At 65.8% G+C, this 55,686-nt stretch carries 53 protein-coding genes and 1 pseudogene (1 of these 54 only partly in view); 25 read left to right on the top strand and 29 right to left on the bottom strand.

Annotated features, from left to right (window positions below; translation table 11 throughout):
- Positions 1-633 carry the beginning of an EAL domain-containing protein gene (locus tag DPV74_RS05210; protein ID WP_119336688.1) on the bottom strand. The gene continues 1,881 nt to the left of window position 1, outside the view, so the window shows 633 of its 2,514 coding nt (coding positions 1-633); its start codon is at positions 631-633; its stop codon lies off the left edge, out of view.
- A 662-nt stretch (positions 634-1,295) separates the two neighbouring features.
- Entirely contained in the window at positions 1,296-2,462 is a 1,167-nt protein-coding gene (locus DPV74_RS05205) for a porin (RefSeq protein WP_060085935.1), read from the bottom strand.
- Between the two features lie 1,371 nt (positions 2,463-3,833).
- Here DPV74_RS05205 and DPV74_RS42085 point away from each other — a divergent pair.
- The 3 genes from DPV74_RS42085 (at position 3,834) to DPV74_RS05190 (ending at position 5,823) form a co-directional block, all read left to right on the top strand.
- On the top strand, positions 3,834-4,112 hold the full coding sequence (locus DPV74_RS42085) for a GNAT family N-acetyltransferase (protein ID WP_119336687.1): 279 nt from the start codon (positions 3,834-3,836) through the stop codon (positions 4,110-4,112).
- 268 nt (positions 4,113-4,380) lie between these two features.
- Positions 4,381-4,596 (top strand): hypothetical protein, encoded by a 216-nt coding sequence (locus DPV74_RS05195; protein ID WP_119336686.1) that lies wholly within the window; start codon positions 4,381-4,383, stop codon positions 4,594-4,596.
- 159 nt (positions 4,597-4,755) lie between these two features.
- On the top strand, positions 4,756-5,823 hold the full coding sequence (locus DPV74_RS05190) for a hypothetical protein (RefSeq protein ID WP_374708952.1): 1,068 nt from the start codon (positions 4,756-4,758) through the stop codon (positions 5,821-5,823).
- 249 nt (positions 5,824-6,072) lie between these two features.
- On the opposite strand, the gene DPV74_RS05185 is transcribed toward DPV74_RS05190, so the two are convergent.
- Together DPV74_RS05185 and DPV74_RS05180 are read right to left on the bottom strand one after the other, a co-directional pair.
- Entirely contained in the window at positions 6,073-6,495 is a 423-nt protein-coding gene (locus tag DPV74_RS05185) for a hypothetical protein (RefSeq protein ID WP_119336684.1), read from the bottom strand.
- A 119-nt stretch (positions 6,496-6,614) separates the two neighbouring features.
- On the bottom strand, positions 6,615-6,968 hold the full coding sequence (locus tag DPV74_RS05180; RefSeq protein ID WP_060085932.1) for a helix-turn-helix domain-containing protein: 354 nt from the start codon (positions 6,966-6,968) through the stop codon (positions 6,615-6,617).
- 143 nt (positions 6,969-7,111) lie between these two features.
- Between DPV74_RS05180 and DPV74_RS05175 the strand changes: the two genes are divergently transcribed.
- Positions 7,112-8,140, top strand: a complete 1,029-nt coding sequence (locus tag DPV74_RS05175; protein ID WP_119336683.1) for an NADPH:quinone reductase — start codon at positions 7,112-7,114, stop codon at positions 8,138-8,140.
- A gap of 143 nt (positions 8,141-8,283) precedes the next feature.
- Here DPV74_RS05175 and DPV74_RS05170 read toward each other — a convergent pair whose 3' ends face one another.
- The 3 genes from DPV74_RS05170 to DPV74_RS05160 all read right to left on the bottom strand — a co-directional run bounded on the left by DPV74_RS05170 (position 8,284) and on the right by DPV74_RS05160 (position 10,398).
- Entirely contained in the window at positions 8,284-8,574 is a 291-nt protein-coding gene (locus DPV74_RS05170) for a DUF1330 domain-containing protein (RefSeq protein ID WP_119336682.1), read from the bottom strand.
- A gap of 95 nt (positions 8,575-8,669) precedes the next feature.
- A complete protein-coding gene (locus tag DPV74_RS05165) occupies positions 8,670-9,725 on the bottom strand; it encodes an aldo/keto reductase (RefSeq protein ID WP_119336681.1) in 1,056 nt (351 codons plus the stop codon).
- Between the two features lie 82 nt (positions 9,726-9,807).
- Positions 9,808-10,398, bottom strand: coding sequence for a flavodoxin family protein (locus DPV74_RS05160; protein WP_119336680.1), 591 nt, complete (start codon positions 10,396-10,398; stop codon positions 9,808-9,810).
- Between the two features lie 118 nt (positions 10,399-10,516).
- Here DPV74_RS05160 and DPV74_RS05155 point away from each other — a divergent pair, with 118 nt between their 5' ends.
- Entirely contained in the window at positions 10,517-11,422 is a 906-nt protein-coding gene (locus DPV74_RS05155; protein WP_119336679.1) for a LysR family transcriptional regulator, read from the top strand.
- 180 nt (positions 11,423-11,602) lie between these two features.
- Here the strand turns inward: DPV74_RS05155 and DPV74_RS05150 are convergent, their stop codons facing one another.
- Positions 11,603-12,640: an NADP-dependent oxidoreductase gene (locus DPV74_RS05150; RefSeq protein ID WP_060311537.1), complete on the bottom strand. Its 1,038-nt coding sequence runs from the start codon at positions 12,638-12,640 to the stop codon at positions 11,603-11,605.
- A 268-nt stretch (positions 12,641-12,908) separates the two neighbouring features.
- Here DPV74_RS05150 and DPV74_RS05145 point away from each other — a divergent pair, with 268 nt between their 5' ends.
- On the top strand, positions 12,909-14,597 hold the full coding sequence (locus DPV74_RS05145; RefSeq protein ID WP_162922951.1) for an SgrR family transcriptional regulator: 1,689 nt from the start codon (positions 12,909-12,911) through the stop codon (positions 14,595-14,597).
- 111 nt (positions 14,598-14,708) lie between these two features.
- Here the strand turns inward: DPV74_RS05145 and DPV74_RS05140 are convergent, their stop codons facing one another.
- Positions 14,709-15,089 (bottom strand): helix-turn-helix domain-containing protein, encoded by a 381-nt coding sequence (locus DPV74_RS05140; RefSeq protein ID WP_034196196.1) that lies wholly within the window; start codon positions 15,087-15,089, stop codon positions 14,709-14,711.
- 81 nt (positions 15,090-15,170) lie between these two features.
- Here DPV74_RS05140 and DPV74_RS05135 point away from each other — a divergent pair, with 81 nt between their 5' ends.
- The gene (locus DPV74_RS05135) at positions 15,171-15,797 is read left to right on the top strand and encodes an NADPH-dependent F420 reductase (protein ID WP_119336677.1); all 627 of its coding nucleotides are present in this window, start codon (positions 15,171-15,173) and stop codon (positions 15,795-15,797) included.
- A gap of 223 nt (positions 15,798-16,020) precedes the next feature.
- Here DPV74_RS05135 and DPV74_RS05130 read toward each other — a convergent pair whose 3' ends face one another.
- Positions 16,021-16,905, bottom strand: a complete 885-nt coding sequence (locus DPV74_RS05130; RefSeq protein ID WP_119336676.1) for a LysR family transcriptional regulator — start codon at positions 16,903-16,905, stop codon at positions 16,021-16,023.
- Positions 16,906-17,011: 106 nt separating this feature from the next.
- On the opposite strand from DPV74_RS05130, the gene DPV74_RS05125 reads away from it, so the two are divergent.
- Positions 17,012-17,620 carry a short chain dehydrogenase gene (locus tag DPV74_RS05125; protein WP_119336675.1) on the top strand — a complete coding sequence of 203 codons (609 nt, stop codon included), beginning with the start codon at positions 17,012-17,014 and terminating at the stop codon, positions 17,618-17,620.
- Here the strand turns inward: DPV74_RS05125 and DPV74_RS05120 are convergent.
- Complete coding sequence (locus tag DPV74_RS05120; RefSeq protein WP_240439925.1) at positions 17,614-18,096, bottom strand: MFS transporter; 483 nt, start codon at positions 18,094-18,096, stop codon at positions 17,614-17,616. The two genes, DPV74_RS05125 and DPV74_RS05120, sit on opposite strands and share 7 nt — an antisense overlap.
- Before the next feature lie 8 nt (positions 18,097-18,104).
- On the opposite strand from DPV74_RS05120, the gene DPV74_RS05115 reads away from it, so the two are divergent.
- Complete coding sequence (locus tag DPV74_RS05115; protein WP_175864759.1) at positions 18,105-18,278, top strand: hypothetical protein; 174 nt, start codon at positions 18,105-18,107, stop codon at positions 18,276-18,278.
- A 121-nt stretch (positions 18,279-18,399) separates the two neighbouring features.
- Here the strand turns inward: DPV74_RS05115 and DPV74_RS05110 are convergent, their stop codons facing one another.
- Positions 18,400-19,323, bottom strand: a complete 924-nt coding sequence (locus DPV74_RS05110) for a LysR family transcriptional regulator (RefSeq protein ID WP_119336674.1) — start codon at positions 19,321-19,323, stop codon at positions 18,400-18,402.
- Positions 19,324-19,390: 67 nt separating this feature from the next.
- Between DPV74_RS05110 and DPV74_RS05105 the strand changes: the two genes are divergently transcribed.
- Positions 19,391-20,008 (top strand): LysE family translocator, encoded by a 618-nt coding sequence (locus DPV74_RS05105; protein ID WP_060085921.1) that lies wholly within the window; start codon positions 19,391-19,393, stop codon positions 20,006-20,008.
- Between the two features lie 85 nt (positions 20,009-20,093).
- Here the strand turns inward: DPV74_RS05105 and DPV74_RS05100 are convergent, their stop codons facing one another.
- Entirely contained in the window at positions 20,094-20,726 is a 633-nt protein-coding gene (locus DPV74_RS05100) for an FMN-dependent NADH-azoreductase (protein WP_059682988.1), read from the bottom strand.
- A gap of 132 nt (positions 20,727-20,858) precedes the next feature.
- Here DPV74_RS05100 and DPV74_RS05095 point away from each other — a divergent pair, with 132 nt between their 5' ends.
- A complete protein-coding gene (locus DPV74_RS05095; protein ID WP_119336673.1) occupies positions 20,859-21,737 on the top strand; it encodes a LysR substrate-binding domain-containing protein in 879 nt (292 codons plus the stop codon).
- 20 nt (positions 21,738-21,757) lie between these two features.
- Here the strand turns inward: DPV74_RS05095 and DPV74_RS05090 are convergent, their stop codons facing one another.
- On the bottom strand, positions 21,758-23,233 hold the full coding sequence (locus tag DPV74_RS05090; RefSeq protein ID WP_119336672.1) for a coniferyl aldehyde dehydrogenase: 1,476 nt from the start codon (positions 23,231-23,233) through the stop codon (positions 21,758-21,760).
- Between the two features lie 45 nt (positions 23,234-23,278).
- Between DPV74_RS05090 and DPV74_RS05085 the strand changes: the two genes are divergently transcribed.
- Entirely contained in the window at positions 23,279-24,004 is a 726-nt protein-coding gene (locus DPV74_RS05085; RefSeq protein WP_226160044.1) for a TetR/AcrR family transcriptional regulator, read from the top strand.
- A 3-nt stretch (positions 24,005-24,007) separates the two neighbouring features.
- On the opposite strand, the gene DPV74_RS05080 is transcribed toward DPV74_RS05085, so the two are convergent.
- The 3 genes from DPV74_RS05080 to DPV74_RS05070 all read right to left on the bottom strand — a co-directional run bounded on the left by DPV74_RS05080 (position 24,008) and on the right by DPV74_RS05070 (position 26,864).
- Complete coding sequence (locus DPV74_RS05080) at positions 24,008-24,517, bottom strand: MerR family transcriptional regulator (RefSeq protein ID WP_119336698.1); 510 nt, start codon at positions 24,515-24,517, stop codon at positions 24,008-24,010.
- Between the two features lie 127 nt (positions 24,518-24,644).
- Entirely contained in the window at positions 24,645-25,889 is a 1,245-nt protein-coding gene (locus DPV74_RS05075) for a trans-acting enoyl reductase family protein (RefSeq protein ID WP_119336671.1), read from the bottom strand.
- A 57-nt stretch (positions 25,890-25,946) separates the two neighbouring features.
- Positions 25,947-26,864, bottom strand: a complete 918-nt coding sequence (locus tag DPV74_RS05070) for an acetoacetate decarboxylase family protein (RefSeq protein WP_119336670.1) — start codon at positions 26,862-26,864, stop codon at positions 25,947-25,949.
- Between the two features lie 145 nt (positions 26,865-27,009).
- Here DPV74_RS05070 and DPV74_RS05065 point away from each other — a divergent pair.
- Positions 27,010-27,354, top strand: a pseudogene (locus tag DPV74_RS05065) (alpha/beta fold hydrolase); the annotation flags it as partial.
- A 24-nt stretch (positions 27,355-27,378) separates the two neighbouring features.
- Here the strand turns inward: DPV74_RS05065 and DPV74_RS05060 are convergent.
- From DPV74_RS05060 to DPV74_RS05050, 3 genes are all read right to left on the bottom strand, one after another.
- Positions 27,379-27,741, bottom strand: a complete 363-nt coding sequence (locus tag DPV74_RS05060; protein WP_374708951.1) for a glutathione S-transferase family protein — start codon at positions 27,739-27,741, stop codon at positions 27,379-27,381.
- Positions 27,725-28,369 carry an HD domain-containing protein gene (locus tag DPV74_RS05055; protein WP_119336669.1) on the bottom strand — a complete coding sequence of 215 codons (645 nt, stop codon included), beginning with the start codon at positions 28,367-28,369 and terminating at the stop codon, positions 27,725-27,727. Before DPV74_RS05055 ends, DPV74_RS05060 begins: the two co-directional genes overlap by 17 nt.
- A gap of 200 nt (positions 28,370-28,569) precedes the next feature.
- A complete protein-coding gene (locus DPV74_RS05050) occupies positions 28,570-29,808 on the bottom strand; it encodes an SfnB family sulfur acquisition oxidoreductase (RefSeq protein WP_034196241.1) in 1,239 nt (412 codons plus the stop codon).
- 293 nt (positions 29,809-30,101) lie between these two features.
- Between DPV74_RS05050 and DPV74_RS05045 the strand changes: the two genes are divergently transcribed.
- Both DPV74_RS05045 and DPV74_RS05040 read left to right on the top strand, forming a co-directional pair.
- Positions 30,102-31,361 (top strand): acyl-CoA dehydrogenase family protein, encoded by a 1,260-nt coding sequence (locus DPV74_RS05045; protein WP_119336668.1) that lies wholly within the window; start codon positions 30,102-30,104, stop codon positions 31,359-31,361.
- Complete coding sequence (locus tag DPV74_RS05040; RefSeq protein ID WP_059693568.1) at positions 31,358-32,761, top strand: LLM class flavin-dependent oxidoreductase; 1,404 nt, start codon at positions 31,358-31,360, stop codon at positions 32,759-32,761. The genes DPV74_RS05045 and DPV74_RS05040 overlap by 4 nt, the downstream gene beginning before the upstream one ends.
- Before the next feature lie 263 nt (positions 32,762-33,024).
- Here the strand turns inward: DPV74_RS05040 and DPV74_RS05035 are convergent, their stop codons facing one another.
- Positions 33,025-34,452 carry an MFS transporter gene (locus tag DPV74_RS05035; RefSeq protein ID WP_119336667.1) on the bottom strand — a complete coding sequence of 476 codons (1,428 nt, stop codon included), beginning with the start codon at positions 34,450-34,452 and terminating at the stop codon, positions 33,025-33,027.
- 347 nt (positions 34,453-34,799) lie between these two features.
- On the opposite strand from DPV74_RS05035, the gene DPV74_RS05030 reads away from it, so the two are divergent.
- From DPV74_RS05030 to DPV74_RS05020, 3 genes are read left to right on the top strand one after another with little or no spacing between them, the layout of a single operon-like run.
- Entirely contained in the window at positions 34,800-35,792 is a 993-nt protein-coding gene (locus tag DPV74_RS05030; protein ID WP_060085912.1) for an aliphatic sulfonate ABC transporter substrate-binding protein, read from the top strand.
- A gap of 11 nt (positions 35,793-35,803) precedes the next feature.
- Positions 35,804-36,658, top strand: a complete 855-nt coding sequence (locus DPV74_RS05025) for an ABC transporter permease (RefSeq protein WP_205571887.1) — start codon at positions 35,804-35,806, stop codon at positions 36,656-36,658.
- Complete coding sequence (locus DPV74_RS05020) at positions 36,655-37,491, top strand: ABC transporter ATP-binding protein (RefSeq protein ID WP_240439924.1); 837 nt, start codon at positions 36,655-36,657, stop codon at positions 37,489-37,491. The genes DPV74_RS05025 and DPV74_RS05020 overlap by 4 nt, the downstream gene beginning before the upstream one ends.
- A gap of 223 nt (positions 37,492-37,714) precedes the next feature.
- Here the strand turns inward: DPV74_RS05020 and DPV74_RS05015 are convergent, their stop codons facing one another.
- The 4 genes from DPV74_RS05015 to DPV74_RS05000 all read right to left on the bottom strand — a co-directional run bounded on the left by DPV74_RS05015 (position 37,715) and on the right by DPV74_RS05000 (position 41,692).
- Positions 37,715-38,245 (bottom strand): OsmC family protein, encoded by a 531-nt coding sequence (locus DPV74_RS05015; RefSeq protein ID WP_021160217.1) that lies wholly within the window; start codon positions 38,243-38,245, stop codon positions 37,715-37,717.
- 476 nt (positions 38,246-38,721) lie between these two features.
- On the bottom strand, positions 38,722-40,287 hold the full coding sequence (locus DPV74_RS05010; protein WP_060085908.1) for a methyl-accepting chemotaxis protein: 1,566 nt from the start codon (positions 40,285-40,287) through the stop codon (positions 38,722-38,724).
- 301 nt (positions 40,288-40,588) lie between these two features.
- Positions 40,589-40,999 (bottom strand): VOC family protein, encoded by a 411-nt coding sequence (locus DPV74_RS05005; RefSeq protein WP_119336666.1) that lies wholly within the window; start codon positions 40,997-40,999, stop codon positions 40,589-40,591.
- 150 nt (positions 41,000-41,149) lie between these two features.
- Positions 41,150-41,692, bottom strand: a complete 543-nt coding sequence (locus DPV74_RS05000; RefSeq protein ID WP_119336665.1) for an ATP-binding protein — start codon at positions 41,690-41,692, stop codon at positions 41,150-41,152.
- 238 nt (positions 41,693-41,930) lie between these two features.
- On the opposite strand from DPV74_RS05000, the gene DPV74_RS04995 reads away from it, so the two are divergent.
- Positions 41,931-42,908: a PDZ domain-containing protein gene (locus tag DPV74_RS04995; RefSeq protein ID WP_119336664.1), complete on the top strand. Its 978-nt coding sequence runs from the start codon at positions 41,931-41,933 to the stop codon at positions 42,906-42,908.
- Between the two features lie 58 nt (positions 42,909-42,966).
- Here the strand turns inward: DPV74_RS04995 and DPV74_RS04990 are convergent, their stop codons facing one another.
- Entirely contained in the window at positions 42,967-43,668 is a 702-nt protein-coding gene (locus tag DPV74_RS04990) for a TetR/AcrR family transcriptional regulator (RefSeq protein WP_027792093.1), read from the bottom strand.
- A gap of 52 nt (positions 43,669-43,720) precedes the next feature.
- On the opposite strand from DPV74_RS04990, the gene shc reads away from it, so the two are divergent.
- Positions 43,721-45,757, top strand: coding sequence for a squalene--hopene cyclase (gene shc, locus DPV74_RS04985; RefSeq protein WP_119336663.1), 2,037 nt, complete (start codon positions 43,721-43,723; stop codon positions 45,755-45,757).
- Between the two features lie 22 nt (positions 45,758-45,779).
- Here the strand turns inward: shc and DPV74_RS04980 are convergent, their stop codons facing one another.
- Positions 45,780-46,799, bottom strand: a complete 1,020-nt coding sequence (locus tag DPV74_RS04980; protein WP_119336662.1) for an aldo/keto reductase — start codon at positions 46,797-46,799, stop codon at positions 45,780-45,782.
- A 101-nt stretch (positions 46,800-46,900) separates the two neighbouring features.
- Between DPV74_RS04980 and DPV74_RS04975 the strand changes: the two genes are divergently transcribed.
- On the top strand, positions 46,901-47,812 hold the full coding sequence (locus DPV74_RS04975; protein ID WP_021160208.1) for a LysR family transcriptional regulator: 912 nt from the start codon (positions 46,901-46,903) through the stop codon (positions 47,810-47,812).
- A 178-nt stretch (positions 47,813-47,990) separates the two neighbouring features.
- Here DPV74_RS04975 and DPV74_RS04970 read toward each other — a convergent pair whose 3' ends face one another.
- Together DPV74_RS04970 and DPV74_RS04965 are read right to left on the bottom strand one after the other, a co-directional pair.
- Entirely contained in the window at positions 47,991-48,407 is a 417-nt protein-coding gene (locus DPV74_RS04970; RefSeq protein ID WP_119336661.1) for an SRPBCC family protein, read from the bottom strand.
- Positions 48,408-48,436: 29 nt separating this feature from the next.
- Complete coding sequence (locus DPV74_RS04965; protein WP_119336660.1) at positions 48,437-49,456, bottom strand: aldo/keto reductase; 1,020 nt, start codon at positions 49,454-49,456, stop codon at positions 48,437-48,439.
- A gap of 321 nt (positions 49,457-49,777) precedes the next feature.
- Here DPV74_RS04965 and DPV74_RS04960 point away from each other — a divergent pair, with 321 nt between their 5' ends.
- From DPV74_RS04960 to DPV74_RS04945, 4 genes are all read left to right on the top strand, one after another.
- On the top strand, positions 49,778-50,122 hold the full coding sequence (locus DPV74_RS04960) for a DUF4148 domain-containing protein (protein ID WP_175810758.1): 345 nt from the start codon (positions 49,778-49,780) through the stop codon (positions 50,120-50,122).
- Positions 50,123-50,416: 294 nt separating this feature from the next.
- Entirely contained in the window at positions 50,417-51,616 is a 1,200-nt protein-coding gene (locus tag DPV74_RS04955; protein WP_119336659.1) for an efflux RND transporter periplasmic adaptor subunit, read from the top strand.
- A complete protein-coding gene (locus DPV74_RS04950) occupies positions 51,613-54,804 on the top strand; it encodes an efflux RND transporter permease subunit (RefSeq protein WP_119336658.1) in 3,192 nt (1,063 codons plus the stop codon). Before DPV74_RS04955 ends, DPV74_RS04950 begins: the two co-directional genes overlap by 4 nt.
- The coding region (locus DPV74_RS04945; protein WP_162922950.1) for a TolC family protein at positions 54,801-55,686 on the top strand (886 nt) is incomplete at its 3' end. The genes DPV74_RS04950 and DPV74_RS04945, both read left to right, overlap by 4 nt.

Here is a 55,686-nt window from a genome sequence, read left to right as displayed (position 1 = left end):
GCTCAGCATCTGCAGCGGCTTGCTCGCGTAGACCCCGACCGCGCCCTGGGACGCGCCTTCCGCCAGGAGCCGGACGATGTCCCGCTCGGTCAGGATGCCGTGCTCGCCGTCGTCGTAGCCGACCAGGATCGCATCGAGTCGTTGCGTGCGCATCAGGGTGATGACGTCGTGCAGCGCGACCTGCTCGGACACCACGACGGGCGGATGGATGCGGATCGATTCGATCGGCTTCAGGTGCAGGAAGAACTCCGGCCCCTGGTTCACGACGACGTCGGTCTGCGTCAGCACGCCGATCGCGGCGTTATCGCGGACCACCACGAAGTGCCGGACGCCCGACTGCTTGAACTTCATCGCGGCCTCACCCAGCGGCGTGTTGGCCTCGAGCGTCAGTACCGGATGGCTCATTACCTCGCTGACCGGCCGATCGAGCCCGTGCGGATCGTCGCCGGCCGACAGTGCATCGCGCTCGGTCCAGATCCCGACGACCTGTTCATCCTCCATCACGACGATCGAGCTGCAACGCTCGATGAACATGCGTCGCGCGACCTCCCGCACCGGCGTGGCGGGCGTGCAGGACAGAATCTGACGCGCGACGAGGCGCGCAATCGGAACATCGTAGCTGCTCGGATACATTCTCTAACCAAGACGAAAAGCCCTCGCCGGCGCGCTTCGATCCGGCAACCTTCAGGCTCGCCCGCAGCAACAGGCGCGGTGCGATCCCGCTTGCCTCGAATGGTTGCGTACTCATCGAACTCGCAGACGGGGCATTGACCCATCGCGTGAGGCGTCGCGGCGGCGAGCGTGGCACATGAGCCGCGACGTCGCATTTGACGATCCCTTGTCCAGCGGGTTCAGACGCCGGAGCGCCGCCCACTCGGAGGCAGCCGCCCTGAGTTAACGACAGATTCTTGGAAGAGTTGAGTGCCGTGACGACATTCGTGCTGCGCGCCGGCAAGTCGAGCGACTGCGGGACGGGTGAACCGTCAATGCGGCCGAGACACCCCCGGCTTCAGCAGGGCTTTTTGTTACACGCGGGTGACAAGGCGTCGCATGGACCGGCGGCGGCGCTCATGGCGGGATGGAAGCCGTCCACGGTTGCCGTGAAGTCCGGGCGATTCGCGGACGAGACTCGAGATCGGGCGGCCAGCTGCGCCCCGGCCGCTTGCGGCCGTCTGACACGAGCGCTCGAATCGTTGACGATCCGAGCGCTCATGGTCCATGTGGAACCACCAGAATGCTGCCAGCCCGGCGTATTGCACCCACTACTCCGGGCTTCCGGGCCTGCAATTTGAAGATCAGAAGCTATGGTGCATGCCGATGTTGACCTGAACCTGGTTGCCGCCCGATGAGGTGTTGCCAAAGTCGGCAGCCGAAGCCTGAGCGCCCTGGGCATGGACGTAGGCGCCCACGGCGTAAACCGACGTGCGCTTCGACAGCGCGTACATGGCACCGAGCGACGCCTGGTTGATCGAAGCCATCGTGCGGCCTTCGGCAGCCTGGCTGGGCGTGGCTGCGGAACCGTAGACATACGTGTACCCGGTGGCCAGCGACAACGCCGGGGTGACCTGGTACTGCAGGAGCGCACCCAGCACGTTGAAGTGGATCGACGGCTGGCCATTGTTGCCTTGGTACTGCGCGTTCGAGTACCGCAAGCCCGCCGTGTACGGACCGATCTGGTATTGAGTTGCGATCTGGGCGATGCCCGCGCTCTTGAACGCATTGCCACCGTTATAACCCGAGCTCGGATAGCCCAGCGCGGTACCGAAACCCGGTTGTGCCGTTGCGTTCTGCCACCCGTTCTCACCCTGGTTTGCCGCGCGGAAGTAACCGCCGGCGACGGTCAGGCCGCCTTGAGCGTAGTTCGCCGCCACCGACCACGATTGCCCCGAACCCATCGCACCGGCAACACCGCCGAACGAGTACGCGCCTTCAGCCTGGAAGCCGTTGATGACCGGCGAAATGTACTTCACGGCGCTGTTCTGGTTCGTCGTGTTGTCGTTGTTGTCGACGTCGCCCGGGGTCGAGAATGTCGACGCTGAAATGGCGTCGCCCGTCAGGCCCTGCACCATTTCCGTTACAGCGTCGAGCTGGCGTCCCATGCGCAGGGTGCCGTATCGATCGGAAGCAATGCCGACGTAGGCCTGGCGGTTGAACAGCGAACGCGTGGAACCGATGGGCCCCTGGCCGTTTATGCCGCCCGTACCGATGTTGAAACCGTTTTCGATCTTGAATACCGCCTTGAGGCCGCCGCCGAGGTCTTCGTCCCCCTTGAGGCCCCACTTGTTCGAACCTACGGCGCCGCCGTCGAGGCCGAACCGCTTGTGGCCATTGATGTTCGAGGTGTAGCCGATACCCGAATCGAGCATGCCGTACAGGGTGACCGACGACTGCGCCATTGCTGCCGAAGATGCGGCGAATGCGGCAACAGCGATAACGCTGACGTTGATGTTTTTGTTTTTCATCTGTATTTCACTGTCAGGAGTGGTTTTGGGATTGTTTGAAACGGGTTGTGTCGTATTCGAATGCAGATGACGGGCACGGCCTGCGCGTCGTCTTGGCCGCAACGGCCAGCGTCATATTCGCCAAATCGGCATAATCAAATCAATCATTTCGTCATCCTCAAAATTGCATGCGGAGAAGCATCGCGCATCTCGACCTGTCCGGCACTCTTTCGATCAGAACAATCGCGGCGTCCCCACCTGGATCAAAGCCGCTTCCTTGCTTCCGTTGTCGCTCCAGCCCTACGGCACCGTGGATCGAGAATGTGCCGAGTCGCCTGTTTGCTGCATCAATACCTTGCCTTCCAGCTCCGGCGAAACTTCACCGTCGATCACGCGAAGAAACTTGCCCCCTGCTCGGTGATTTCCGGGCGCGCCTTGGCCACGAGCGCGCACTAGAGGATTCATTCGAACTGACGTCCCCCCGCCATATTCATGATCCGGCGAACCGATGTGCCGAATCCGCGAAGCCGGACAACTCGAGCGGATCACCGCGCTCAGCCGAACCTTCCCCGATGGCATTTCGGAGCAGCCCGGCGTCGTCACGTTCAGCGCCCGTGCAATGCCCGCGAGCAAGGTCGGCGATGACGAAACCGGACCACGCTCCACCTGCTGCAAAAGACCGTCTGGACGTACCGGCCGCCATTGCAGGTTGCTTGAGCGTCCGGTTCAACCGCTGGCGAAGTACGCGAACCTAATCGCCGGGCACCAACGTGGCCGGATCGCGCTTAGCAAGTGCGAAAGACCATATCAGGAACATAATTTTGCGTCAAAAATTGTTTGATATAAGTTAATCTGGTTTGATAACGTTGCGCCATGCCGGACTTACCCTTATAGGAACTGGCCCGAGGACACCGCGTCAGCAAGATCCGCGCCGTGACGCTGATCCACGATCAGACGAAAACCTGGTGTCGAACGGGAGCGCTTACGCGTTGACGGCAGGCGCTCCCTATCCGATGTCGGGCCGGGGCCCGAATGGCAGCGGGAAGCGAGGTATCCTGGCTCGCATCGCAGGGCACCAGCCCGTTGAGACAGAAGCAGCGCGCCGTTCTCTCGAAGTGCTCGTTGCCGTCGAGGTTTCCGTCGCTTCCGCATCCGCTGCCCTGGCCTTGATGATTCAGTGACCGCGTACGACTCCTTTCCAGAAATGCGCCCGGCTGCTTCCGGTACCTGAATGAATTCATGCCCCGTTCGACTCCGTGAGCACGTGCCGTCCGACATCGAGCGATTTTGCGAATTGCAGATGAGCTCGCAAGTGGCCCGCCATGTGTCGTGGCTCCCGCGCACGAGAGCGCAATGTGAACATGCGTTGGCAGACGCGATCGCACAGCAACGATCGGCGACTCGGTTTCGGCTGATTGTGGCTGGTTTTTGTTGCCTGACTTTTGGGAAAAGGGCTACGCGGCTCATGCGATTCGTGCGCTGCTCGTTCTCGCGTTCGGCTCGGGCAGGATGACGAGCTTGACGGCGTCATGCGCTATCGAGAATCGAGCCTCTCTTCGCGTCGCCGAAAAATGCGGGTTTCGCCTGATAGCCGCGACAGGTGACCGATGCACCTTCGACATCCACAAGGAACAAGTTAATCGCCACAGCGTGAAGATGCGAACCTCGTGACGGTTCCAATAGTTGAACGTTGGCGATGAATGGGCACCCGCGGCGGCCGTCGACACGGCAGAATCTTCTTCGTCGGACCACGTTCGGCCACTGTCGGACGTTCGATATCTCCGTCTGAGGATCGTCAATAAGCGGAAAGCAAGGAAGACGCGAACTTCGTGACACAGACAGAATCGACGGCTCGCGACTGCGGACATGGGAAATTTGTCAAAGCAGCGACCTTTTCTGTACACATGGTTCACATCGCATTTGGTTTTTTGAGGGCGACATGGATGGAATAGCCAAGGCACTTGTACTGGCCGTGAGGTACATCGATCAACAGAGTAACTTGCATGCCGAGGACGACGACGTCAACGCACTTGAGGAGATCGCAACGGCACTTGCAGTTGCATCGACGACAGAGCAGGATGCCTTTGCCAGGATGGCAACGTCGCTTGGCTTCCCTGAGCTGGTGGAGCAACTCGGCCTGGATTCGCCGCGATGACCGCCTTGCAAGCCCGACGTTTCGTCTGAGCCAACGTTAAAGGCTGCGTGGTTTGGAGCATTCCTACTGACCGCATCGGGCGCCAGCCGGCCAAAAAGAGTCGACCATTGTGTCAAGATTGATAACACTGCGAACCATTCCAACCAAGGCAAAACAATGATGACTTCCGGCGACGGCCTGACCAGTCCCGCGCGGCTCCTGCGACTCGCCTCATGGGTAATCGCGATCATCTTCGCCGTCTTTCTGAACATGCTCGGCAGTCTCGTGATCCGCGACATGGCGTTTGCCCCGACGGGCGGCCCGCCCGTCATCGAGCAATTCGCCGATGCGCCGACGAAAGCGCGGCTGGACGCAGCGCGGCGCAATCTGCAGGCGCAGCACAACGCGCTTGCCGACAAGGCCGACACCATGGAGGTCGCGCGCGGCCGCGCCGCAAAGGAGTATGCGGCCGAGAAGGAAAGCTTCCGCAACTGGCTGGCAACGCGCTCGGTGACCGGCGACAGTGCGCGGGACCCCGACATTCTCGCGAGAACTCGCAAGCTGGATTCGCTCCAGGCCGTGGTGGTCAACTGGCAGCATCAGATCGATGCGATCAACGACCAGCAACGGGCGCTGGCATCGCAGCAGACTCAAGTGGACACGCAAATCGCCGAAGCGGACGCGGCAGCCGAACGGCGCTTCGACGAAGCGACACGGCACTATGAGCTGCAAGTGTTCGGACTGCGGCTTGCGCTGACGCTGCCGATACTGCTGGTTGCGATCTGGTTGTTCATACGCTACCGCAAGATACGCTACTGGCCTTTCGTGTACAGTTTTGGCCTATTTGCACTGAGCGCGTTCTTCATCGAACTGGTCCCGTACTTGCCGAATTTCGGCGGTTATGTCCGGGTCCTGGTGGGCATTGCGCTCACGGTGTTCGCCGGCCTTTACATGATGAAGGCCTTTCAGCGCTATACCGAACGCAAACGCCTCGAATTGCAGCAGGATCAGGGAGAACGCGCGCGAACGATCGGCTACGAAAAAGCCGTTCGCTCACTCGAAAAAAAGCGCTGCCCGTCATGCGACAAACAATGGAATCTCGGCGGCGACGACTCCACGTTCTGCGTGCATTGCGGATTACGACTCTTCAATGTCTGCGAATGCGGCGGCCGGAATTTTTTCTTCTTCCCGCATTGCCATCAATGCGGTGCGGCTCAGGGAAATGAGGTGCCGGCGTCGTCCGATTGACAACTAGTGTCGGCGTACGGCGGCAGTGGAGCGTTGTCGATAGCCTTCAGCGGATCGGGTCGAGTCAGTCGCGGATTGTCGAACCAGGCAGCGACCGGGTTCGGCGGCGGATTCAAAAGGTCGTCCGGCACGAGCCGCTGGATCGTTCACAATCCTCGGCCCGTCGCCCCCGGCGCGTCGAATCCGCGACCATCCGCGAACGCCGCCGATGCCGTCACGCGAGCGTTTCAGCGACAGCTTCGCCCGGCTTCACTGCCATTCACCGGGATGACAGACCACCCAACCAGGATGATAGCTGTCCATGTCCGTGTGCCCCCAGCACCAGCCGTGCTGGCGAATGGTTTTCATCATCAGCTCGCGTTGTGCGCACGCACTGCCCGGAGCATATTGCCCGTCAGGCATTAGTTTCGGTGCCGCGCCGTTCCTGCATTGGCCATCGACCGCTTCTTCCTGACGCATCAACGCCTGGACAGCGGGTGGAACGGTGCGGGCCAGCGTGGCCTTGTATTCGATGCAGGCGGCCGCCTTGGGGTCGTTGGATTTGCCGGCACATCGGGACTGGAGCTTGTCGATGTTTCTCGACACTTCCGGCGGATACGTCTCGGCGTGCGCCGCTGCAACACATCCCGCCAGCAACAGGCTGGCGGCGGCAAGAGATCTGATCAAAATCATTTCGTGAAGGACACGATGCGTCGGGTAGTCCAGGAACCGGCAAATTATGGCACGTGCGCGTTTTCAACGACTCGCCGCGCAACGGTGTCCGGACATCCACCGGCGACGCAACGGGACACTCACGAACACGGCCGGCGCCCCGCGGATTGCTCCAGTCGCGCGAGGTAAGCATCGCCCCATTGCTTCATCGCCTCGAGCACCGGGGCGAGCGTTCTGCCGAATTCGGTCAACGTGTATTCGACGCGGGGCGGGACCTCGGCAAAAACCGTACGGGTCACGATGCCGTCCGATTCGAGCTCGCGAAGCTGCAACGTCAACGAGCGCTGGGTCACCGCTCCGATCAAGCCGCGCAACTCGCCGAACCTTTTGGTACCGCCCAGCAGATAGTGCACGATCAGCGGCTTCCATTTCCCTCCCGCGACATCGACCGTCGCGGCGACCGAGCACGGATACGTGCTAACCGAAGATGTCATGCCGGCTCCCAATAGGATAATTTCTTTCCCTATATATCAAAGACGTGCCTTCTTGTGCAAAAGCGGCCGACCGCCGATAGTCCCGGCATCGTTACATCGGCCGCCGATAACCGGCGACCGGACTCATTCAAGGGATCAGATCGATGAAGGCCGCTTATTACGAACGTCAGGGCAACGCTTCGGAAGTGTTGAGGCTCGGAGATTTTCCGGTTCCGCAACCGGGTCCGGGCGAAGTCCGGGTGCGCATCCACGCATCGGGTCTGAATCCCAGCGATATCAAGGCGCGTACCGGCTTCTCCGGCCCTTCCGCATTTCCGATGGTCATTCCGCATCAAGACGGTGCAGGCGTGATCGACGCGGTCGGTGCCGGCGTTGCGCCGACACGGACAGGCGAACGGGTATGGCTGTTCGAAGCGCAATCTCGCCGCCCGTTCGGCACGGCCGCGGAATATGCGGTCGTTCCGGAAGCACAGGCCGTTCCTTTGCCCGACAACGTTTCGTTCGAGGTCGGCGCCTGCCTGGGCATTCCGGCACTCACGGCCCATCGCTGCCTCTTCTCGGACGGCGACATCAAGGGTCGCGCGATACTCGTCCAGGGCGGCGCGGGAGCAGTCGGAACCGCAGCAATCCTGCTTGCAAAATGGGCCGGCGCGTGGGTCGCGACCACCGTTTCAACGCCCGCGCAGGCAGACGCCGCACGGCGTGCGGGTGCAGACCTCGTGATCAATCGACGGCTGCAGGATGTGGTCGCGATCGTGAAGTCGGCAACACAGCAGCGGGGAGTCGATCGTATCGTGGAAGTCAGTCTGCAAGACAACCTCGGCATCGATATGCGTTGCCTCGCCAACGGCGGCATCATCAGTTCGTATGCCGTAGGATCCGCTGCCGATCAGGTGCCGCTTCCCCTGCTCGACGCCATGATCGCAGGCTGTACATTCCGGTTCGTCTACATTTACACCGTCCCGGCGGCCGCCAAGTCCGCAGCCGTTTCGGCGATCTGCCGATGCCTCGAGGACGGCGCCTATGTGCCGACCATAGGCATGCAATTCGCGCTCGACGCCATCGTTGAAGCCCACCAGGCTCAGGAATCTGGCCAGGTTATTGGCAAGATCATCGTCAGGCCATTGCTCGTCCGGTCGCATGAGCCGGCGGACGTTCAGCCGAATGATTGATCACCGCAAAGACGTGTCGGCAAGCCAGCGTCCCCGCATTCGCAATGCCGGGCACTTCCGGCGAAGGACAGCCGGGATTCGTGAGGCCCCCTGCCGCGAGATCGAACCGACGGCGCTCATGTTCGAACGTGTCGTGGTCAGCGTCATGAAGCCCCCTCGAGAATGACGAAGGTCCCGGTTGCCGCGCCGGCGCGGAGTGCCTTGGCCGCCTGGTATTCGGGGCTCTCATAAAAACGCCTGGCCTCGGTGAACGAATCGAACTCGAGGACCACATGCCGCTCATGGGCCTCGCCTTCGAGGTTTTCATACTGCCCCCAGGCCGCAATGACCTTGGGGCCGAAAGCCTTGATTGCATCACCCGCGGCTTCTGCATAAGCAGCATAGGCGGCCGGGTCCGAAACGCTGACGTGTGCGACTAGATAACCCTTCGGCATATCGATCTCTCTTTGGTAACGGGAACACGCGATTCAACGCGGGGCGGCGATCTTCAACGACTTGCTTCGACTGGATTGAGCGGCGATAGCCGGTTCTATTCCGACGCGACGCGCCGGAAAGGTTGAGGGCGCCTGCCCGCCTCCTGACGCTCGATCATCCAGCCGGGATAGCTGGCCGGCAAAGCGCTCACGGCATCGAGACGCGCAAGCTCGGTCTCGGTCAGGACGACATCGACCGCGCCGAGATTGTCTTCGAGCTGTTCGATCCGTTTGGCGCCGACAATCACGCTCGTGACGTGCGGCCTCGCAAGTAGCCACGCGAGCGCGATCCGGGCGACCGAGACATCGTGCGCATCGGCGATGGTGCGCATCTCTGCAACGCACGGCCAGGCTCGATCAAGATCGACCGGCGGAAAATCGAAATGATTGCGCCGCGAACCGCTGTCGTTCGACGTACCGGGGCCGAACTTCCCCGACAGCAACCCGCCGGCGAGAGGCGACCAGACGAGCAGCCCCATCTGCTCCTCGACGACGAGTGGCACCAGTTCGCGCTCGACGTCACGCCCGGCGATCGAATAGTAGGCCTGGAGCGTCTCGAAGCGCGTGGCGCGAAGCGCCGCACTCAGCCCGAGCGCCTTGCCGATCCTGCCCGCGCGCCAATTCGACACGCCGACATATCGGACCAGCCCCTGCCGCGTGAGATCGTCGAGGGCGCGCAGCGTCTCTTCGATCGGCGTGACAGGATCGTTGGCGTGAATCTGGTACAGATCGATATGGTCGACCTGAAGCCGTTCCAGGCTTCTCTGCACGGAATCCATGATGTGGCCGCGCGACGCCCCCTGTTCGTTGGGCTTCCGGCCCATCACGCCGGCCGTCTTGGTCGCGAGCACGATCTCGCTGCGCGGCACGCCGATGTCCCGGAGGGCCTGCCCGACGATGCGTTCGGACTGGCCAAAGGAGTAAATGTCGGCGGTATCGATGAAATTGATTCCGTCGGCAAGCGCGCGGGCGATCAGCTGGTTCGCCTCGTCCTGTTCGACGGCGCCGATCGCCTTCCACATGCCGGCATCGGCGTTGCCGCCCAGTGTCATCGTGCCGAGGCACAACTCGGAAACGTACAGGCCGGTGCGGCCAAGTTGCTTGTATTTCATCACCCTTCCCTTCAAACGTGGCTGGATGGCATGCGGCGGCGTCCGTTGCGTTGCGTCACGTCCGGTCGCGCATGCCGGGATTTCAGTTGCCTCGATGTGTTCCGGACCGAAACTGTCCGGCGATCGTCGCGACGCGCATGCCATGGCGGCGTGCCGTCTCGAGGTCGCCCGGCGACATTTCCTCGGGCGACGCATCGGCAGGCGTTTGCGCCATCGGCCCGATATAGGCGCCCATGCGATTCAGGTCGTCACGCATCGAGGCTTTCACGTTCGCCGGCTTGATGTCCATGCTGACCCAGATGCCGCCGTGCTGCCCGGCGAGCAGGAAGAAGTATTCGAGCGTGTTGAGCTTGTCGCCGTTGATGCTTGCGCTGTTGGTGAAGCCGCCAAAGATCTTGTTCCGCCATCCGCCTTCGAACCAGACCTTCGAGGATGCGTCGGCAAACTTCTTGAACTGCCAGCTCGGGCCGCCCATGTAGGTCGGCGAGCCGAACAGGATCGCGTCCGCGCCGGCGAGCGTTTCCCAGGCATCCGCTGGAATGTTTCCCTCGCTGTCGATCGCGACGAGCACGGCGCGGGCGCCTTCGGCGACAGCGCTTGCCATGCGCTCGGTATGCCCGTAGCCGGAGTGGAATACGACGACTGTGTTGACCGGAGAGGCGTGTAGTGTCATGGGTGCTTCCTTTCGTTCGCGTTGTCCGCTGTGGACAACATGGGAAGCCACTCTACCGAGCCACAACTGAGTTATAAACGATGACAAATTGAACGTTCTGTTACTCCCTGGGTGAACAATGCAAAACCTCGACGCGCTTTTGATCTTTGCCCGTGTCGCCGAAATGACGAGCTTCACGCGCGCGGCCGAAAGCCTCGGTATCCAGAAGGGACGTGTGTCGATGGTGATCCGTGAGCTGGAGCGGGATGTGGGCGTTGCACTCCTGCACCGGACCACGAGGCGCGTTCAGCTGACTGAAGACGGGCGCGCCTTTTATTCACGCGCGCGCGACCTGCTGGCCGAAGTACAGGAGTTGCAATCGATGTTCTCCGGCAACGGCACACCGTTGCGGGGAAGGCTGCGCGTCGACATGCCCACCGAGCTGGCACGCAGCGTCGTGATTCCCGCACTCCCGCAACTGATGGCGGCGCATCCGGAACTGGAACTGGAACTTTCGAGCACCGATCGGCGTGTCGATCTCGTCCAGGAAGGATTCGATTGCGTGATCCGGCTCGGGCCGATCGTCGACGAGACGCTGATTGCCCGGCCGCTGGGAAAACTGCGGATGACCAATGCGGCGAGCCCGAGCTATCTGGCGCGGTACGGCACACCGCACACGCTCGATGATCTGCGCACGCAGGGACACCGGATGATCCACTACACGCTGACACTCGGTGCCAGGCACGCCGGATGGGAATACCCGGACGGCGGCGGCTATGCGTCGCTTCCGCTGCCGAGCGCGATGCAGGTCAACAGTGTGCAGACCTATCATGCAGCCGGGCTGGCAGGCCTTGGGTTGATCCAGGCGGGATATCCGACGCTTGCGCATTACATTGAAAGCGGCGCGCTGGTGGAGGTGTTGCCCGACTTGCGTCCCGAGCCGCTCGCCGCGTCGCTTGTCGTGGCTCATCGGCGCAATCTGTCGCCTCGCGTCCGGGCCTTCATGGACTGGATCGAGGGGGTGTTGGAGCCTTATCTTGATTGAGCGGCGGGGGTGGTGGTTTATGCCCGGCGCGGGTCGTTCGGTCGTTCGGCGACACCTTCGTCGATCAGGTCTTGGATCGCGCTGGCGCTTGTGTGTTCGTCGAAGGTCGCTTACTGGAACGCAAGTCGAATGGTCGTGACAGATCGCAATGGCTTACCGTCCGCATCCCGCGGGCGAGAATCAGGACGCACCTTCGTCGTCGCTATCGACGCTGACAATGGCCTTGCCGAGATTGCCGCCCGAGAGCATCGCGAGAAACGCGTCGACGATGTTGTCGAAGCCCGTCGTGACGGTTTCGGGCGCAACGAGGTCGCGGCGCTGGAGGTGCGGGATCGCGAATGCCTCTAGTTCCTGCTGCAGGCTGGCGTAGTTCTTCACGAGAAAGCCCTGCAGCGTCAGGCTCTTGCCCACCGCGTCGAACAGATTGCGCGGCGCGGCGGGGGGCTGCAGCGCGCTGTACTGCGCGACCGCGCCGATCAGCGCCGCGCGCCCGTGGTCTTTCAGGACGGCGATGGCTGCCTCGAGCTGTTCGCCGCCGACGTTGTCCAGGTAGACGTCGACGCCTTCGGGAACCCTTTCGCGCAATTGCGCAGCGACTTGCCCGGGCCGGTAGACGAATGCGTCGGAATAGCCGAGGCCGTGCATGAGTTGCCGTGCCTTGCTTTCGTTGCTGGTGCTCCCGACGATCCGGCCCGCGCCGAGCAATTTCGCGAACTGGCCGGCCGCAGTGCCAACGCCGCCGGCCGCGGCGGACACATAAACGGATTCGCCGGGCTGCAGGCGGACGATGCGGGTCAGGGCGACCCAGGCAGTCAACCCGGTGCCGCCGAGGATGCTCAGCCACGCGGTGATCGGCACACCCTCCGCGGGCCGGATCACCCGCAGCGCCTGCACCGGTACCTGGGCGTAGGTACGCCATCCCTGTCGATGGAATACCCAGTCGCCGGGCCGCAGCGCGGTGTCCGTGGAGCGCAGTACCCGGCCGATGGTCCGGCCTTCGAGCGGCGCATGCAGTGCCCAGTCGCCGTCCATGCATTCGCGCATGTAGGGGTCGACTGAAAAATGCATGTTTCTCACCAGAGCTTCGCCGGGCGCCAATGGCGCCAGCGGCTGCCGGACGAAACGGAAATGCTCCCGCCGCGGTTCGCCGTGCGGACGTTCGACCTGATGAACCAGCGTATTGCGGGATGGAAGATATTCAAAATCCAATTCGCTCATTAACTATCCACGATGATTGATAAAGGCCGGGGCGTTGCCGTATTGAAGCAGCGATATTTACGCAATGGCGATCGAATCAATAATCCCGGGAATGGAAATTGACGTTCGATTCAGCTATTTTTTTACAAATCCACACAAATCAACAAAACGACGCATACCCGCTTCTGGCAAGGCTAGTTTGAATCGACTTGTTTTATACGCGTGTACATTCTGCACAACGGCAAGCACAATAAAAACGGCAAATTTCGATTTTTTTGTTTCCTCTTTTATGCGACTGATCGACCGGTTTCATCGACTTGGCGAGTTTCTCGAAGAGCAGGGGAATCAGCCCGGCCTGCCGGCGCTGGCGCGCGCCCTGAACTGCACCGAACGCAACGTGCGGGGCCTGCTGCGCAAGATGGAAGCGCAAGGCTGGCTGCGCTGGGAGTCGGCGCGCGGCCGTGGCCACTTTTCGCGCCTGACTATCCTGGTGCCGCCGCAGCACGCGGTGCTCGACCGCCTGTCGGCCTTGCTGGCGGAAGGGGAACTGGAGCAGGCGTTTGCCAGCCTGGCAGACGAGCAGCGCCGACAGTTGCTGAAACGGCTGCCGGATTTCCTGGGCATCGATACGGAGGGTTCGCACAGCCACCGTCTGCGCATTCCCCTTTATCGGGCGGTGGACGAACTCGATCCCTATCGGGTGATCAGCCGGCTGGAAGCGCATCTGGTGCGGCAGATCTTTTCGCGACTGACCGAGTTCGACCGGCACACGCAGCGCGTCGTGCCGGCACTGGCGCATCACTGGGAATCGGAAGAGGACGGACGGGTTTGGCACTTCTGGCTCCGGCCGAACATCGTCTTCCACGACGGCACGCCGCTGGAACCGGAAGACGTGCGGTACACGCTGCTGCGCATGCGTGACGAGCCGAGCTATTTCCAGCGGCTATACCGTCATCTGCTCGACGTGGAAATCGGCGACGGCCGGCGAATCGCGTGCCGTCTGAGCGACGTCGATCATCTGTGGCCGCAGCGCCTCGCGGCGGCCAATGCCTCGATCGTGCCGCGGCACCGGAAGCCCGACTTCGCACGCATGCCGATCGGAACGGGGCCGTTCAGGCTGACGCGTCACAGCGAATACCGCATTACCCTGTCGGCCTTCGGCCATCATTACCGCGAGCGGGCCCTGCTCGACGAACTGGATCTCTGGTTTCTTCCCTCGACCGGCCTGGCGGACGGCTTCGACCTCCGCTTCGGCCACTCCGTTTCCCGCACGCAAGCCAACAAGGGCATCGTGCGGGTGCAGGCGGGCTGCACCTACGTGGTCTGCAACGCCACGCGCGACGGTTTTCGCCAGCGCGAACAGCGGCTCGCGCTGGCGGACTGGCTTGCGCCCGGCCGCCTGTTCGGGGCCGACGATCCCGCGCGACGGCCCGCGGCCGGCCTGTTACCGGCCTGGCAGCATCGCGTCGCGGCATCGGGCCCCGTGCCCTCCTTGCCCGCTCAAACAGAACTCACCCTGGTGACGGGGGAAACCCATGACGAACTCGCGCTGGCGCGCATCATCGAAGCCCGGCTGCGCGAGGCGGATATCCGGCTGCAGGTGATGGCGCTGCCTTATGCCGAGTTGATCCGGCGCGACTGGCTGGATGCGGCCGACCTGGTGCTGGGCAGCGAGATACTGCATGACGACGAGGATTTCGGATGCTACGAATGGTTTGCCGCCGACAGCATTTTTCGGCAGTGGATGCCGGCCGATGCGGTGCTTGAGCTGGATCGCGTGCTGCACGGGCTGCAGGCGCAAGCCGATGCGCGCGTGCGCATGACGGGCTACGAGGAGATCGGCCGGCAACTGGTCGAAGCGGGCTGGCTGATCCCGATCTCGCACGAGCATCAGCATATCGAGCTGGAGTCGCATGTTGCCGGTGTAGAGGCCGCACCCCTGGGCTTCGTGCCGTTCGCAAATCTCTGGGTGCGGTGACGGCCTCCCCACGCGTCGGAAAACACGCGTGCGTCGCCCGTCTCGAGTGACCGCGCGAACAACGAGCACGCCAGCGCATAAAAGGCTTGAACCCACCCAGCCCCCCTCCCTCTACTCCGCATGCTCACGATCGAACGCACGATTACTCGCCTCGATCGTCGCGAGCGCATTCTCCGCCCACGCCTTGAGATCGATGACGAGCGGAAGCAGCGTACCGGCCAGAGAACTCAGCGCGTACTCGACACGCAGCGGCAGTTCGTCGTAGACATTGCGCACCACCAGTCCGTCGCGCTCCATCGCGCGCAGCGTCTGGGTCAGCATCTTCTGCGACACACCTTCCAGACGGCGCTTGATGTCGCCAAAACGCATCGGCCCATCCTTCATCGCGACCATGGCCAGCACGGTCCACTTCTGCCCGATACGCGCGAGCACCGCGCGTGACGGACAGACTTTCAGGAACGCATCGGGCGGCAACTCGATCTTCTTCGTCATGGTTACCCTCGGGTACCTAATTGATTGCAGAAACCGGAATTGAAAGAATGATGCCACCCAATCAATCGTGAGGTACATGCCATGAAGATCGCATTCCTGGGCGGTGGAAACTTTGGCGGGAATCTGGCCGAATTGCTGGTCGCGGCGGGACATGATGTGGTAGTCGGCTTGCGCAATCCCGCGAGGGCGCGCCCGGGCGCCCGGTACCGAATCGCGTCGCTGGAAGAGGCCGCGACGCATGGTGATGTTGTCATCATCGCTGTCCTCTATCAGGCGTGCGCCGAGGTACTTCCCTCCCTTGCGCATCGGCTGGCCGGCAAGATCGTTGTTGACGCAACGAATGCGCTCAAGGACGACTGGTCGCCACTTCCGCTGGGGGCCGACGGATCGGCAGCCGAGGCGATCGGCCACCTGCTGCCGGGCGCGCGTCTGGTGAAGTGCTTCAACACGGTGTTCGCCGACATCATGACGCCGGATCGCATCGATCGCGGTGGCCATGCCGTTACGGCATTCATCGCGGGCAACGACGTCCAGGCCAACACGACGGTCGCCGAGATCGCGGAAAGCGCGGGGTTCGCGCCCGTCGTGACCGGCCCCTTGAACAACGCCCGTTATCTCGAGGCGATGGCACACCTCAATATTCAGATCGCCGTAGGTCGGGGCGGCGGAACGAATGCCGGCTTCGTGTACCACCGCGCGCTCGCTTAGAAGCCCGGGTGTTCAACCTCGACGCGGTCGCCAATGGAATCCCGGCCGCGCAGAAATGGCGCGGCGCCAGCGGGCGGCGATCGCTTCGGCTTTCAAGTGCCACGCACTCGCAACGCGTCGCCTGCTTCCCGTTGGTTCAGTTGACACATAGACACCAGCGACGCGTCGCTTCCTGTCGACATTCGATTCGCCACGAATCCCCGATCGCTACCTGCGTTCGACTTCAACGCCCCGCACCATGCTCGATCAAATGCTCGACGAAACGAGTCAGCTTCGGCAATGGTCGCCGATCGTGCCGATACACGACATGAACCGGGTGCGGCGCCGGCAAGTACGCTTGCAACACCGGCACCAGCGCGCCACTCGCCAGATCGTGCGCCACCAGAACTTCAGGCTGCAGCAACAATCCCGCGCCCGCGATGGCGGCCATGCGCAGCCCGTTCCCGTCGTCGCACGTGAAGGCCGGATCCTGCGAAACCTGCGGCCCGTCCCACCCGCCGAGCTTCCACCCGTTACGGCCGTTCCACACCGAGTGAGACAGGCAGTGATGCATGCCCAGATCCTGCGGCGTCTCCGGACGTCCATGCCGCGCGAGGTAACCGGGCGATGCGCAAATCACCATGCGATACATGGTCAACGGCTTTGCGATCAGGTCGACGTCACCCAGTTCGCCAATTCGAACGGCGAGATCGAAACCCTCGTCCACCAGGTCGACGACGCGATTGCTCAACGCCAGCTCGATACGCACGAGCGGATGCATCTGCTGGAACGTCGCGGCCAGCGGCGCGACGACGCATGCACCGAAGGTAATCGGCGCGCTGATCCGCAACGTGCCGGACGGCGACGCACGCAATCGCTCGACCGATGTCTCGGCGATCCGCACCTGTTCAAGCGCGCGCTTTGCGTCTTCGTAGAACACGCGCCCCGCATCCGTCAGGCTCTGCCGTCGCGTGGTGCGCTCCAGCATGCGCGCGCCGAGGCGCTCTTCAAGTTCGCGCACGTACTTGCCGACCATGACCGCCGACATGCCAAGCCGCTGCGCCGCCTCGGTGAAGTTGCCCCCTTCCACGACGGCAACGAAGGTTTCCATTGAACGCAGCTTGTCCATATTGCGAACTGGCGATTAGTAGTGTCGGAAATTAGAGCACATTTATCTCAATATTGGTTCGAAGAACAATGGCTGCTCCAACCTGAAACCGAAAAGGAGTGGTTCCATGAAGATCGTTCTAATCGGCGCCGGCGGAGACGTCGGGCGTGCCGTGGCAGATGAGCTTGCGCGTGACGGAAGACACGAAGTCGTTCGCGTGGGTCGCACCTCCGGTGACCATCAGGTCGACATCACCCGTGACGAGAGCGTGAGCGCGCTGTTCGAGAAGATCGGGCAAGTCGACGCAATCGTCGCCGCCGCGGGCAATGTCATCCTTGCTCCGATCGAGAAGATGACGGCGGCCGATTTCCACAAGGGATTGCAGGACAAGCTGCTGAGCCAGGTGCGCATCGCACTGGTGGGCCAGCACTATCTGGTCGACGGCGGGTCGATCACGCTGACCTCGGGCATCGCGGTCGATGATCCGATTGCGCAAGGCGCCCATGCCGCCGCATCGAATGCCGGAATTGAAGGATTCGTGCGCGGGGCCGCGTGCGATTTTCCGCGCGGCATCCGGATCAACGTCGTGAGCCCGACGGTGCTGACGGAATCCATGGATCGGTTCGGTCCGTTCTTTCCCGGCTGCGAGAGCGTGCCGGCGTCACGTGTGGCCATGGCCTATCGACGCAGCGTGGAAGGCGTGCATAGCGGTCGCGTCTATCGGGTCGGTCATTGACGTTGAGGGCTCGCCCCGCGAGCCCGAATTCCTCGCGCCCCTGCCTGCCCCAGATTCCGCCACGCCATCACCGCACCGGCCACCAGCAACAGAACCGAAACGATCAACGCCCGCGCCATCCCGTGAACGAACGTCGCGCCGTCTGCCGCCCGAACGAAGAAACCAAACAGCGCGACGCCCAACACGCCGCCCACCTGCCGGGCCGTATTCAACAGCCCGGACGCCACCCCTGACTGCGCGGCGCTCACCGCCGCGAGCGCCGCGTCCGTGATCGTCGGTATCGTCAGCGCGATGCCGCTGCCTGCCAGCAGCATCGGTATCGCGAGCAGCGCGTTGGAGTGCACGGCAATCGCCGGCCACATCGCGAGATACCCGACCGCGGATATCGACAGGCCGGCCGTCGCCAACGTGCGCGCCCCGAGCCTGCCGGTGAGTCTGCCGGAAGCGATGCTCATGGCCATCAGCACGCCCATCATCGGTGTTCATGGGCGACGGCGATCCCAAGTTGCAGCGCCTGCCGTTCGACGGGGAACCGTACGCCCGGGATCTCTGGCTGGTCGTGCATGCCGACCTCAGACATGCGCCGACGATTCGCGCGGCAATCGACTTCATCGTGGACGTGACGGGCAGGACGTTCGCGCCGGACGCCCGACCGTAGCGACGGCGACTACGGTCACCCGATCGCGCTGGCCGAGCCGGCTGTCAGCGCGCCGCTTCAACATCGGAAGCAGCCGGTCTCGCTCATCGTCAACCGCCCGTCCCCGGCATCCGCGCGCCGCTCAGGCCACCGCCCTCAACCACGCAAGCACATCCGCCTGTGCACGGCCCGCCACCACCGGCTCCGGCGTCAATAGGCAGTAATGCGAACCATCCTCGACGAACCCCATCGGCGCGACCAGCACGCCGCTTTCGATATCGTCGCGAACGAGATGCCACGGGCCGATGGCGACGCCCAGCCCCGCAACCGCCGCCTGCAGGCTGAAGTAGAAATGGTCGAACACCTGCCCGCGCCCGCTCACGGCCGGCTGATACGCGGCAACCGCCCATTCCTTCCACGCGTCCGGCCGTGTCCGCGTATGCAACTGCGGAACGTCAGTCTTCAACGAACGCTCGCCGCGACGAGCGGAAAACCACGCATCGACCTTGTCCGGCCGGCAAACCGGCCCCACCCGCTCCGCGAACAGACGCTCCGCGTGGTAACCCGCCGGCCACGCAAAGTCGTTGCGTCGAATCGCCATGTCGATGCCGCTGTCGAATGAAAACGGGCCACCCGCGGCCGCCAGGTGAACGTCGACGCCCGCATGTCGCGCCTGAAAATCCGGCCAGCGCGGAATCAGCCAGCGCATCAGAAGCGTCGGCTCGCACGACAGGACCCAGCGCCGCGCCCGGGCGGCCTCGGTGCGCAATTCCTGCGCGGCGTGACGCATCAGCCCCAGCCCGTCGTGGACCGCCTGCGCCAGCTTGCGGCCCGCGTCGGTCAGGAACACGCGCCGGCTGCGCCGCTGGAACAGTGCCACGCCCAGGTCGTCCTCGAGCAGCCGCACCGCGCGGCTGACCGCGCCGTGGGTCAGGCACAGTTCGTCGGCAGCGCGGCTGAAATTCTCGTGACGCGCCGCCGCCTCGAAGCAACGCAGGGCCATCAGCGAAGGCAGGTTCGCGCGCATCGATTGTGAATCCAGCTCACCATTCTGGTCAGAAATCATCGCTTTTCCAGCTGAAACATGACCCATAAGATTGCGCCATCAAATCATCAATCGCAAGGACAGGACGATGACCGAACTGATAGTCGTAGTCACCATCACGCTGCTGGCCGTGATCAGCCCGGGCCCGGACTTCGCGATGGTCACGCGCAACAGCCTGATGCTGTCGCGCCGCTCGGGCGTGCTCACCGCGCTGGGTATCGGGCTGGGTGTGACGGTTCACGTGAGCTACACGCTGCTGGGCGTCGGCCTGCTGATCCGGCAATCGTTGTGGCTCTTCAATGCCGTCAAGCTGATCGGCGCGATCTACCTGGTCTACCTCGGCGTGAAGATGCTCATGACGAAGGCCGGCAGCGGGCAGGCCGACGCGCCGGCCGCACCGCTGTCGGACCTGGCCGCGCTGCGCACCGGCTTCCTGACCAATGCGCTGAACCCCAAGACCACGGTGTTCATCGTCAGCCTGTTCATGCAGGCCGTGCGGCCCGACACACCGTTGATCGTGCAGATCGGCTACGGTGCATTCATCGCGCTGGCGCACGCCGGCTGGTTCAGTCTGGTGGCCGTGTGCTTCTCCGCGACGGCCGTCCGCGATCGCCTGCTGTCGCTGCGGCACTGGATCGACCGCACCTTCGGATGCCTGCTCGTCGGCTTCGGCGTCGCGCTCGCCATCGCGCGCGGCGGGCGCTGATCCGGGCATCCGCGCCGCACGCCGACACAAGCGCCGGGAGCACACCGCCGACGCGCCGGCGCACCGGATACGCTGCGCGGCAGCGTCAGAACCCGCGCGCGATCGATCGGGCCTCGTCGATCGCGCGGCTGCGATCGACCTTTCCGTCGGCACCGAACAACGTACGCTCGACGACGATGCCGGTGACGTCCGTCACGCCCACGAACCTGAGCCAGGTTTCCATGTACGGGCGCTGAAGATCGAACTCGGCGGCCGGCGTAAATGAACCCGGCGACTGATAACCGAGCCCGCGCGCGTAGACCACGGCTGCCTTTTTCCCGGCCAGCTTGCCGGTAAAGCCCGCGTCGTCGAACGTGAACAGCACGTCCTTCTGCGAGATCGCATCGATCAGGTGCTTGAGCTTGTACGGAATGCTGAAATTCCACAGCGGCACGCCGAACAGGAACTTGTCCGCTGCATGGAACGGCGCTGCGAGCTGCTCGATCCGCTGCCATGCCGCCGCCTGCGACGGTGTCAACGCGGTGCCGCTCAGCCCCGCATATTTCGCGGCCAGCGCGTCTTCGTCGAATTCGGGCATCGCCAGATCCCACACGTCGAGCTTCCGTATTTCATGATCGGGATGCGCGTGCCGGTACGCGTCGAGAAACGCATTGCACACTTCGATGGATGCGGAATATGCCTTGTTGGGTGAGCCTTCGATATAGAGCACGCATGTCATGGAGCCGGTCCTTGCCAGGAGTGACGGCGACGCGCCGGATGCGCGGTCGCCCACTACGGTTCGCAGCGTATCGAGCCCGCTTATAATTTGGAAACGATATTAATTGATTGAATTAACCTGGATTTGTGATCAATGGAGAGTCCTCTCGACACGGCGCTGCTTCAGACGTTCGTCGCGGTCGCCGACGTGCGGAGTTTCACCGGCGCCGGTCGCAGGCTGAATCTCAGCCAGTCCGCGGTCAGCGCCCAGATCGTTCGTCTCGAAGAACAGGTCGGCCAGGCGCTGCTCGTGCGCAATACGCGCAGCGTCACGCTCACCGCGCATGGCCTGACGCTGCTCGGTTACGCGCGCGCGATGCTCAATCTGAGCGGGGAAGCGAGGGCTCGGCTGGGAGCCGGCGACGCAGCCGATACCCGGCTGCGCATCGGCGCATCGGAGGATTTCGCGGAAGGCTGGCTGCCGGACGTGATGCGCCGCCACTCGGTCACGCGGCGCGGCTTGCGGCTGGATCTGACGGTCGACATCGGCGACAGCCTGTTTCGGCGGCATGCCGACGGCGAATTCGATCTCGTGATCGGCAGCCGGTGCGCGCACACGGATCAGGGCGCGACGTTGTGGCAAGAGCCGCTCGTCTGGGCATTTGCGCGCCACGAGCGGTTGCCGGAAGGCGAGGTGCCGCTCGCGTGCTTCCCCGATCCTTGCCCGTACCGGGGCGCCGCCCTCAAGGCGCTCGCGCTGGCCGACCTGCGCTACCGGATCGCATGCGAAAGCCCGAGCGTCGCCGGCATCCGGACATGCGTGCGCGCCGGCATCGCCATCGCGCCGGTACCGCGCAGCGCGATCGACGGCACGTTCCGGGAACTCGGCGTGGCCGACGGCTTGCCGGAACTGCCGGAAGTCGAATTCGTGCTGATGCATGACGCGCGGATGCCGGCCGCGGTCGAATTCGCCGCGACGATCTTCGACGAAGCCGCCGTTCGCACGGGAGCGGGCAAGCGCACTACGCCCTAGCAGGCATCGTGCGGCCGCGTTCAGCGCTTGGCGCTCAATCCCGCGCGCACGCCCACCGGCTCCCGGCTCCGCCCGAGCAGCGCCGCCAGCGAGAGATCCGCGAGCTTGCCGAACGGCGCGCGCAGCAGGCTCGGCAGGTTCCAGCGCCCCTGCACGAACACGCCCTTCGCGTGACTCATCGCGCGGAATCCCTCGATGCCGTGATACGCGCCCATCCCGCTCGGACCGACGCCGCCGAACGGCAGGTCTTCCTGCGCGACATGCAGGAGCGTGTTGTTGATGCCGACATTGCCCGACGTGGTGCGCTTGAGCAGCGACTCGCAGTCGCCGTCCTGCGCACCGAAGTAATACAGCACGAGCGGACGCGGACGCGCATTCACGTAGTCGACGACTTCGTCGATCGTGCGATACGTGCGCACCGCCAGGATCGGCCCGAAGATTTCTTCCTGCATGACGGCCGTATCGTCGCCGGCGCCGACGATCAGCGTGGGCGCGATCGTCCGCTTGCGGGTCGCCGCCTGCTGCGGGCTCACGCCCGCCTCGATCACGCGCGCGCCCTTGCTGCGCGCTTCGTCGACGAGCCCCTTCAGGCGATCGTAATGCCGGTCGCTGACGATCGACGTGTAATCCGGGCTCGTCGGCCCGTCCGGATAGAAGCGCGCGACGGCCGCATCGTATTGCGTGACGAACGCGTCCAGGTCGTCTTCATGCACCAGCGCATAGTCGGGCGCCACGCAGGTCTGTCCGCCGTTCGACAGCTTGCCGAACACGATGCTCGACATCGTCCGGCCATCGACATGCCCCCGCGCGACGATCGCCGGGCTCTTGCCGCCGAGTTCGAGCGTCACCGGCACCAGGTTCTCGCTGGCCGCCTTCATGACCTTGCGGCCCACCTGCGTGCTGCCGGTAAACAGCAGATGGTCGAATGGCAAGCCGCTGAAGGCCGCACCGACTTCCGGGCCGCCGAGCACGACCGCGACTTCTTCGCTCGGGAAGGTCTCCGCGAGCATCCGGCGCATCACCTCGCTGGTGCGCGGCGTCAGTTCCGACGGCTTGAGCATCGCGCGATTGCCCGCGGCCAGCGCGGTCGCCAGCGGAATGAAGGTGAGCGAGAACGGGTAATTCCACGGCGCCATCACGCCGATCACACCCAACGGCTGGTACTCCACGTGAGCCTGCCCGGCCCGATAGAAAATCCCGACGTGCCGGCGCTGCGGCTTCGTGAAGCGGCGCAGGTTGCGCGTCAGGTAGTCGATCGCCTGGATCACGCCGACCAGTTCCATGATCGCGGTCTCGTGCCGCGAGCGATTCCCGAAATCGGCGCTGATCGCCTCCTCCACTTCGCGGCGATACGCCAGCACCACGGCGCGCAGCCGCGCGAGCCGGGCCTTGCGCTGCTGCAAGGTCGGCGGCCCCTCGCTGACGAACGCGTTGCGCTGGCGGGCCAGCAGCACCGCCGGGTCGAAGCTCGAGATGGATTCTGCGGAAACGGCCATGGTGCACCTCACGCGGTTGCGTCGATGTAGACACTGTCAACTTGCATGCGGCGGATCATAGGACCACAATGTGTCCCCTGTCAACATAGGAGCAACACGATGTCGTCGGATGAGGATGCGGACGCCGGGCAAAAGGCTTATCACCACGGGGATCTGCGTCGCGCGATCATCGAAACGGCGCTCGACACGCTGCAGGAGCAGCAGGGCTGGCAGTTCACGCTGCGCGAAATCGCGCGGCGCGCGAACGTCAGCCACTCCGCGCCGTACCGGCATTTCCCGGACAAGGCCGCGTTGCTGCACGAGCTCGCGCTGATCGGCTTCGACCGCCTGCGCGACGAGCTCGCCGCGTCCATCGATCCCTCGGCGAGCGCACCGGACGTGCTGCTGGCGCTCGCGTATGCCCATCTCGCGTTCGGGCAGCGCAACCCGGATCTCTATCGACTGATGTTTGCCGCGGATGCCGGGGAGCCCTCTGACATCCATCTCGATCCGCGCGTGCAGGCGCCTTTCCTGCTGGTCGTCGACATCCTGGAACACGGCCAGCGCGCCGGCACGATCCGCCCGCGCCCGGCGCTCGGCCAGGCGACCGCCTGCTGGGCGCATCTGCATGGCCTGACGATGCTGGCGATCGACCGGCGGCTGGTGCGCGAGAAGGTCGGCGATCACGCGATCGAAGATGCGCTGACAACCTTGCTGGACGGACTCATACTGCCCGCCAGCCCTGCGCGGGCAGCGAAGACGAAAACAAAGGCGAAAACGAAAGGGTCTTGACCTTCAACTTTGCTTAAAGGTTATGGTTCGCCTCGGCAGCGTATCGAGGCCATGGGTATGTGTACTGCCATCCGACAATCCGGCGGCGGCCTCGCCGCCCTCCGCCGCATTCCCCGGCGGGAGCCGCGACAGCAATCGTTTCGCATGGGTTGGACAATCGACCGACGCCGGCTTCGCCGCTATTTCGGCGATCAGCGACATGACCTGCGCCTTGCTGCGCGCCAGCCGCGCCTCCAGTGCCTCGATGTCCCGCACCTTGCGGTGCAGCGCCTCCAGCGACGAATCGCACGGCCACTGCGCGAGGCCGGCCGGAACCAGCGTGCGAATCTCGTCGAGACTGAAATCCGCCTTCTGCGCGGCCGTGATCAGATCGAGCGCCGTCACCGCTTCCTGCGGATAGGAGCGATAGCCGTTCGCTTCGCGCGCGACGAGTGTCAACAGACCGATGCGCTCGTAGAAGCGGATGCGCGAAAGAGTAAGGCCGGTGCGTTCCGCCAGTTCCCCGATCTTCATGTTCCGATACTCCTTCGCCGGATCGCATCCGGCCATCCGTCCCGTCGTGACTGCAGGTTGTCTCCTGAAATTGATTCGTTATCCGAGCTTTATCGGCTTCCTGTCGCAGGGCCGACGGAGCGCGCACTCAAATCACGTCGAAACGCAGCCCCGCGTGGCGAACCAGGCGCTCGATGTAGCGCTCGTCGAACATCGTCGCGGGCGTCCAGAAGCCGCCGCCGCGGCCGGTCTTGACGCCGTCTACGCTGTAATCCAGTGCGAGACCGATCGCGGCCTGGCCAAGCATCTTGCCGGTGGAGCCATAGCCCGGATCGCGGTCGCCGGTGACTTTCACGCGCAAAGTCCGCCCGTCGTCGGCACGACCGAAGAAACGCAAATCGTAGCGGCCGGCCAGCTGGGCGGCCGCGCTCGGCCCCTCGCCGGGCTTCGGCAGCACGAAACGCTCCATCAGGCTGCGCACCGGATTGATGAGGAAACCGACCATGAACGCGCCGAGGCCGGCCACCATCGTCAGCGCCGTCAGGCGGCCCTTGAGGCCCGTGCCCGTCATCACCGCTTCGTCATACGTGAAGCGGCTGCCGTACGCGTTGCCGGCCAGCGCATTGGAGCGGTGCACGACACGCTCGTTGATCGCCGCCATCACGAATGGCGCGATCCATGCGTCGAAGTCGCGATCGAACGCCGCGGATCGCACCGCATGCTGGCGTACCGTGAAGCCGTGCCCCTTCGGGCACAGCGAATAAGGATCGAGCAGTTCCCTGCGCAACGCGGGATCGGCGGCCGCTTCGCGGACGACGTTGATCACGCTCGCCACCGTGCCGCCCGACGCACCGCCCTTCAGTGTCCTGACGCGCATCTTCACCTGCGCGGCCGGCACGCCCCATCGCTGCCGCGCCTGCTGCTGCAGGAAGAACACGCCCATGTCCGACGGCACCGAATCGAAGCCGCAGCAATGGACGATGCGCGCGCCGGATTGCCGCGCCGCCGGCTCGTACCTGTCGATCATCCGTTTGATCCACTGCGTCTCGCCGGTGAGGTCGCAGTAGTCGGTGCCGGTTTCCGCGCAGACCCTGACCAGCGGCTCCCCGTAAAGCGCATAGGGGCCGACGGTGGACACGACAACGCGCGTCTGCGCGCAGAGTGCTCGAAGCTGCGCTTCGTCGGCCGCATCGGCAACGATGATCGGCACCGGCTGCCCGGCCGCACCCAGCGTATCCTTGACCTGCCCGAGCTTCGCTTCGGAGCGGCCGGCGATGGCCCAGCGCAGCGTCTCGCCGGAGCCCGACAGGTACTCGGACAGGTAACGGGCCAGGATCTGCCCGACGAAACTGGTGGCGCCAAATACAACGAGATCGTAGGTCGGCCGGGTCATGGGCGGTTCCTCATGGGCGATTCCTTCGGCGCGGGCGTGCCGCGAACGGACGTGGCGTCAGCGTTGCTTTCCGGGTGCATCGAAGGCCTTCAACGGAGTCGGCAGGTTCAGGACCAGTTGCGCGTCCTTCACCACGTCGAGACGCAGGATGGTGGACGCGCCCAGCCCGTCGAGCAGCTGGCTCAACGGGCCGCCGTGCCGCACGAGCTCGACGTTGCGCGGCAACAGGCGCTGGGCGAACGATAGCGCATTCGTCTGCACCGATGTCTGGTGCCATTCGCCGTCGATGCGATTGATCATCGTCGTCGAGCCCATATGCGACTGCGATGCAACGTGGGTCAGTGCCGGCAGCGGCACGCTCAGGCTCAGGTCCGGCCGGCCTCCCGGGCCGGCGATGCGGGCGCGGGCGGTGGTGCCGAGGTGCACGTCGATGTCGGCGAGCCACTTGGGCAACTGATAACCGTGCACGCCGCGCACTCGCGCGATTTCCGTGGTGACCGGCAGCGCCAGCACATGCGCGAAGAAGCTCCGGCGCCGCATCGAATCGATCAGCTCGCGCGCGTGCGACCCTGTCGCGCCGGGCCGGCGGATGACCACCGCGACGGACACTTCGTCATACGGATCGTTGTCGCATACCGAATACGAGAAGAAGGTCAGCGCGACCAGCCCGTACCCGGGCAGCGCACGCAGCGGTTCGAGCGGCACCGGCAGCGTGGTCCGCAGGCGTTCGAGCGGCGCAAGGAACAGTAGCTGGATGCTGCTGGAACGGTAGTAGAAATTCGGTGCCCAGGTCGGGCCGACCCGCGAAGCGACCTGACGCTTCGGAATCCGACGGAAAAAATCGATGTTCCCCGCGGCGGGATCGCGCGCCACCTCGTCGAGGTCGGGATTCATCCGGAACCGGTCGTAGTACCCGCCTTCGGGCACGTCGACCGTGTGCGGCCCGAATTCGACCTGTGTAAACCGCCTGTCCATGTTCGTCGCCTCTCGTCGATGATCGACCGTGGCAGGCAACACCCGAAGCCCGCTGACTCACCGCCGTCAGCAAGCACTCTAGGATTGAAGTCAACTTTAATGTCAAGGACCGGAATAGAGGGGCGCGTCGGATCGCGTCGGGACGGCCGCCCCGTTCTACGGCTACAACCGCGACGGCGCCAGACCGTCGCAAGGCGTCATCCGGAACGGGTGGCGGCAGGGCATGATGGGCAGCGCGAAGGCCCACTACGACGACATCGTCGCGTTCTCGCAGACCGACTTCACCGAAGACCTGAAAAGCACCACGATTCCCGTTCTCGTGATGCATGGCGACGACGACCAGATCGTCCCGTATGCCGATTCCGGTCTCCTGTCGGCGAAACTGGCGAGGAACAGCACGCTGAAGACGTACAAGGGCTTCCCGCACGGCATGCCCACGTCCAACGCCGACACGATCAACGCCGACCTGCTCGCGTTCATCCGCGGCTGAACACGGAAAGCGCCGACGCGGCCTTCAGCGGCAATCGTCGTCGAAGGCCGTCTTCCCGCGCCTGTCCGCTCCCGACAGCAGCGAATCGACCCCGCGAAGAAAATCGGGAACCGCCTCTCCGATCGAGGCGAGATACCCAGCCATCGCACCGGCGACCTTGCGCACGGCGGGACGCGCGATCATCCGCTCGCGCCACGCGAGCAGGCGCGGCGTTTCATCCGTCATCGGTGCGCCCTTGCGCGCACCGAACAACTGCGCCATGTAGAACGCGATGTCGGCGTACGAATACGCGCCGGCCAGAAACTCGCGATCCGCCAGCACGCGCTCCATGCGCCGATAGTACCGGGCCGCTTCGTCACGCGCGGCCGGATCATATCTCGTCTGCAAATTCGTCGAGAAAGCGCTGCAACCGGTCGCGACGAACGATCGCCATCCGGGTACCGGTGACGGTCTGGAAACCGGTTGAAAGCCTCAGCAGTTTCGTGCGGAAGTGATCGATCGCGAAACGCGTGTCGTCGAGTTCCCGTTCCGATGCGTGCGGATCGGCCGGGTCGTACAGCGCGCTGCCCATCCGGCCCGCGACATAAAAGCACCGCGCGACGCCCACCATGCCGATCGCATCGAGCCGGTCGGCGTCCTGCAACACCTTTGCTTCGAGCGTCGTCGGCACGACACAGGCCGAGAAGCTGTGCGCCTCGACCGCGTGAGCAACGGCGTCGATCTTCGCGTCCGGCCAATCCAGCAACTTCAGCACCTGCCCGGCCTTTTGCGCCGACAGCCGCGATGCCTGCGCGCGAAGCGGGGAATCTTTCTCCACCGCCACGCAGTCGTGCAGCAATGTCGCCGCGAACAGCACCTCGGCATCGCCGCCCTCCTTCGCGTGGATCGCGGCCGCGTTCTTCCACACGCGTTGCAGATGCGAAGTGTCGTGGGAACCGTCGCCGTCGGCGCCGCTCCAGTGAGCCAGCAGGGCCTTGGCCAGATCCTGAAAGGGTGCGAACGCAGGGAGGGTCATGAGGGGCGGCAGTCGAGGTCGGGATGCCGATTATCGCCGCAAGTGCCGCACGGCACACGGTTGACAGCCCGATCCGCCGTTGATCCCGGCGCCTGCGCGTCGAACGCGGTGCCGGGTTCGCCACAAGATCGTGTGGATGCATCAGACCGCGGCGGTTCAATCAATCATCGCCGGGCGAAACAGCCACGATCGCAACGGATTCAATTCCACGCATGGCGCGCCGGGCGCACGCCGTTCAGGTAGTAGTTGCCGACGAGGTGATATTTCCAGCGCACCGGATCGTGCAGCGTATGCGTGCGTGCATTGCGCCAGTGCCGGTCGAGGTTGTGCTCGGAAAGCGTCGCCTGCGTGCCGGCCAGCTCGAACAGCTTCTCGCCCGCGAGCAGCGCGATCTCCGTCGTCAGCACCTTCGCCTCGCCCACCGCCACCGACGCGCGCGCGACGTCATCCTCGGTCACGTCGCCGCGCGCCGCGATCTCGTCGAGCGTGCGCGCCGCGCGCTCGAGCAACGCCTCCGCCGCATGCAGCTGAATGTGCAGATGGCCGATCTCGCGGATCGTCAACGGATCGTCCGCCGCGCGCTCGACGCCGCTGTCGACCCACGGCCGCGTGCGTGTGCGCACGAACGCCAGCGTATCGTCGAGCGCGGCCCTGGCGATGCCCGCGTCGATCGCGGCCTGGATGATCTGCGACAGCGGGCCGTTCAGCGTCGGCAGGTCCGACACGCGCTGCGCCGGCAGCACGTGCGACGCTGGCACGCGCACGTTGTCGAGCACGACCGTGCCGCTCGCGGTGGTCCGCTGCCCGAATCCCGACCAGTCGTCGATCACGGTCAGCCCCGGCGCCGGCTGGCGGATGTAGGCGAGCCACGCGCGGCGCTCGTCGTCGAGGCCGAGCACCGGCACGTAATGCGCGAACAGCGCTCCGGTCGAATAGAACTTGGTGCCGTCGACGACGTAATCGTCGCCGTCCCGGCGCACGCGCGTCTTCAGGTCGAGCACGTGTTTCGTGCCCTTCTCCGAAAAGCCGTTGCCGAACCGCTTGCCGCTCAGCACTTCCGAGAAGAAGAGACGCTTCTGCGCGTCGGTGCCGGTCAGCGCGATCACGTCGACCAGCCCGAAATGATTCTGCGGCAACTGCCCGAGCGACGGATCGGCCGCCGCGACGATCTTCACCACCTCCGTCAGCGTCACATGCGAGACGCCCGCACCGCCATAAGCCTTCGGCACCGTGATGGCCCACAGCCCCGACTGCGAGAACCATTCGATCTCGTCGCGCGGTAACCGGCGCTCCCGGTCGCGCTCGGCCGCGCCTTGCGCGAGCCGTTGCGCAAGCGCATGCGCGGCCGCGATGGCCTGTGCGTCGTCGGCGATCACGCTGGCCGCCTGCGGTTGCGTATCGGCCGGTCGTTCCTGGATCGTGGCGCTCGTCTCTGACATCGGGCTCTCCTGCTGGTTGACGGAAACGTTCAATCTAGCAGCGCCCCGAGCGCCGGCAAACCGAGCGATTCGCACAACGATATTCCTTTGAACGGCAAACGATGCGGCACGCCGCGCGCAAAAAACCGCGCGCCAGCAGCGATATCGACACCCCGGCATCGATGCCACGGCGCGTCGCCCGCGTAATGCCCGGCAGCGATAAGGATGTACGAATCCGTTATTGGATCGTCCGCATCGTGCTTCCTATACTGGCCTGCCGGCATCGACGGCCCCCGCCTTTCAAGGACCACCGCATGACTTCATCTCCCGCCGCAACCGAACTTTCCACCGGCACCGACTATGACGCGCTTGCCAGCCGCTTCAGGCCGATCTTCGAACGCATCGCGGCCGGCACCGCGGAACGCGAACGCCGCCGCGAACTGCCGCACGAGGCGATCGGCTGGCTGAAGGCCGCCGGCTTCGGCGCCGTCCGGCTGCCCGTGCGCGACGGCGGCGCCGGCGCATCGCTGCCGCAGCTGTTCCAGTTGCTGACCGAGCTCGCCGCCGCCGATTCCAATCTGCCGCAGGCATTGCGCGGGCACTTCGCGTTCGTCGAGGACTGGCTGAACGCGCCGCCCGGCGCCGATCGACAGACGTGGTTCGACCGCTTCGCGAGCGGCCAGCTCGTCGGCAATGCGTGGACCGAGACCGGCGACGTGTCGCTCGGCCAGACCATCACGAAGGTGTCGGAAAAGAACGGCCGGCTCGTGCTGAACGGCCGGAAGTTCTACAGCACCGGCAGCCTGTTTGCCGACTGGATCGACGTGTTCGCGCAACGCGCGAGCGACGGCAGCGACGTGATCGTCGCCGTCGCGACCGCGCAGCCCGGCGTGATCCGCGAAGACGACTGGGACGGCTTCGGCCAGACGACGACCGGCAGCGGCACCACGCGCTTCGAGGACGCGACGGTCGACGCACGGGACGTGATCGACTTCGCGCGACGCTTCAAGTACCAGACCGCGTTCTACCAGCTCTTCCACGTCGCGACGCTGGCCGGCATCGGCCACGCGATCGTGCGCGACGCCGGCGAGCTGGTGCGCCACCGCACCCGCGTGTACAGCCACGGCAACGCATCGCGTGCGGGCGACGACGCGCAGCTGCAGCAGGTGGTCGGCGAGATCGCGTCGTGGGCCTACGCGGCCGACGCGCTCGCGCAGCGCGCCGCGCAGCCGCTGCAACGGGCCTACGAAGCGCACTTCGGCGGCGACACGGCGGCCGAGCACGACGCGAACGTCGCGGCCGAGATCGAATCCGCGCAGAGCCAGCTCGTCGTGTCGGAACTCGTATTGCGTGCGGCGACGCACCTGTTCGACGCGCTCGGGGCGTCCGCCACCCGCAGCACGACGGCGCTCGACCGCCACTGGCGCAACGCGCGCACCGTGTCATCGCACAATCCGCTCGTCTACAAGGCGCGGATCGTCGGCGACTGGGTCATCAACGGGCGCACGCCGCCGTTCGTCTGGCAGGTCGGCAACGGCGCGGGCACGCAAGCAGAAACCGGAGCCGCCCAATGAGCAAGACCGGCAAGACCATCCGCTTCAACGCGTTCGAGATGAACTGCGTCGGCCACCAGTCGCCCGGGCTGTGGGCCCATCCGCGCGACCGGTCGTGGCAGTACAAGGATCTCGACTACTGGACCGACCTCGCCCGCGTGCTCGAGCGCGGGATCTTCGACGCGATCTTCATCGCGGACGTGATCGGCTACTACGACGTCTACAAGGGCAGCAACTATCATGCGCTGCACCAGGCCGCGCAGATCCCGGTCAACGATCCGCTGCAGCTCGCCGCGCCGATCGCGATGGCGACCGAGCATCTCGGCATCGGCATCACCGCGTCGACGACGTTCGAACACCCGTACACGTTCGCGCGCCGGCTGTCGACCGCCGATCATCACACGAAGGGCCGGCTCGCGTGGAACATCGTCACGTCCTACCTCGAAAGCGGCGCGAAGAACATCGGTGACCACGGCCTGCGCACGCACGACGACCGTTATGCGGTCGCGGCCGAATACGTCGAGGTGCTGTACAAGCTGTTCGAAGGGAGCTGGGAAGACGGCGCGGTAGTGCGCGACCGCGACGGCCGCGTGTTCACGCATCCGGAGAAGGTGCACGAGATCGGCCACAAGGGCCGCTTCTTCGACGTGCCCGGCTACCACCTGTGCGAGCCGTCGCCGCAACGCACGCCGGTGCTGTTCCAGGCCGGCGCGTCCGGCCCCGGCAAGGCGTTCGCCGCGCAGCATGCCGAATGCGTGTTCGTCGCCGCGCCGACCCGCGCGCAGCTCGCGCGCTACGTGGCCGACGTGCGCGCGCAGGCCACCGCCGCGGGGCGCGATGCGAGCAAGGTATTGATCTACAACCTCGTCACCGTGATCGTCGACGAAACCGACGAGAAGGCGCAGGCCAAGTTCGACGAATATCGCAAGTACGTGTCGTACGACGGCTCGCTGGTATTCATGTCCGGCTGGACCGGCATCGACTTCGGCCAGTACGCGCCGAACGATCCCGTCCGGCGCGTCGAGACGAATGCGATCGTGTCGGCGGTCGAGCATCTGTCGGGCGGCGACACCGCATGGACGATCGAGGAACTGGCGGCCTGGGGCGGCATCGGCGGCCTGGGCCCGGTGTTCGTCGGCTCGGCGGCGACCGTCGCGGACATCCTGCAGGAATGGGTCGCCGCCACGGACGTGGACGGCTTCAACCTCGCGTATGCGGTCGCGCACGAAACCTTCGAGGACGTCGTGCGTCATCTCGTCCCCGAACTGCAGCGGCGCGGCGTGTATCCGACCGGCTATGCGCCGGGCACGCTGCGCGAGAAACTGTTCGGCGGGTCGGCGCGGCTGCCGGACGAACACCCGGCCGCGCAGTTCCGCGACATCGAGCAGGTCAAGCGCGATGCCGAGCGGGTAGCGGCCTGAGCGGACGGCATCGCGGCGGCTGGTCGGCCCGTGTGCGGGCCGGCCGGCTTCACGACAGGCAGCAACCGGTGCGTCGGGCCGCTCGCCCGACACCTCGCCCGATCGCTGCTCTCCTCCTCACTCGAAGAAACGCGCTGCGGCTCCGCCGCGCGTTCCGGCTGCGCACTCGCGCATCGACAGCAATGCAGATATCGCGGTAACGACGACGCGTGCGCTAAAGAAAGCGCGCGCGTTTTCCAGCCGACGAACGATCCCGACCGCCTTCACTCTGCGCCGTCGTCGTCGATGTCCCGCGCCGTCGGTTCAAAACGCACGATCAGCAGGAACACGATCGGCGTCGCGGCGCTGATCGCGACGACCCAGAACATGTCCGTGCCGAGACGCGCCTGCAGGATCGGCAGCACGAACAGCGCCAGCGCCTGGCCGATGCCGCACAGCGACCGCCCGAAGCCGACACCGGTGCCGCGGATCGACGCCGGATACGACAGCGTCGGATAGATCATCATCTGCGCGCCGGGCCCGAAACCTTCGGCGAACAGCCAGGTGCCGAGCATCAGCAGCACGAAGCCGATCGCGAGTGCGCCATGCGGATGCCCGGCCAGCGCGAGCGCCACGAGCGCGACGAACTGGAGCGCGAAACCGGCGATCGCGACATGGCGCGACGCATGGCGATGGGCCAGGCGCATGCCCAGCAAACCGCCGGTGAACGCAAACAGCACGTTCAGCGCCAGCGACGCCGCGATCGTTTCGAACACGCCCGCACCGAGAAACTGCGACAGGATCGACGGCAGGAAGAATGCGATCGCCGTGTATTCGAACGGGATGCACAGGTTCATCACGCTGGCGACGATCGTGCGCCCCAGGTACGGGCGCTGGAACAGCACGCGAATGCGCACGGGCGGCTGGCACGGCGCGCGCCGTGCGTCCTCCGCCTCGTGTGCGTGAATCCCGTACGACTCGCGCAGGATCCTCGCGGCATTGGCCAGGTCGCCCTGGTTCGCGGCCCACAGCGGCGATTCGTTCATGAAGCCGTTCCTGAACAGGATGATGACGAGGGCCGGCACCGCGCCGAAGATCAGCGATGCGCGCCAAAGCCATCCCGCGTGCTCGGCAGGCAGCAGGAAATACAGCCCGAAGATCAGCAGGAAGCACGCCGACGACGCCACGTACCACATCGGGCACCACGCGGCGAGCCGCGACGCCTTGTTGCCGCGACCGTTGAACTTCGAGAATTCCGCGAGAAACGCCATCGCGACGGGCAGGTCGATGCCGACACCGAGCCCCATCACGAAGCGCGCGGCGATCAGCACCCATACATTGGGCGCAAGACCGGCCGCGATCGCCGCGACCACGAAAAACAGCATGTCGGCCATGAACACCTGATAACGGCCGATCCTGTCGGTCAGCCATCCGCCGATCAGGCTGCCGAAGATCGTCCCGATCATGATCGCCGACCCGACCAGCCCGGTCAGCGCGGGTGTCAGGCCGAATTCGCGCGCCACGTCGTCGATCCCGTAGGACAGCGTCGTCAGGTCGTATGCATCGAGAAAGACGCCGCCGAGCGCCAGCAGCACGATCATCCGGGCATGACTGACGGAGCTGTCCACCGTGTTGATCAGGCGCGCGACGTCGCTTGCCGAGCGAATGGGGGAGGAAGCCGGGGTGACGGCATTCAGGTCGATCGAACTCATCGCACTCCTTTGTTTTCCGCCGACGGGCCGGCGATGTCCGCATGAAGCCGGAAGTCGTGCGTGTTCAATCGCGGCCGGTAACGACCCTTCGCAACTGCACGCCTCTCGACACGCAACGCCGTCGAGCTCCGGCAGCAGGCATTCTGTTCTTCCGATCCGGTTCTCCCAAGCGATATAAACCGATAAATTAATCGACCCGCGTCATAAAGTTGCCCGCCGCTCGCGCTTATCAGCAACGCGCATGTTCAATCGCGGATTTCTTCGTTACCGAAACCCCGCGGCTTCGCTACATTAGCCGGTCACCCTGCCTGTCCCCGGCTCGTTGCCGTTCTTCCGGAGAATCCCCGATGAAGCTGTCCTGGTCCCGCGCATGGCAATCCGCGGCCCTCGTCATTGCCGCGTTCGCCGGCCTCGTCTCGGTGCACGCACGCGCGGCGACGCCCGCGGAAATCCGCGTCGACTACGCGTACTACTCGCCGGAGAGCCTGGTGATCCGCCACTTCGGCTGGCTCGAGGACGAATTCAAGGCCGACCGCACGTCGATTCGCTGGGTGCTGAGCCTGGGCAGCAATCGCGCACTCGAATACCTGAACAGCGGTGCGGTCGACTTCGGTTCCGCCGCGGGTCTCGCGTCGGTGCTCGCACGCGCGAACGGCAACCCGATCCATACCGTCTACGTGTTCTCGCGCCCCGAGTGGACCGCGCTCGTGGTCCGCAAGGATTCGCCGATCCGCTCGCTCGCGGACCTGAAGGGCAAGAAAATCGCCGCGACGCGCGGCACCGATCCGTTCCTGTTCACGCTGCGCGCACTGCATACGGTCGGCCTGACCCGCGACGACGTCGAGATCGTCAACCTGCAGCATCCCGACGGGCGCACCGCGCTCGCGAACGGCCAGGTCGATGCGTGGGCCGGCCTCGATCCGCACATGGCCGCGGCGCAGCTCGACGACGGCGCCCGCCTCCTCTACCGCAACGTCGCGTTCAATACCTACGGTTTCCTGAACGTCCGCGATGCCTTCGCCAGCCAGTACCCGCAAGCGGTCACGCGCGTACTGAAGGTCTACGATCGCGCGCGGCAGTGGATCGTCGCGCATCCGGCCGACACCGCGCAGATCGTCGCCGACGAATCGAAGGTGTCGCTGCCGGTGGCGAAACTGCAACTTCAGCGCAACGACTTCAGCGACCCCGTACCCGGCGAAACGCAGCGCGCGGCACTGAAGGCGGCCGCGCCGGTGCTGACGGCCGAGCAGTTGACCAAGCCCGGCGTCGATCCCGCGAAGATCGTCGATACGCTGATCGATCCGGCGTTCGTGCGCCCGCTCGTCGCCGCTTCGCACTGAGCCTGCCGCCCATGACGAACAGCGCCGCCCGCGACGACACGCTCGCGCCTCGCCGCCCCGCGTCGCCACGCGCCGGCCGGCGCGATCCGCTTCGCCGATGGCGGCTCGCAGGCCTCGCGCTGCCGTTCGCGGTGCTCGCGTTGCTGGAGGTCGTCGTGCGCCAGGGCTGGCTGCCGGACCATCTCGTTCCGGCGCCGAGCGAGATTCTCGCCACGCTCGCCGGCATGGGCATCACGCGCGTGGCGCGCCACGTCGGCGCGAGTACGCTGCGGGTCGCGGCCGGTTTCGCGGCCGGCGCCGTACTCGCGCTCGCCGTCGGCGCGGCGATGGGCCTGAGCCGACGGATCGACGCGCTGCTCGAACCGACGTTCCAGGCGCTGCGCGCGATTCCGTCGCTCGCGTGGGTGCCGGTGCTGTTGCTGTGGCTCGGCATCGATGAAGCACCGAAAATCACGCTGATCGCCATCGGCGCATTCTTCCCCGTCCATCTCGCGGTGGTCTCCGGCATTCGCGACGTCGACCGCAAGCTCGTCGAGCTTGGCGCCGTGTACCGGCTCGGCCCGCTCGCGCTGTTCCGGCGAATCCTGCTGCCGGCCGCGCTGCCGCAGATCGTCACCGGCCTGCGTACCGGCCTCAGCCTCGCGTGGATGTTCATGGTCGCCGCGGAGCTGATCGCGGCCACGCGCGGCCTCGGCTTCCTGCTGAGCGACGGCCGCGAGACCGGGCGGCCCGATCTCGTGTTCGGCGCGATCCTTCTGCTGGCGTTGCTCGGCAAGCTGACCGACGGCGCGATGGCACGCATCGAGTCGCACTGGCTCGGCTGGCGCGACGCATTCGATCACGCGAAACGCAAGGCGTCGACATGAGCACGCGCGCTTCCTCACACACGGCAGCGGACGCGGCAACACCGCTGCTCGACCTGCGCATCACCCGCAAGTATTACGGCGACCGCACGATCCTCGCCGACGTCCCGCTGCAGGTCACGCGCGGCGAGATCGTCTGCGTGGTCGGCCCGAGCGGATGCGGGAAGAGCACGCTGCTGCGGATCGTCGCCGGCCTCGACACGGATTTCCGCGGCAGCGTGAAGCTGGGAGGCGTCGCGCTCGACGGCCCCTCCCCGCGCGTCGGCGTGATCTTCCAGGAGCCGCGACTGCTGCCGTGGTTATCGATCGCGGACAACGTCGGCTTTGCGGCCGGCCCGCGAGGCGGGCGCGCGCCGGCCGTCGCCCGGCTGCTCGACGAAGTCGGCCTTGCCGGCGTCGCCCGGCAATTGCCGGCCACGTTGTCGGGCGGGATGGCCCAGCGCGCCGCGATCGCGCGCGGGCTGTTCGGCGAACCGGATCTGCTGCTGCTCGACGAACCGTTCAGCGCGGTCGACGCGATGACCCGGATGCGGTTGCAGACGCTGCTGCTCGATGTCGTCGCGCGGCACCGGATGGCCGCGATCGTCGTCACGCACGATCTCGACGAAGCGCTGTACCTGGGTGATCGCGTGCTGATGCTCGCGCCCGACCCGGGCCGCGTCGACGACGAGATCCACGTCGAGGCCGCACGACCGCGCGACCGCCGCGACCCGTCGCTGGCCGTGCTGCGCGCGCGGCTGCTGGACGCGTTCCAGCATCTTCAGGATCGTGCCGGCGGAGCGAAGCGTTTGACGCACGGCAACCCGCATGAGGAATCCGGAATTCGCGCGGGCTGATTCCGGACTGATTCATCACCGATTCGTCGCCGGCATCTCCCGACCCCGATCCGGCACACGTTCAACGCCAGGGCAACGCATCCGCAGTGTCACGCGCGTGCGGCGAGCATCGCCGTCGTATCGGCGCCCCAACAGGGTGCGCGGGAGATCGAGCGTGCCCGCTCACGTCGCAGCCCCATGCAATGCCGCGACGCGCCGGTGCACCGACGCACATCAACCGTGCTCAACCGTGCGTATGCCGCAATTCGCCGTCGATCGTCTGCGGCAGCGTCAACAGGTTGAAGATCGGGCACACGGCCTCGACCGCCTGATGCAGTGCACGAATCGTCTCCGGCGGTTCGGGCGACACGATATCGAGCGTGTAGCGGAGGTTGTGCGGGAACACCGGCACATGCTCGAAGCCCGGCTGCTGCGCGAGCGGATGCTGGTCGCCGGTCACCTCGACTTCGATCGAGTCGATCTTCAGGCCACGCTCCGCGGCCTGGATCAGCGTGATGTGCGTCAGGCAACTGCCGAGCACGCCGAGTTGCAACTCAGGCGACGCCGGCCCGAGGTTGTAGCCGGCAAAATCGGGCGGACTGTCGCTGATCACCTGGAAATCGCGAATGCGGATCTCGCGCACGCCGCTGCGGCCCAGTGCACGCACGGTCGCTTTCAGCGGCGTCGCCTTGAATTCCGGATCGTTGCGCGCGGCATCCTTTTTCGCGAGCCAGGCGTCGCGCTTCTGTTCGAGATAGTCGTTCAGTGTCGTCATGGTCGGGCCGGTACGGTCGCAATCATCGGCCTCGCATGCGACGGCCGGTTGAGGGGAGTCGTCATGCTATTCCGATCCGCCTCGGCCACTAAACGATCTTTCCAGCAAAGCAATTCGCGCCGCGCGATGTCACATTGCAACCCCCGCGTTCAGGAACGCGTCGGCAGTTATGCACCGTCCTCCGACTTATCCACAATTTCCGTGCATAACCCTGTGGAGAACCTGGCGGCAATCGCGCTGCCGCCCTTGCCGACAGGCGTCGCCGCGCCGCCGTCGCCGCGTCGCGGGCACTGAACGCGAACGGCGTCGCATCGGGTTCGACGCTCGCCCGGATCCGGTTCCTCATCGTGCCGGCGCATCGGTTGCGTCAATATCGGCGATCAGGATGTCCGCACCAGAAGTGTGCTGCTTCGACGACGTCCGCACCGTGTCGTGCCGCGAGCGCGGCACGGCGATCCGGTGCCCGCCTCGATGCATCACGCAAGCGCGTCGTCACGCAGACGGAACTGCGCGACCGCCGCGCTCAGCCGCGCGCCTTGTTCGTCGAGCGACAGCGCGGCGGCCGCGGCCTCCTCGACCAGCGCGGCATTGCGCTGCATCGCCTGCTCCATCTGGATGACCGCGGCGTTCACCTGCTCGATGCCCGACGATTGCTCTTCGAACGCGTGGCTGGTGTCGCTCATGATCGTGTTGACGCGCTCGACCGCGGCGACGAGCTCGGCCATCGCCGAGCCGGCCAGGGCGACGAGACCGCTGCCGTCCTCGACGCGCTGCGCGGAATGGCCGATCAGCTCGCGGATTTCCTTCGCCGCCGACGCGCAGCGCTGCGCGAGCCCGCGCACCTCGGTCGCGACGACCGCGAAGCCGCGCCCCTGCTCTCCCGCGCGCGCGGCTTCGACGGCGGCGTTCAATGCGAGGATGTTGGTCTGGAACGCGATGCTCTCGATCACGCCGACGATCCCGGAGATCTTCGCGGAACTGTGCGAAATCGCCGACATCGTCTCGACGACGCGCTGCATCGCGTCGCCGCCGCGCGACGCGATGCCTGCCGCGCCCTCGACGTAGGTGCGGGCATCGCGCGCGTTGTCCGCGTTCTGGCGCACGGCCGCCGTCAACTGCTCGACGCTCGCCGCCGCCTGCTGCAGCGAAACGGCCTGCTGCTCGGTACGCGCCGACAAGTCGACGTTGCCGCTCGCGATCGTGCGGACGTCGCCGACGATCGTCTCCGTACTCGTGCGCACCTGGTTCACGGTGTCGACGAGGCCGTCCTGCATCCGCTTCAGCGCATGCAGCAGATACGCCATCTCGTTCTCGCCGGGCACGACGACCGTGCCGGTCAGGTCGCCCTTCGAGATCTTTTCGAACTGGCCGACCGCGAGCCTGATCGGCTCGATGATCGCCTTCGCGAGCACGCGCTGCGCCACGAAGCCGACGACGAGCGCGAGCACCGCGACCGCGACCATCCCCCACACGATCCTGTGGAAAAGGACACCGGCCGCCTCGTAGCGCGCCTTTTCACGCGCGACCTGGAACGATTCGAGCGCATCGATCGCCTCCTGGTACGCGGTGAACAGGGCGGGCGGCGCGGTGCGTTGTGTGTCGAGGAAGCCGAACGCGTCGTCGCCGTCGAGTTGCGCGAGCGCCTTCAGAAAGACGCCGTCGAGCAGGGCACGACGGCGATTCTGCAGCGTGTCGAACAGCGCCTGTTCGTCGGCGTTGCGCGCGTGCAGGCGCGCGTAGGCCTCCAGTTCGTCGTTGCTCTGCTTGAGGAGCGCGTGGACTTTCGCGACCTCTTCCTTCGCCGACCGACCGGCGCTGATGACCTGCGCGACGTCGCTCATCCGTTCGCGCAGCACGAGCATGCGCTCGGAGCTGGTCTTCAGGTGCAGCAGCGACGCGGTGTCGTCGCGGTACATCGCCTCGAGCGAACCGTTGCCCATATAGAGGGCCGCGATGCATGCGCCGACCACCAGCACGAGCAGCACGGTATAGCCCGCGATGGTCGCGACGAGGCCACCACGGATAGTGAGTTGTTTTCGCATGACGTTCCCTTGCACCGGCCGGGCGCGGCCAGCGGCGGATGTGGATTCCGGATCACGAAAGACGCGCGCCGTGTCGCAACACGCGGCGCATGGGCTGCGAACGGGTTAACGGCGGGTGGAACCGGGAGGTTTTATCCGCACGCGACGCGAATCTTGACGATTGCGACAAAGGAAGCAGAAAGGTGCGCTCGACTCGTGCGCCAAGCAGTACCAACGATTGCGTGGGTCACTTTCCGCGAGCGTCGGGCGGAACACGAGGAACGCGAGGCACGCGAATCGCTCGACGCGTCCCGACAGGTATCTAACCACCGCCGGCCAGCCGTGAACGAATCTCGTCAACCGGGAGATCGCGCTGATGTGTGGCGATCTGCCATGTATTTCCCCAGCGGTCTTTCACCATTGCCCGCCTGTCGCCATACGGCATGTCGGCCGGCGCTTCGAGCGGGACCGCGTGTGCCGCGAGCGCCCGCCGATAGGTCAGGTCGGCATCCTCGACATAGACGTACAGAAACGCGGGCATCGGATCGCGCAGGCCGTCTTCGCCGCTGACCATCACGACGGAATCGCCGATCCGGATTTCCGCGGGCAACCCGGGTCGAAACGCGCCCTGGGCGTGAAACACCGATCGCATGAATTCGATCAGGTGTTCCGGATCCGGCACCACGATGCGGGGCGTGACGGTATGCCATCCGTCGGGCTGAAATCGGGCCATGTCGGGCAGCCTCCGAAGAGATTTCCGCGGGTATTCTCCTCCGGCTCCGGCGCGCTGCAAAGGGCATGCCGCCGCCGGCCGGAACGCCCTGGGTTCAATCGACGATGAGCGGTTTCGCGCCCGTCCGGGCGGACGATCGACGGGCCTCCTCTACGAACCCGGCCTGACGACGCCGGCTTCGTCATAAGCGACGATGTTCAACCCTTCCGACGCCGCCGGCGCGACGAAGTACCGCGTCATCCTGTCGAACTCGGCGTCCGATGCCTGGAACGGATGGTCGCCTCGCGCGTTGCGTGCGCGCAGCCGCGCCTTGCAAACGGCATCGCTGACGTCGACGTAATGCAGCCGATGGCCGCAGCCGGCGGCCTGCGAAACGGCGAGCCCCCATGCGCGCGCGGCGACGGTATTGAACGGCACATCCAGCACCACCGACACGCCGGCCTGCAGCACCGCGCGGGCCTGATCCGCAATCACGTTGCCGACGCGCCGTGCACACCGGACGTAGTCGTCGATCGACAGGATCTCGTCCGGATAAAGATGCGCGAGCCACGCGTCTTCGCTGATCGCAACGACCGGCCCGGCGCTCGCGAGCCGCGCGACGAGCGTCGATTTTCCGGAAGCGATCTTGCCGCATACCATGTGGAGCAACACGGCATCGTCCGATGCCGTCGCGTGAAGTGACTTCGTCTGCATTTCCAGGTTCTCCGTCGAATGCCCGGAAAGCAAAAACCCGCCTTCCAGGCGGGTTGTGACGATATCCATTCAGTCGATCGCTACCCCGCCGGCAATATCGCGGCGCGAATAATCGAACGGATTGGCGAATGGGTCATGCGCGTCAGAATAACCAGCGGCCCGATTGCGGGCAAGCGAGTTGGAAACGGCATACTTCAACCCGCAGGCTTGAAACTGATACCCTTGCCGGAAAACAGATATGGAGTTCCGTGGCGGCCCGCGCCACGTCCATTCAGATAACAGAAAACCAAAGAGAGGGCATTCCGAAATGAAACGTGGTTTTGTATTTGCCGGCCTGCTGGCAATGTCGTTATTCGCCGCGCAGGCGGCACGGGCGCAGGAAAAGGCCGCGCCGCCTGTTTATACGTGGCTGTCCGAGCGTTTCCCGGATTACACCCGCTACGATTCCCCGGTATTGACCATCAGCGATTCGGGTTTATCGGCCGACCAGGGCATCGTCGACGCGCAACTGACGCTGGTCCAGTCTCCGCAAGGCGTCGATTCCGTACTGGGGCTGGCCGTCGCCTTCCATACGAAGCAGAAGTGGAATTTCAATACCGTGCGCGACTACGGGAAATTCGGCACCCGCTACCGGCAGCCGGACCTCCCCGTCGTGATTCCGACGCTGAACGGCGGTGGCTACAACGACACCGGATACTGGAACACGGCAGCCGATGGCGGCAAGACCTGGCCCGTCAACGGCGGCATCTTCATCCTGCTGGACCGCCTCAACCTGAAGACCTACGAGATCAGCGGGACCGACCTCGTGCTCAGCCTCTCGGACTACGACGCGGCCGACAAGGTCTTCAGGATCCGGATTCCGGCCGCGTACCTGTCGCGCTTTCTTGCCAGCATTCCGAACGACCGCCGTCTGGTGCCGGAAGAGTTGAGAGGCCGCCCGATGGGCTTCGGCGTGCATTTCGTCGACCTCGACGAGCGGGTACAGTCGGGCATGAAGCTCCCCGGCGGCGCGCTGCAGATCCTCGGTGTGCTGCCCGGCACCGTCGCCGATCGCGCCGGCCTGAAGAACTACGACGTGCTGATCCGGTTCGGCGATCGCCCGCTCAAGAAGATGGCCGACCTGGCCGACGCCGTGCATGCGACCGCCAAGGGCACGGTGGTGCCGCTGACCGTCTGGCGCGATGCCAGGGCGGTCACGCTGCAGGCGCAGTTCTGATCGCGCCGCCGGGCCGGTGCGCGAACGCGGCCTGACGCCGCAGCGCATGCGTCACGCGTCACGCGGCCCCGTCGCGCCCCTTCGGAAACGCGCCATGGCTCATCGCGTCGAGTTGCCGCTCGATCTCCGCGCGCAATTCGGCGGAGATCTCGACGCTGTCGAGCAACTGCGAAATCCATAGCCCGTCGGCGGCGAGCCGGCAGATCATCAGCGTCGCGGCCTGCTCGAGCGGCACCGGGTCGGGGCGCGTCCATTCCCGCATCGGCACCGACCATCGTTCGCGCGTGTCCTGGTCGGTAATCATCGACGCGACAAGTACGCGCAGCACATCGGTACTCGCGACCGGCTGCGACTCGTCGAGCACCGCGTGCATGTAGGCCCGCGCCGCCGCACCGGCGCCACCGGCATCCGCCGCCACCCGCTCGGCCATCTGCGCGGCGAACCGCCCGGTCGCCTGACCGAACAGCGCATCCAGCAGCCCCTGCTTGTTCGCGAAGTGATACTGCAACGCGCCCTTCGTCACGCCGGCGCGCTCGGCCACCGCATCGAGCGTCAATGCGGCCACGCCGTGATGTGTCGCGATTTCCGATGCGGCCGCCAGCAGCTGCGCGCGCACCTGGTCCGGAGCTTTTTTCCGACGCACGCCGGCGGTGGCGACGGCCGGCGCCGACGATGCTTCAGGCGCCCGCGCACCGGCCACGGCAGCCGGTTCGACAGGCTCGGCCACATCGTGCGGCGCGGGTTCGAGGTGCTTTTTCATGATGCGGATGTTAGCACCGGGCGTCTCGATATAAACATTCCGGCTGGATGGTATGATCCGCCGCATGACTCGATCCACCCCCTCCCCCTGGTCCGCGCTCGACACCGCCATCGCCCGTGGACGCGACGCCCTCGTGCGTCTCCAGCAGCCCGACGGCAGCTGGTGTTTCGAACTCGAATCCGACGCGACGATCACCGCGGAATACATCCTGATGATGCATTTCATGGACAAGATCGACGACCTCCGCCAGGAGCGGATGGCGCGCTACCTGCGCGCGAACCAGCGGCTCGACACGCACGGCGGCTGGGCACTGTACGTCGACGGCGATCCGGACGTGTCGTGCAGCGTGAAGGCGTACTTCGCGCTGAAGGCGGCCGGCGACAGCGAGCACGCGCCGCACATGGTCCGCGCGCGCGACGCGATCCTGAAGCTCGGCGGCGCGGCACGCTCGAACGTGTTCACGCGCATCCTGCTCGCGACGTTCGGCCAGGTGCCGTGGCGCGCGGCGCCGTTCATGCCGATCGAATTCGTGCTGTTCCCGAAGTGGGTGCCGATCTCGATGTACAAGGTCGCGTACTGGGCGCGCACGACGATGGTGCCGCTGCTCGTGCTGTGCTCGCTGAAGGCGCGCGCCCGCAATCCGCGCAACGTCTCGATCCGCGAGCTGTTCGTCACGCCGCCGGATGAAGAACGCCGGTACTTCCCGCCGGCGCGCGGCATGCGCAAGCTGTTCCTCGCGCTCGACCGCACGGTGCGTCATGTCGAGCCGCTGATGCCGAAGGGCCTGCGGCAGCGCGCAATCCGCCACGCCGAAGCGTGGTGCGCGGAGCGCATGAACGGCGAGGACGGGCTCGGCGGGATCTTCCCGCCGATCGTGTACAGCTATCAGATGATGCAAGTGCTCGGCTACCCGGACGATCATCCGCTGCGGCGCGATTGCGAGAACGCGCTGGAAAAGCTGCTGGTCACGCGGCCGGACGGCAGCATGTATTGCCAGCCGTGCCTGTCGCCGGTGTGGGATACCGCGTGGAGCACGATGGCGCTCGAGCAGGCGCGCGGCGTGGCGGTGCCGGAAGACGGCGAGCCGGACGACGCGCGGCGCGCACTCGACGCACGCATCGCGCGCGCGTACGACTGGCTGGCCGAACGCCAGGTGAACGACCTGCGCGGCGACTGGATCGAGAACGCGCCGGCCGAGGTCCAGCCGGGCGGATGGGCGTTCCAGTACGCGAACCCGTACTACCCCGACATCGACGACACCGCGGTCGTCACCGCGATGCTCGATCGCCGCGGCCGCACGCATCGCAACGCGGACGGCACGAATCCGTATGCAACGCGCGTCGCGCGCGCGCTCGACTGGATGCGCGGGCTGCAATCGCGCAACGGCGGTTTCGCGGCGTTCGACGCCGACTGCGACCGCATGTACCTGAACGCGATCCCGTTCGCCGATCACGGCGCCCTGCTCGATCCGCCGACCGAGGACGTGTCGGGCCGCGTGCTGCTGTGCTTCGGCGTGACGAAACGCGCGGACGAACGCGCGTCGCTCGCGCGCTGCATCGAATACGTGAAGCGCACGCAGCAGCCCGACGGCAGCTGGTGGGGCCGCTGGGGCACGAACTACATCTACGGTACGTGGAGCGTGCTGGCCGGCCTCGCGCTCGCCGGCGAGGACAAGTCGCAGCCGTATATCGCACGCGCGATCGAATGGCTGCGTTCACGGCAGCATGCGGATGGCGGCTGGGGCGAGACGAACGACAGCTACATCGACCCGAAGCTGGGCGGCACCAATGGCGGCGAGAGCACGTCGAACTTCACCGCGTGGGCGCTGCTCGCGCAGATGGCGTTCGGCGACTGCGAATCCGATTCGGTGAAGCGCGGCATCGCGTATCTGCAGTCGGTGCAGCAGGAAGACGGTTTCTGGTGGCATCGCTCCCACAATGCGCCGGGCTTCCCGCGCATCTTCTACCTGAAGTATCACGGCTATACCGCGTACTTCCCGCTGTGGGCGCTCGCGCGTTACCGGCGGCTGGCGGGCGCGGCGGCGGCAGCGCCCGCGACAGTCGATGCGGCCGACACGGCCGTCGCCTGAACGATCGCGCGCCGCCCGGCGCTCAGCGATCGATCGGCAGCGGCGCATCGGCCGCGACGAGCTGCTGCTCGCGCATCTCGCGCCAGAAATCGGCGGGGATATCGAACGTCAGTGCCGCTGAATCTTCCGCGATCCGCTCGGGCCGGCTCGCGCCCGGAATCACCGCGGCCGTCGCCGGATGCGCGAGCACGAACTGCAGCGCGGCCGCCTTGACCGGCACGTCGTAGCGCACCGCGATCGCGCGGATGCGCTCGACCTTCGCAACGATGTCGGGCGGCGCCTTCCGGTATTCGAAGTGCGCGCCGCCGACGAGCACCCCCGAGCTGTACGGGCCGCCGACGACGATCCCGACGTTGCGGGCCGCAGCCGCCGGCATCACGCGCTGCAGCGCGCGTTCGTGATCGAGCAGCGTGTAGCGGCCGGCCAGCAGCATGCCGTCCGGTTGCGGTTCGGCCAGATCCAGCACCAGTTCGATCGGCTCGACGCGGTTCACGCCGAGGCCCCATGCCTTGATCACGCCTTCTTCGCGCAGCTTGCTCAGCACGCGGTACGCGCCCTTGCGCGCGGCCTCGAACTGCGCGAGCCATTCGTCGCCATGGATGTCCTGCGCGATGTCGTGCACCCAGACGATGTCGAGGCGGTCAGTGCGCAGGCGCTTCAGGCTGTCCTCGATCGAGCGCAGCGTCGCGTCGGCCGAGTAGTCGCTCACCAGCCGGTTCGCGCGGCCATGCGCGAAGATCCCGCTCTTTTCGCCGTAGTCGCGCGTCTTCGCGTATTCCATTTCGTCGAGCACGATTCGGCCGACCTTCGTGCTGATGACGTAGTCGTCACGGCGATGGCCGGCGAGCGCGTCGCCGAGGCGTGATTCGGCCAGGCCGGCGCCGTACGACGGCGCGGTATCGAAGTAGCGGATACCGCGCGCCCACGCGGCTTCGACGGTGGCGATCGCTTCTTCGTCGGGAATGTCGCGGAACATGTTGCCGAGCGGCGCCGCGCCGAAACCGAGCCGGTTGTCGGCCGGCAGCGTGTCTTTGAGACTCATCAGTTGCTCCGGGTCTGACAGGAAAGTGAACCCAGTCTAGGTTGCACACATAAGTCTGTCCAAGACATAATTCGTCGAACTTGAGTCCCCGAAGGTCTTATATGCTCGACATCCGCCAGCTTCAGTATTTCATCGCGGTCGCGGAAGAGGAACACGTCGGCCGTGCGGCCGAACGCCTGCACATTTCGCAATCGCCGCTCAGCCGCCAGATCGCGCAGCTCGAGGAAAAGCTCGGGCTGACGCTGTTCGAACGCAGCCAGCAGCGCATTCGTCTGACGCGTGACGGCCGCACGTTCCTCAGCGAAACGCACGCGTTCCTGCGTCACGCGAACCGCCTCGAATCGCTCGCGCGCCGGCTCGGCCGCGGCGACGAAGGCGGCCTGTGCATCGGCTACCTCGAAACGGCCACGCACTCGGGCGTGCTGCCGCGCGCGCTGAAGACGCTGCGTGCCGATCGCCCGTCCGTTCACATCGCTCTGTATAACTATCAATCCGCCGCGCAGCTCGAAGGCTTGCGCGAACGCAGCCTCGACATCGCGCTTGTCACCGAGCCGCCTGCACCCGACGATCCCGAACTCGATTCGATGCGGGTGCTGAACGATCCGATGCTGCTCGCGATGCCCGACGGGCACCCGCTCGCGAAGAAGAAGACGCTCGTCGCCGACGATCTCGCCGCGCAGGCGTGGATCGGCGTGACGCAGCACGAAAGCGCGCCGCGTCACGGCGCGTTCGTCGCGGCGTGCGCGAAAGCCGGCTTTTCGCCGGACATTTCGGTGGAAGCGACCGAGCCGCTCGCGGCGCTCGGCCTCGTCGCCGCCGGGCTCGGCGTAACGATGATCCAGCAGAGCCTGCGTCACCAGGTGCCGGAAGGCGTCGTGCTGCGCGAGCTGCCGTGGTTCAGTTACCGCACGCCGCTGTGGGCCGCGTGGCACAAGGTCAACCTGCGGCCGCTGGTCGGCATCTTCCGCGAAATCCTGACCGGCGAAGAGGTCGTCGCGGTGGCCGGAAAGTAACGCTGCGGATGGCCGGGGGGCCTGCACATCGGTGCGGTCGCGCATGCGAAGCAAACATGCCAACGCCTTCGGCACGAGCCTGAACCCGCGACGAAGGCGCTGACGGAGCCCGATATCGCCGGGCTCCTGCTCACGCGATGCGATGCAATGCGATGCGATGCGTCGAGTCGCGCTGCCGTCAGGCCGCCGCGAACCGCTTCGCCAGTTCCGCGAGGCCCTCTTCGTAGATCCCGCGGAACAGCTTGACGGTGTCGTCGTCGGTCGCGCCGTGCGGCGTGAACGTGCCCGACCATTCGACGGTCGACGCGTTCGGGCCGTTTTCGCGCACACGCAGCGTCGAGCGATAGTTCACGACCGGAAACGGCGCTTCGAGGATCGCGTACGTGTAGCTGCGTTGCGCTTCGTCGAACGCGACCAGCCGCTCGACGATCGCCTCGCCGGCCGGGTTCGCGAGACGCCGCACGCGCCCGCCTTCGCGCAGCTCGCTGGCCGGAATGTACGACAGCCAGTCGGGCAGCGACCCGAAGCCGCCGATCAGTTGCCAGACCGTCCCGGCCGAAGCCGGGAGTTCGATGCTTGTATTGGCCTGTGCCATGCCATCACCTTTCAGGATTGACGTCAGGATCAACGACCGGCCGGCAGCGGCGCGTTGGCCGCAATCAAACCTTGTTCACGCATTTCGCGCCAGAAGTCGGCCGGGATCACCACGTTCAGCGCTGCCTGGTCTTCCGCGATCCGCTCCGGGCGGCTCGCGCCCGGAATCACCGCGACGGTGGCCGGATGCGACATCGAGAACTGCAGTGCGGCGGCCTTGATCGGCACGTCGTAGCGCATGGCGATCGCCTTGATCCGCTCGACCTTCGCGAGAATGTCCGGCGAAGCCTTCTGGTATTCGAAATGCGTGCCGCCCGCGAGCACGCCCGAGCTGTACGGGCCGCCGACGACGATCCCGACGTTCTGCGCGGCAGCCGCCGGCATCACGCGCTGCAGCGCGCGCTCGTGGTCGAGCAGCGTGTAGCGGCCGGCCAGCAGCATGCCGTCCGGTTGCGGTTCGGCGAGGTCCAGCACCAGTTCGATCGGCTCGACGCGGTTCACGCCGAGACCCCATGCCTTGATCACGCCTTCTTCGCGCAGCTTGCTCAGCACGCGGAACGCGCCCTTGCGCGCGACCTCGAACTGCGCGAGCCATTCGTCGCCGTAGAAGTCCTGCGCGATGTCGTGCACCCAGACGATGTCGAGGCGGTCGGTGCGCAGGCGCTTCAGGCTGTCCTCGATCGAGCGCAGCGTCGCGTCGGCCGTGTAGTCGTTGACGATGCGGTTCGGCCGGCCGTGTTCGAACAGGCCGCCCTTTTCGCCGAGATCGCGCGCCGACACGTCTTCGATTTCGTCGAGGATCACGCGGCCGACCTTGGTGCTCAGGACATATTCGTCGCGCGGGTGGTTCGCCAGCGCATCGCCGAGGCGGATTTCCGCCAGGCCCGCGCCATAGAACGGAGCCGAATCGAAATAACGGATGCCGTGTTGCCATGCCGCTTCGACGGTGGCCGCGGCTTCCGCGTCGGGGATGTTGCGGAACATGTTGCCGAGCGGCGCAGTACCGAAACCAAGGATCTTGTTACCGGGCAGCTTGTCTTTGAGACTCATGATTTTCTCCAGGGAATGAGGGAAAGCGGGTTCAGTCTAGGTACGTCGGTTAAGTCTGTCCAAGACGGAATTCGACACACTTGAGTCCCCGGAGGTCTGAATGGCCGTTTCAAGGCCTGCCTCGATGCCCCGCCCCGACACCCCGTTCCGGCAGGACGCCCGACCGGCAAGGGTTTCGACCGAATCCACACCCGATTCGTGATTCCAGATCAAAAATCATTTGGGCCGGCAGCCGTTTTTCCCGGGCGCCGCGATACCTATATTGGCTGCACTCGCAACGACATCGACGTGGTTGCGGTTCACTCGACCCGACAGGTATCCATGATGAAAACGCTGATTTCTTCCACGCTTGCCGCACTGATCCTTTCCGCACCGGCGCTGTCGTTCGCGCAGCAGGCCGACCATCAACTGACCCGCGCCGAAGTGAAGGCCGAAATGGCGCGTCTCGCGGCCGTCGGCTACACCCCGGCGCTGGACCACAACCAGTATCCGGTCGCGATCCTCGCCGCCGAAAAACGCGTGCGTGAAAACGCCGTCGCACAAAACGCGCCGGGCACCGCACCGGCCGCCGCGACGTCCGGTTACGGCAGCGAAGCCCGCACCGCCGGCGAATCCGGCCGCGTGACGACGATCAACGGCCGCGACTCGATCTATCGCGGTCATTGAGCCGCGCCGACGCGCAAGCGCGCCCGCCTCCCGATACGCGCCACCGCTCGCCCCGCCCTTCCGCATGGCCGGCCCGAATCGCCTGAACAGGCATTCGGGCCGCGCGTCGTCGCTTCACTCCTCGCCCTCGCGCTGCCCCGTCAAACCGGCTCGCACGCCGTCACCGCACGCAGCGATTCGTGACTGCGCAGTACAAGTTCTTATGCCGCTTCATCCGTTTATCCGCCGCGCGCCGCGCCGGATACTGCGCACCATCCGGCGCCAGGCGCCCCACTCGATATTTCGCACACACGTATGAATCGATATCCAGGATTGAAGCGCATCGCGCGACCGGCCGTGCTGGCCGCCATTCCACTGGCCGCGCTCGTCGCGTTGTCCGGCTGCCGGTCGGACGACAAGGCGCCGGCCGCGACGCCGAGCGTGATCGTCAGCGCGCCCGTCGCGCGCGACGTCAACGACGTCGACGTCTATACGGGCCGCTTCGAAGCGGTCGACACCGTCGACGTGCGCCCGCGCGTGAGCGGTTATCTCGACAAGGTCGCGTTCCAGGACGGCGCGACCGTCCGCAAGGGCGACCTGCTGTTCGTCATCGACCCGCGCCCATATCAAGCGGCCGTCACGGCCGCGCAAGGCACGCTCGAACGCGCGCAGTCGCAACTGAAGCTGAGCCGGCAGGATTTCGAACGCGCCAGCATCCTGATCAGGACCGACACGATCGCGCAGAGCCTCTACGACCAGCGCAGGCAGGCCGTGCAAAGTGCGCAGGCCGAGGTGACGAGCGCGCAAGGTGCGCTCGAACGCGCGCGGCTCGACCTGTCGTTCACGCGCATCGTCGCGCCGATGTCCGGCCGCATCAGCCGCAAGCGCGTCAGCGAGGGCAACCTCGTGAAAGGCGGCGATAGCGACGCGACCGTGCTGACGACGATCGTGTCGCAGGACCCGATCGACATCTACTTCGATGTCGACGAGGCAAGCTACCTGCGCTATACGCGCGAGGCGCAAAAAAGCGGCGGCAGCGCGTCGTCGCGGCAGGTCGCGATCGCGCTGCCGGGCGATGCGCAGCCGTCGCTGACGGGCACGATGGATTTCGTCGACAACCGCCTCGACGACTCGACCGGCACGCTGCGGCAACGCGCGCGCGTCGCGAATCCGGACCGGCGCCTGAGCCCCGGCCAATTCGGCCGCGTCTATCTGTCGAGCCGCGTCGCGCATCACGCGCTGCTCGTGCCGGATGCGGCCGTCGCGACCGATGCGACGCGCCGCGTGCTGTATTTCGTCGACGCGAACGGCACCGTCGCGATTCGCCCCGTGACGCCCGGCCGCCTGTACGGCAACCTCCGCGAAATCGACGCGGGGCTGAACGCGGGCGACCGCGTGATCGTCGACGGCTTCCAGCGCGTGCAGGCCGGCGACAAGGTCAAGGCCGTGCCGCGCGCGATCAAAGCCGCCACGTTGGCCCGCGCGGCGAGCGGCACGACCGGGAGCGCGCAATGAACCTCGGCCGTCTGTCCGTCCAGCAACCGGTGCTCGCGATCGTCCTGTCCATCGTGCTGACCATCGCCGGTGCGCTGGCCTATTTCTCGCTCGCGGTGTCCGAGTATCCGGACATCGCGCCGCCGACCGTCGTGATCCAGGCGACCTATCCGGGCGCGTCCGCGGAAACGGTGTCGCAAACCGTGTCGACGCCGATCGAACTCGAAGTGAACGGCGTGGAAGACATGCTGTACATGTACAGCCAGGCGACGTCCGACGGCAGCCTGAACATCACCGTGACGTTCAAGCCCGGCACCGACGTCGACAAGGCGCAGGTGCTCGTGCAGAACCGCGTCGCGCTCGCGACGCCGCGCCTGCCGGAGCCCGTGCAGCGCAGCGGCGTATCGGTGCGCAAGTCGTCGCCGACGCAGCTCGGCACGATCTTCCTGTACTCGCCGGACCAGCGCTACGATCCGCTGTACGTGTCGAACTACGCGATCCGCAACGTCGCGGACGTGCTGAAGCGGATCGAGGGCGTCGGCGACATCAACCCGCTCGGCACGCGCGAATACTCGATGCGCATCTGGCTCGATCCCGAGCGCGTCGCGTCGTTCGGCCTGAGCCCCGGCGACCTGATCGCCGCGGTGCGGGCGCAGAACACGCAGCTCGCGGGCGGCGTGGTCGCGCAGGCGCCGATCACGAACCAGGCGTTCCAGCCGAACCTGATCTTCGAAGGGCGGCTCAAGCGCCCCGAGGATTTCAGCGACATCGTCGTCAAGCAAGGCAAGGACGGGCGGCTCGTGCGGCTGAAGGATGTCGCGCGCGTCGAGGTCGGCGCACTCGCGTATGCGACCGACAGCTACATGCTGCGCCACCCGACGATCGCGTTGCAGGTGCTGCAGCAGCCCGGCGCGAACGCGGTCGCGACGATGGATGCGGTCGAGAAGAAGATGGCCGAACTGGCCAGGGACTTCCCGAAAGGCATCGTCTACAACATCGGCTACAACCCGACCGCCTTCATCGGCGACAGCATCCACGAACTCGTCAAGACCATCTACGAAGCCGTCGTGCTCGTCGTGTTCGTCGTGCTGCTGTTCCTGCAGGGCTGGCGGCCGTCGATCATCCCGATCCTGTCGATTCCGGTGTCGCTCGTCGGCACGTTCGCGGCGATGGCCGCGCTCGGCTACTCGATCAACAACCTGACGCTGTTCGGCCTCGTGCTCGCGGTGGGGATCGTCGTCGACAACGCGATCGTCGTGGTCGAAAACGTCGAGCGGCACCTGTCGGCCGGCGCCGGGCCGCGCGACGCGACGCTGCTGACGATGAAGGAGGTCGGCGGCGCGCTGTTCGCGATCACGCTCGTGCTGTGCGCGGTGTTCGTGCCGACCTCGTTCATTCCGGGCATCTCGGGCCAGTTCTTCCGCCAGTTCGGCGTGACGATCGCCGTGTCGACCGCGATCTCGTTCTTCACGTCGGTGACGCTCGCGCCCGCACTCTCCGCGATGATGCTGAAAGCGCACGCCCGCGATCACGACGTGCCCGCTCCGGCATCGCGCATGGCCGCGCCGTTCGCGCCGGCGATACGCGTCGCGCGGCGCTTCTCGAACGCGTTCAACCGCGTGTTCCAGCGCCTGTCCGATGCGTATGGCCGGCTCGTCAGGAAGGTCGTGCGGATCATCCCGGCGATGGGCGTGCTGTACGTGGTGCTGATCGCCGCGACCGGCTACCTGCTCGTGTCGAGCCCGAAGGGCTTCATTCCCGCGCAGGACCGCGGCTACCTCGTCGTGCTCGTGCGGATGCCCGACGGCGCGACGCTCGAACGCACGAGCGCCGTCGCACGCAAGATCGAGGACATCGCGCTGTCGGTGCCCGGTGTCGCACGCGTGCCGGTGTTCTCCGGCGTGAACGCGGCGACCGGCACGAACTCGGCGAACAGCGCCGGCCTGTTCCCGGTGTTCCAGCCCTGGCCCGAACGCAAGGTGCGCGGCCTGACGATCGACACGATTGCCGCCGAGATGCGCAAGCGGCTCGCGGCCGTCACCGAGGCGTCGATCGTCGTCGCAATGCCGCCGCCGGTGCAGGGCCTCGGCAGCACGGGCGGTTTCGCGATGCGGCTCGAAGACCGCAACGGCCTCGGCACCGCCGCGCTCGCGAAGGCGACGCAGGATCTGGTGGCGGCCGCGAACCGCACGCCCGGCATGGTCGGCGTCTATACGCCCTACTCCGCGACGAGCCCGCAGGTGCACGTCGAGCTCGACCGCGAGAAGGCCGAGATGCTCGGCGTGCCGAGCCAGGCCATCAACGACGCGGTCGAGACGTATTTCGGCTCGACCTACATCAACGACTTCAACATCGTCGGGCGCACCTATCGCGTGACCGCGCAGGCCGACCTGCCGTTCCGCGTCGGCGCTTCCGATCTCGCGCGGCTGAAGGTGCGCAACCGCGACGGCGAGATGGTGCCGATCGGCAGCGTCACGCGCATCGACGACACGCTCGGCGTCGATCGCGCGCCGCGCTACAACCTGTATCCGGCCACCGAGATCAACGGCGATACGGCACCGGGCCTCGGTTCCGGCTTCGCGATCAAGACGATGGAATCGCTCGCGAAACAGGTGCTGCCGCCCGGCATTTCGTTCGAATGGACCGATCTGTCGTATCAGCAGACCACGGCCGGCAACACGGGGCTGCTCGTGTTCCCGCTGTGCGTGCTGCTCGTCTACCTGGTGCTCGCCGCGCAGTACGGCAGCTGGAGCCTGCCCGTGTCGATCCTGCTGATCGTGCCGATGTGCCTGCTCGCCGCATCGCTCGGCGTGCGCGCGCTCGGCCAGGACGTGAACATCCTCACGCAGATCGGCTTCATCGTGCTGGTCGGGCTGGCCGCGAAGAACGCGATCCTGATCGTCGAGGTCGCGCGGCAGTTGGAGGCCGACGGCACCGAACTCGTCGAGGCCGTCGTCGAAGCCTGCGTGCAGCGGCTGCGCCCGATCGTGATGACGTCGCTCGCGTTCATTCTCGGCGTGCTGCCGCTCGTGATCTCCGACGGCGCCGGCGCGGAAATGCGCCAGGCGGTCGGCGCGGCCGTGTTCTTCGGGATGATCGGCGTGACGTTCTTCGGGCTGCTGTTTACGCCCGTGTTCTATGTGATGGTTCGCCGGCTCGCGTTGCGCAAGGCCGCTGTCGCGACCGTCGCGACGGAGGTGGTGCAATGAAGTTCGTTCGACTCGTGGCCGCGCTGTCCGCGGCGGCCGTCCTGACCGCGTGCACGAGCGCGCCGGTCGCCACCGTCACGCCGCCGCCGCTGGCCGCGACCTATGCGAACGCGGATCTCGCGGCCGGCGGCCCGGCCGCCGATACCGGCGCGTGGTGGCACGCTTTCCACGACCCGATCCTCGACCGGCTGGTCGACACGGCGCTCGCGAACAACCTCGACCTGCAGGCTGCCGTCGCACGCATCGACGCGGCGCGCGCGGTGCGGATCGGCGCGGCGTCGCAGTGGTTCCCTTCGGTCGACCTGAACGCGGGCGCCGGCCGCCAGCGGCTCTCCGCCTCGCAGGCATTCCCGACCGATACGCCGACGACCGGCAACGCGTTCGACCTGAATGCGAGCCTCGCGTGGGAAATCGACATCTTCGGGCGCATCCGCCAGGGCGTGTCGGCCGCCGACGCGGATATCGCGTCCGCGCAGAACGATGCGGCGGCCGTGCGGATCGCGACGATCGACGAAACCGTGCGCACCTACGTGACGGTGCGCGGGCTCGAGCAGCGGCTCGCGCTGGTCGAGGCCAACGCGTTGAGCCAGCGCAGCACCGAGGAATCGACGCGGCGCCTGTTCGACGCGGGCGTCGTGCCGGTGGCCGACGTGGATCGCGCCGCCGCGCAGACGGAAACGACGCTGGCCGAACTGCCCGCGCTGCAACTTCAGCGGCAGGCCGCGATCCACCGGCTGTCGATCATCACCGCGTCCACGCCGCAGGCCATCTACGCGCGCGTCGATCCGCCCGCGCCGGAACCGGTGTGGACGGCCGCCGCACCGGGCGTCGGCACGCCTGCCGACTTGCTGCGCCGCCGGCCCGACGTGCGCGCGGCCGAGG

The organism is Burkholderia sp. HAN2018 (assembly GCF_024704855.1).
GTDB lineage: Bacteria > Pseudomonadota > Gammaproteobacteria > Burkholderiales > Burkholderiaceae > Burkholderia > Burkholderia cepacia.
The sequence above is the reverse complement of the archived record's forward strand: the minus strand, read 5'-3'. Positions and strand labels throughout refer to the sequence as shown.

What these genes read in the sequence shown, in the direction of transcription:
- DPV74_RS05205 (WP_060085935.1), bottom strand. Translation starts at nt 2,462, where the DNA reads ATGAAAAACAAAAACATCAACGTCAGCGTTATCGCTGTTGCCGCATTC.
- DPV74_RS05195 (WP_119336686.1), top strand. Translation starts at nt 4,381, where the DNA reads ATGGATGGAATAGCCAAGGCACTTGTACTGGCCGTGAGGTACATCGAT.
- DPV74_RS05190 (WP_374708952.1), top strand. Translation starts at nt 4,756, where the DNA reads ATGACTTCCGGCGACGGCCTGACCAGTCCCGCGCGGCTCCTGCGACTC.
- DPV74_RS05185 (WP_119336684.1), bottom strand. Translation starts at nt 6,495, where the DNA reads ATGATTTTGATCAGATCTCTTGCCGCCGCCAGCCTGTTGCTGGCGGGA.
- DPV74_RS05180 (WP_060085932.1), bottom strand. Translation starts at nt 6,968, where the DNA reads ATGACATCTTCGGTTAGCACGTATCCGTGCTCGGTCGCCGCGACGGTC.
- DPV74_RS05175 (WP_119336683.1), top strand. Translation starts at nt 7,112, where the DNA reads ATGAAGGCCGCTTATTACGAACGTCAGGGCAACGCTTCGGAAGTGTTG.
- DPV74_RS05170 (WP_119336682.1), bottom strand. Translation starts at nt 8,574, where the DNA reads ATGCCGAAGGGTTATCTAGTCGCACACGTCAGCGTTTCGGACCCGGCC.
- DPV74_RS05165 (WP_119336681.1), bottom strand. Translation starts at nt 9,725, where the DNA reads ATGAAATACAAGCAACTTGGCCGCACCGGCCTGTACGTTTCCGAGTTG.
- DPV74_RS05160 (WP_119336680.1), bottom strand. Translation starts at nt 10,398, where the DNA reads ATGACACTACACGCCTCTCCGGTCAACACAGTCGTCGTATTCCACTCC.
- DPV74_RS05155 (WP_119336679.1), top strand. Translation starts at nt 10,517, where the DNA reads ATGCAAAACCTCGACGCGCTTTTGATCTTTGCCCGTGTCGCCGAAATG.
- DPV74_RS05150 (WP_060311537.1), bottom strand. Translation starts at nt 12,640, where the DNA reads ATGAGCGAATTGGATTTTGAATATCTTCCATCCCGCAATACGCTGGTT.
- DPV74_RS05145 (WP_162922951.1), top strand. Translation starts at nt 12,909, where the DNA reads ATGCGACTGATCGACCGGTTTCATCGACTTGGCGAGTTTCTCGAAGAG.
- DPV74_RS05140 (WP_034196196.1), bottom strand. Translation starts at nt 15,089, where the DNA reads ATGACGAAGAAGATCGAGTTGCCGCCCGATGCGTTCCTGAAAGTCTGT.
- DPV74_RS05135 (WP_119336677.1), top strand. Translation starts at nt 15,171, where the DNA reads ATGAAGATCGCATTCCTGGGCGGTGGAAACTTTGGCGGGAATCTGGCC.
- DPV74_RS05130 (WP_119336676.1), bottom strand. Translation starts at nt 16,905, where the DNA reads ATGGACAAGCTGCGTTCAATGGAAACCTTCGTTGCCGTCGTGGAAGGG.
- DPV74_RS05125 (WP_119336675.1), top strand. Translation starts at nt 17,012, where the DNA reads ATGAAGATCGTTCTAATCGGCGCCGGCGGAGACGTCGGGCGTGCCGTG.
- DPV74_RS05120 (WP_240439925.1), bottom strand. Translation starts at nt 18,096, where the DNA reads ATGATGGGCGTGCTGATGGCCATGAGCATCGCTTCCGGCAGACTCACC.
- DPV74_RS05115 (WP_175864759.1), top strand. Translation starts at nt 18,105, where the DNA reads ATGGGCGACGGCGATCCCAAGTTGCAGCGCCTGCCGTTCGACGGGGAA.
- DPV74_RS05110 (WP_119336674.1), bottom strand. Translation starts at nt 19,323, where the DNA reads ATGATTTCTGACCAGAATGGTGAGCTGGATTCACAATCGATGCGCGCG.
- DPV74_RS05105 (WP_060085921.1), top strand. Translation starts at nt 19,391, where the DNA reads ATGACCGAACTGATAGTCGTAGTCACCATCACGCTGCTGGCCGTGATC.
- DPV74_RS05100 (WP_059682988.1), bottom strand. Translation starts at nt 20,726, where the DNA reads ATGACATGCGTGCTCTATATCGAAGGCTCACCCAACAAGGCATATTCC.
- DPV74_RS05095 (WP_119336673.1), top strand. Translation starts at nt 20,859, where the DNA reads ATGGAGAGTCCTCTCGACACGGCGCTGCTTCAGACGTTCGTCGCGGTC.
- DPV74_RS05090 (WP_119336672.1), bottom strand. Translation starts at nt 23,233, where the DNA reads ATGGCCGTTTCCGCAGAATCCATCTCGAGCTTCGACCCGGCGGTGCTG.
- DPV74_RS05085 (WP_226160044.1), top strand. Translation starts at nt 23,279, where the DNA reads ATGCGGCGGATCATAGGACCACAATGTGTCCCCTGTCAACATAGGAGC.
- DPV74_RS05080 (WP_119336698.1), bottom strand. Translation starts at nt 24,517, where the DNA reads ATGAAGATCGGGGAACTGGCGGAACGCACCGGCCTTACTCTTTCGCGC.
- DPV74_RS05075 (WP_119336671.1), bottom strand. Translation starts at nt 25,889, where the DNA reads ATGACCCGGCCGACCTACGATCTCGTTGTATTTGGCGCCACCAGTTTC.
- DPV74_RS05070 (WP_119336670.1), bottom strand. Translation starts at nt 26,864, where the DNA reads ATGGACAGGCGGTTTACACAGGTCGAATTCGGGCCGCACACGGTCGAC.
- DPV74_RS05055 (WP_119336669.1), bottom strand. Translation starts at nt 28,369, where the DNA reads ATGACCCTCCCTGCGTTCGCACCCTTTCAGGATCTGGCCAAGGCCCTG.
- DPV74_RS05050 (WP_034196241.1), bottom strand. Translation starts at nt 29,808, where the DNA reads ATGTCAGAGACGAGCGCCACGATCCAGGAACGACCGGCCGATACGCAA.
- DPV74_RS05045 (WP_119336668.1), top strand. Translation starts at nt 30,102, where the DNA reads ATGACTTCATCTCCCGCCGCAACCGAACTTTCCACCGGCACCGACTAT.
- DPV74_RS05040 (WP_059693568.1), top strand. Translation starts at nt 31,358, where the DNA reads ATGAGCAAGACCGGCAAGACCATCCGCTTCAACGCGTTCGAGATGAAC.
- DPV74_RS05035 (WP_119336667.1), bottom strand. Translation starts at nt 34,452, where the DNA reads ATGAGTTCGATCGACCTGAATGCCGTCACCCCGGCTTCCTCCCCCATT.
- DPV74_RS05030 (WP_060085912.1), top strand. Translation starts at nt 34,800, where the DNA reads ATGAAGCTGTCCTGGTCCCGCGCATGGCAATCCGCGGCCCTCGTCATT.
- DPV74_RS05025 (WP_205571887.1), top strand. Translation starts at nt 35,804, where the DNA reads ATGACGAACAGCGCCGCCCGCGACGACACGCTCGCGCCTCGCCGCCCC.
- DPV74_RS05020 (WP_240439924.1), top strand. Translation starts at nt 36,655, where the DNA reads ATGAGCACGCGCGCTTCCTCACACACGGCAGCGGACGCGGCAACACCG.
- DPV74_RS05015 (WP_021160217.1), bottom strand. Translation starts at nt 38,245, where the DNA reads ATGACGACACTGAACGACTATCTCGAACAGAAGCGCGACGCCTGGCTC.
- DPV74_RS05010 (WP_060085908.1), bottom strand. Translation starts at nt 40,287, where the DNA reads ATGCGAAAACAACTCACTATCCGTGGTGGCCTCGTCGCGACCATCGCG.
- DPV74_RS05005 (WP_119336666.1), bottom strand. Translation starts at nt 40,999, where the DNA reads ATGGCCCGATTTCAGCCCGACGGATGGCATACCGTCACGCCCCGCATC.
- DPV74_RS05000 (WP_119336665.1), bottom strand. Translation starts at nt 41,692, where the DNA reads ATGCAGACGAAGTCACTTCACGCGACGGCATCGGACGATGCCGTGTTG.
- DPV74_RS04995 (WP_119336664.1), top strand. Translation starts at nt 41,931, where the DNA reads ATGGAGTTCCGTGGCGGCCCGCGCCACGTCCATTCAGATAACAGAAAA.
- DPV74_RS04990 (WP_027792093.1), bottom strand. Translation starts at nt 43,668, where the DNA reads ATGAAAAAGCACCTCGAACCCGCGCCGCACGATGTGGCCGAGCCTGTC.
- shc (WP_119336663.1), top strand. Translation starts at nt 43,721, where the DNA reads ATGATCCGCCGCATGACTCGATCCACCCCCTCCCCCTGGTCCGCGCTC.
- DPV74_RS04980 (WP_119336662.1), bottom strand. Translation starts at nt 46,799, where the DNA reads ATGAGTCTCAAAGACACGCTGCCGGCCGACAACCGGCTCGGTTTCGGC.
- DPV74_RS04975 (WP_021160208.1), top strand. Translation starts at nt 46,901, where the DNA reads ATGCTCGACATCCGCCAGCTTCAGTATTTCATCGCGGTCGCGGAAGAG.
- DPV74_RS04970 (WP_119336661.1), bottom strand. Translation starts at nt 48,407, where the DNA reads ATGGCACAGGCCAATACAAGCATCGAACTCCCGGCTTCGGCCGGGACG.
- DPV74_RS04965 (WP_119336660.1), bottom strand. Translation starts at nt 49,456, where the DNA reads ATGAGTCTCAAAGACAAGCTGCCCGGTAACAAGATCCTTGGTTTCGGT.
- DPV74_RS04960 (WP_175810758.1), top strand. Translation starts at nt 49,778, where the DNA reads ATGATGAAAACGCTGATTTCTTCCACGCTTGCCGCACTGATCCTTTCC.
- DPV74_RS04955 (WP_119336659.1), top strand. Translation starts at nt 50,417, where the DNA reads ATGAATCGATATCCAGGATTGAAGCGCATCGCGCGACCGGCCGTGCTG.
- DPV74_RS04950 (WP_119336658.1), top strand. Translation starts at nt 51,613, where the DNA reads ATGAACCTCGGCCGTCTGTCCGTCCAGCAACCGGTGCTCGCGATCGTC.